The sequence below is a fragment of the Vibrio sp. 2130-1 genome, from assembly GCF_033339515.1.
Genome location: NZ_JAWOUT010000010.1, coordinates 115,344 through 173,014 on the forward strand (window position 1 = coordinate 115,344; position 57,671 = coordinate 173,014).

Annotated in this window: 50 protein-coding genes (2 of these 50 cut by a window edge); 31 read left to right on the forward strand and 19 right to left on the reverse strand. The window is 45.1% G+C overall.

All coding sequences use genetic code 11. The annotated features are described in order from the left end of the window. Positions 1-3,745 carry the 3' portion of a phosphoribosylformylglycinamidine synthase gene (gene purL / locus R7Q09_RS16140; RefSeq protein ID WP_318070987.1) on the forward strand. 149 nt of this gene lie to the left of the window's left edge, so 3,745 of the gene's 3,894 nt are visible here — the last part of the coding sequence; its start codon lies beyond the left edge, outside the window; its stop codon occupies positions 3,743-3,745. 295 nt (positions 3,746-4,040) lie between these two features. Beyond that, positions 4,041-4,349, forward strand: coding sequence for a DUF3622 domain-containing protein (locus R7Q09_RS16145; RefSeq protein WP_025998700.1), 309 nt, complete (start codon positions 4,041-4,043; stop codon positions 4,347-4,349). Between the two features lie 90 nt (positions 4,350-4,439). Here R7Q09_RS16145 and R7Q09_RS16150 read toward each other — a convergent pair whose 3' ends face one another. From R7Q09_RS16150 to R7Q09_RS16160, 3 genes are all read right to left on the reverse strand, one after another. Continuing rightward, positions 4,440-4,880, reverse strand: a complete 441-nt coding sequence (locus R7Q09_RS16150; RefSeq protein ID WP_005381599.1) for a hypothetical protein — start codon at positions 4,878-4,880, stop codon at positions 4,440-4,442. Positions 4,881-4,998: 118 nt separating this feature from the next. Next, positions 4,999-7,185, reverse strand: a complete 2,187-nt coding sequence (locus tag R7Q09_RS16155) for a TonB-dependent receptor domain-containing protein (protein ID WP_318070988.1) — start codon at positions 7,183-7,185, stop codon at positions 4,999-5,001. A 263-nt stretch (positions 7,186-7,448) separates the two neighbouring features. Beyond that, positions 7,449-8,516, reverse strand: a complete 1,068-nt coding sequence (locus tag R7Q09_RS16160; RefSeq protein ID WP_042521202.1) for a succinylglutamate desuccinylase/aspartoacylase family protein — start codon at positions 8,514-8,516, stop codon at positions 7,449-7,451. Between the two features lie 330 nt (positions 8,517-8,846). Here R7Q09_RS16160 and R7Q09_RS16165 point away from each other — a divergent pair, with 330 nt between their 5' ends. Then, complete coding sequence (locus R7Q09_RS16165; protein ID WP_005381596.1) at positions 8,847-9,386, forward strand: DUF3332 domain-containing protein; 540 nt, start codon at positions 8,847-8,849, stop codon at positions 9,384-9,386. 64 nt (positions 9,387-9,450) lie between these two features. Here the strand turns inward: R7Q09_RS16165 and R7Q09_RS16170 are convergent, their stop codons facing one another. Beyond that, positions 9,451-10,923, reverse strand: coding sequence for an aminoacyl-histidine dipeptidase (locus tag R7Q09_RS16170; protein ID WP_318070989.1), 1,473 nt, complete (start codon positions 10,921-10,923; stop codon positions 9,451-9,453). A 1,023-nt stretch (positions 10,924-11,946) separates the two neighbouring features. Between R7Q09_RS16170 and R7Q09_RS16175 the strand changes: the two genes are divergently transcribed. From R7Q09_RS16175 to pgpA, 14 genes are all read left to right on the forward strand, one after another. Continuing rightward, on the forward strand, positions 11,947-13,236 hold the full coding sequence (locus tag R7Q09_RS16175) for an NCS2 family permease (RefSeq protein WP_005381592.1): 1,290 nt from the start codon (positions 11,947-11,949) through the stop codon (positions 13,234-13,236). Positions 13,237-13,499: 263 nt separating this feature from the next. Beyond that, entirely contained in the window at positions 13,500-13,964 is a 465-nt protein-coding gene (gene tet(34), locus R7Q09_RS16180; RefSeq protein ID WP_005381590.1) for an oxytetracycline resistance phosphoribosyltransferase domain-containing protein Tet(34), read from the forward strand. A 91-nt stretch (positions 13,965-14,055) separates the two neighbouring features. Then, positions 14,056-15,303 (forward strand): esterase FrsA, encoded by a 1,248-nt coding sequence (frsA, locus tag R7Q09_RS16185; RefSeq protein ID WP_005381586.1) that lies wholly within the window; start codon positions 14,056-14,058, stop codon positions 15,301-15,303. A gap of 115 nt (positions 15,304-15,418) precedes the next feature. After that, positions 15,419-15,808, forward strand: coding sequence for a sigma factor-binding protein Crl (crl, locus tag R7Q09_RS16190; RefSeq protein ID WP_005381584.1), 390 nt, complete (start codon positions 15,419-15,421; stop codon positions 15,806-15,808). Between the two features lie 121 nt (positions 15,809-15,929). Beyond that, complete coding sequence (gene proB / locus R7Q09_RS16195) at positions 15,930-17,069, forward strand: glutamate 5-kinase (protein WP_005383771.1); 1,140 nt, start codon at positions 15,930-15,932, stop codon at positions 17,067-17,069. A gap of 17 nt (positions 17,070-17,086) precedes the next feature. After that, a complete protein-coding gene (locus R7Q09_RS16200; protein ID WP_104978847.1) occupies positions 17,087-18,337 on the forward strand; it encodes a glutamate-5-semialdehyde dehydrogenase in 1,251 nt (416 codons plus the stop codon). Between the two features lie 206 nt (positions 18,338-18,543). Then, complete coding sequence (nrdR, locus tag R7Q09_RS16205; RefSeq protein WP_005381578.1) at positions 18,544-18,993, forward strand: transcriptional regulator NrdR; 450 nt, start codon at positions 18,544-18,546, stop codon at positions 18,991-18,993. 7 nt (positions 18,994-19,000) lie between these two features. Beyond that, positions 19,001-20,128, forward strand: a complete 1,128-nt coding sequence (gene ribD / locus R7Q09_RS16210) for a bifunctional diaminohydroxyphosphoribosylaminopyrimidine deaminase/5-amino-6-(5-phosphoribosylamino)uracil reductase RibD (RefSeq protein WP_167415049.1) — start codon at positions 19,001-19,003, stop codon at positions 20,126-20,128. 7 nt (positions 20,129-20,135) lie between these two features. Continuing rightward, positions 20,136-20,789 (forward strand): riboflavin synthase, encoded by a 654-nt coding sequence (locus R7Q09_RS16215; RefSeq protein WP_005381574.1) that lies wholly within the window; start codon positions 20,136-20,138, stop codon positions 20,787-20,789. 173 nt (positions 20,790-20,962) lie between these two features. Continuing rightward, complete coding sequence (gene ribBA / locus R7Q09_RS16220; protein WP_005381573.1) at positions 20,963-22,072, forward strand: bifunctional 3,4-dihydroxy-2-butanone-4-phosphate synthase/GTP cyclohydrolase II; 1,110 nt, start codon at positions 20,963-20,965, stop codon at positions 22,070-22,072. 169 nt (positions 22,073-22,241) lie between these two features. Beyond that, positions 22,242-22,712, forward strand: a complete 471-nt coding sequence (gene ribE / locus R7Q09_RS16225) for a 6,7-dimethyl-8-ribityllumazine synthase (RefSeq protein ID WP_005381572.1) — start codon at positions 22,242-22,244, stop codon at positions 22,710-22,712. Then, positions 22,712-23,179, forward strand: coding sequence for a transcription antitermination factor NusB (gene nusB, locus R7Q09_RS16230; RefSeq protein WP_005381571.1), 468 nt, complete (start codon positions 22,712-22,714; stop codon positions 23,177-23,179). The genes ribE and nusB overlap by 1 nt, the downstream gene beginning before the upstream one ends. 78 nt (positions 23,180-23,257) lie before the next feature. Beyond that, the gene (gene thiL, locus R7Q09_RS16235) at positions 23,258-24,223 is read left to right on the forward strand and encodes a thiamine-phosphate kinase (RefSeq protein WP_167415050.1); all 966 of its coding nucleotides are present in this window, start codon (positions 23,258-23,260) and stop codon (positions 24,221-24,223) included. 91 nt (positions 24,224-24,314) lie between these two features. Beyond that, positions 24,315-24,821 carry a phosphatidylglycerophosphatase A gene (gene pgpA / locus R7Q09_RS16240; protein ID WP_031780838.1) on the forward strand — a complete coding sequence of 169 codons (507 nt, stop codon included), beginning with the start codon at positions 24,315-24,317 and terminating at the stop codon, positions 24,819-24,821. 46 nt (positions 24,822-24,867) lie between these two features. On the opposite strand, the gene dxs is transcribed toward pgpA, so the two are convergent. Genes dxs through xseB form a run of 3 tightly spaced genes read right to left on the reverse strand, consistent with a single transcriptional unit; the run spans position 24,868 to position 27,902 of the window. Then, positions 24,868-26,733, reverse strand: a complete 1,866-nt coding sequence (dxs, locus tag R7Q09_RS16245) for a 1-deoxy-D-xylulose-5-phosphate synthase (RefSeq protein ID WP_005381568.1) — start codon at positions 26,731-26,733, stop codon at positions 24,868-24,870. A gap of 20 nt (positions 26,734-26,753) precedes the next feature. Then, the gene (gene ispA, locus R7Q09_RS16250; protein ID WP_005383621.1) at positions 26,754-27,638 is read right to left on the reverse strand and encodes a (2E,6E)-farnesyl diphosphate synthase; all 885 of its coding nucleotides are present in this window, start codon (positions 27,636-27,638) and stop codon (positions 26,754-26,756) included. 21 nt (positions 27,639-27,659) lie between these two features. After that, a complete protein-coding gene (xseB, locus tag R7Q09_RS16255) occupies positions 27,660-27,902 on the reverse strand; it encodes an exodeoxyribonuclease VII small subunit (RefSeq protein ID WP_005381566.1) in 243 nt (80 codons plus the stop codon). A 263-nt stretch (positions 27,903-28,165) separates the two neighbouring features. On the opposite strand from xseB, the gene pomA reads away from it, so the two are divergent. The 7 genes from pomA (at position 28,166) to rlmM (ending at position 35,059) form a co-directional block, all read left to right on the forward strand. After that, positions 28,166-28,927 carry a flagellar motor protein PomA gene (gene pomA / locus R7Q09_RS16260; RefSeq protein WP_005381564.1) on the forward strand — a complete coding sequence of 254 codons (762 nt, stop codon included), beginning with the start codon at positions 28,166-28,168 and terminating at the stop codon, positions 28,925-28,927. Positions 28,928-28,941: 14 nt separating this feature from the next. Continuing rightward, positions 28,942-29,889 (forward strand): flagellar motor protein MotB, encoded by a 948-nt coding sequence (locus R7Q09_RS16265; RefSeq protein ID WP_042521210.1) that lies wholly within the window; start codon positions 28,942-28,944, stop codon positions 29,887-29,889. A 211-nt stretch (positions 29,890-30,100) separates the two neighbouring features. After that, positions 30,101-31,549 (forward strand): tRNA uracil 4-sulfurtransferase ThiI, encoded by a 1,449-nt coding sequence (thiI, locus tag R7Q09_RS16270; protein ID WP_005383617.1) that lies wholly within the window; start codon positions 30,101-30,103, stop codon positions 31,547-31,549. 509 nt (positions 31,550-32,058) lie between these two features. Then, positions 32,059-32,979 carry a transcriptional regulator GcvA gene (locus tag R7Q09_RS16275; RefSeq protein WP_005383616.1) on the forward strand — a complete coding sequence of 307 codons (921 nt, stop codon included), beginning with the start codon at positions 32,059-32,061 and terminating at the stop codon, positions 32,977-32,979. Next, the gene (locus R7Q09_RS16280; RefSeq protein WP_085569905.1) at positions 32,960-33,583 is read left to right on the forward strand and encodes an alpha/beta fold hydrolase; all 624 of its coding nucleotides are present in this window, start codon (positions 32,960-32,962) and stop codon (positions 33,581-33,583) included. The genes R7Q09_RS16275 and R7Q09_RS16280 overlap by 20 nt, the downstream gene beginning before the upstream one ends. Then, positions 33,573-33,971: a DUF423 domain-containing protein gene (locus R7Q09_RS16285; protein ID WP_047010151.1), complete on the forward strand. Its 399-nt coding sequence runs from the start codon at positions 33,573-33,575 to the stop codon at positions 33,969-33,971. The genes R7Q09_RS16280 and R7Q09_RS16285 overlap by 11 nt, the downstream gene beginning before the upstream one ends. Further along, entirely contained in the window at positions 33,968-35,059 is a 1,092-nt protein-coding gene (rlmM, locus tag R7Q09_RS16290; RefSeq protein WP_017820611.1) for a 23S rRNA (cytidine(2498)-2'-O)-methyltransferase RlmM, read from the forward strand. Before R7Q09_RS16285 ends, rlmM begins: the two co-directional genes overlap by 4 nt. A gap of 108 nt (positions 35,060-35,167) precedes the next feature. Here the strand turns inward: rlmM and xni are convergent, their stop codons facing one another. The 5 genes from xni to queF all read right to left on the reverse strand — a co-directional run bounded on the left by xni (position 35,168) and on the right by queF (position 42,633). After that, positions 35,168-35,950: a flap endonuclease Xni gene (gene xni / locus R7Q09_RS16295; protein ID WP_053350270.1), complete on the reverse strand. Its 783-nt coding sequence runs from the start codon at positions 35,948-35,950 to the stop codon at positions 35,168-35,170. A gap of 58 nt (positions 35,951-36,008) precedes the next feature. Continuing rightward, complete coding sequence (gene ppnN, locus R7Q09_RS16300) at positions 36,009-37,385, reverse strand: nucleotide 5'-monophosphate nucleosidase PpnN (RefSeq protein WP_005383611.1); 1,377 nt, start codon at positions 37,383-37,385, stop codon at positions 36,009-36,011. Positions 37,386-37,676: 291 nt separating this feature from the next. Continuing rightward, on the reverse strand, positions 37,677-39,242 hold the full coding sequence (locus R7Q09_RS16305) for a sensor domain-containing diguanylate cyclase (protein WP_206954884.1): 1,566 nt from the start codon (positions 39,240-39,242) through the stop codon (positions 37,677-37,679). A 98-nt stretch (positions 39,243-39,340) separates the two neighbouring features. Further along, positions 39,341-41,623, reverse strand: a complete 2,283-nt coding sequence (locus R7Q09_RS16310; RefSeq protein ID WP_017635678.1) for a tetratricopeptide repeat protein — start codon at positions 41,621-41,623, stop codon at positions 39,341-39,343. 164 nt (positions 41,624-41,787) lie between these two features. Then, on the reverse strand, positions 41,788-42,633 hold the full coding sequence (queF, locus tag R7Q09_RS16315) for an NADPH-dependent 7-cyano-7-deazaguanine reductase QueF (protein WP_053306524.1): 846 nt from the start codon (positions 42,631-42,633) through the stop codon (positions 41,788-41,790). Between the two features lie 108 nt (positions 42,634-42,741). Between queF and syd the strand changes: the two genes are divergently transcribed. Together syd and R7Q09_RS16325 are read left to right on the forward strand one after the other, a co-directional pair. Then, positions 42,742-43,287: a SecY-interacting protein gene (gene syd / locus R7Q09_RS16320; protein WP_239932062.1), complete on the forward strand. Its 546-nt coding sequence runs from the start codon at positions 42,742-42,744 to the stop codon at positions 43,285-43,287. 2 nt (positions 43,288-43,289) lie between these two features. Further along, positions 43,290-44,066 (forward strand): Zn-ribbon-containing protein, encoded by a 777-nt coding sequence (locus R7Q09_RS16325; protein WP_258676536.1) that lies wholly within the window; start codon positions 43,290-43,292, stop codon positions 44,064-44,066. 111 nt (positions 44,067-44,177) lie between these two features. On the opposite strand, the gene R7Q09_RS16330 is transcribed toward R7Q09_RS16325, so the two are convergent. From R7Q09_RS16330 to metN, 3 genes are read right to left on the reverse strand one after another with little or no spacing between them, the layout of a single operon-like run. Further along, entirely contained in the window at positions 44,178-44,987 is an 810-nt protein-coding gene (locus R7Q09_RS16330) for a MetQ/NlpA family lipoprotein (protein WP_005381966.1), read from the reverse strand. A gap of 32 nt (positions 44,988-45,019) precedes the next feature. Further along, a complete protein-coding gene (locus R7Q09_RS16335) occupies positions 45,020-45,697 on the reverse strand; it encodes a methionine ABC transporter permease (RefSeq protein ID WP_005383604.1) in 678 nt (225 codons plus the stop codon). After that, positions 45,687-46,721 carry a methionine ABC transporter ATP-binding protein MetN gene (metN, locus tag R7Q09_RS16340; RefSeq protein ID WP_005381962.1) on the reverse strand — a complete coding sequence of 345 codons (1,035 nt, stop codon included), beginning with the start codon at positions 46,719-46,721 and terminating at the stop codon, positions 45,687-45,689. Before metN ends, R7Q09_RS16335 begins: the two co-directional genes overlap by 11 nt. 341 nt (positions 46,722-47,062) lie before the next feature. Here metN and gmhB point away from each other — a divergent pair, with 341 nt between their 5' ends. The 4 genes from gmhB to treC all read left to right on the forward strand — a co-directional run bounded on the left by gmhB (position 47,063) and on the right by treC (position 52,010). Further along, complete coding sequence (gmhB, locus tag R7Q09_RS16345) at positions 47,063-47,614, forward strand: D-glycero-beta-D-manno-heptose 1,7-bisphosphate 7-phosphatase (protein WP_005383603.1); 552 nt, start codon at positions 47,063-47,065, stop codon at positions 47,612-47,614. 74 nt (positions 47,615-47,688) lie between these two features. Further along, positions 47,689-48,636 carry a trehalose operon repressor TreR gene (treR, locus tag R7Q09_RS16350; protein ID WP_213866976.1) on the forward strand — a complete coding sequence of 316 codons (948 nt, stop codon included), beginning with the start codon at positions 47,689-47,691 and terminating at the stop codon, positions 48,634-48,636. Between the two features lie 176 nt (positions 48,637-48,812). Then, on the forward strand, positions 48,813-50,237 hold the full coding sequence (gene treB / locus R7Q09_RS16355; protein WP_005383602.1) for a PTS trehalose transporter subunit IIBC: 1,425 nt from the start codon (positions 48,813-48,815) through the stop codon (positions 50,235-50,237). Between the two features lie 87 nt (positions 50,238-50,324). After that, a complete protein-coding gene (gene treC / locus R7Q09_RS16360; RefSeq protein ID WP_318070993.1) occupies positions 50,325-52,010 on the forward strand; it encodes an alpha,alpha-phosphotrehalase in 1,686 nt (561 codons plus the stop codon). Positions 52,011-52,110: 100 nt separating this feature from the next. Here treC and R7Q09_RS16365 read toward each other — a convergent pair whose 3' ends face one another. The 3 genes from R7Q09_RS16365 to R7Q09_RS16375 all read right to left on the reverse strand — a co-directional run bounded on the left by R7Q09_RS16365 (position 52,111) and on the right by R7Q09_RS16375 (position 55,355). Then, the gene (locus tag R7Q09_RS16365; protein ID WP_064369036.1) at positions 52,111-53,010 is read right to left on the reverse strand and encodes a hypothetical protein; all 900 of its coding nucleotides are present in this window, start codon (positions 53,008-53,010) and stop codon (positions 52,111-52,113) included. 131 nt (positions 53,011-53,141) lie between these two features. Further along, complete coding sequence (locus R7Q09_RS16370; RefSeq protein WP_017821759.1) at positions 53,142-54,662, reverse strand: transcriptional regulator; 1,521 nt, start codon at positions 54,660-54,662, stop codon at positions 53,142-53,144. A 90-nt stretch (positions 54,663-54,752) separates the two neighbouring features. Beyond that, on the reverse strand, positions 54,753-55,355 hold the full coding sequence (locus R7Q09_RS16375; protein WP_025768905.1) for a YitT family protein: 603 nt from the start codon (positions 55,353-55,355) through the stop codon (positions 54,753-54,755). Between the two features lie 347 nt (positions 55,356-55,702). On the opposite strand from R7Q09_RS16375, the gene glyA reads away from it, so the two are divergent. Beyond that, on the forward strand, positions 55,703-56,953 hold the full coding sequence (glyA, locus tag R7Q09_RS16380) for a serine hydroxymethyltransferase (RefSeq protein WP_318070994.1): 1,251 nt from the start codon (positions 55,703-55,705) through the stop codon (positions 56,951-56,953). 403 nt (positions 56,954-57,356) lie between these two features. Here glyA and lipA read toward each other — a convergent pair whose 3' ends face one another. Then, a protein-coding gene (gene lipA, locus R7Q09_RS16385) for a lipoyl synthase (RefSeq protein ID WP_005391329.1) crosses the window boundary here: on the reverse strand, positions 57,357-57,671 show its 3' portion. It continues 651 nt past the right edge of the window; the window shows 315 of its 966 coding nt (coding positions 652-966); the start codon falls outside the window, past its right edge; it ends in the stop codon at positions 57,357-57,359.

Below are 57,671 nucleotides of genomic sequence, written 5' to 3' on the forward strand. Positions count from 1 at the left end.
GTTAGAAAAACTTGAAAAGTTACTAACTTACGGCCCAACCATCGAAGAGCATGAGCCTGAAGGTCTTCTACTTCTTGTCACGCCTCGTCCTGGCACTATCTCGCCTTGGTCTTCTAAATCTACCGATATCGCTGTTAACTGTGGTCTGGATAAAGTGAAACGTCTAGAGCGTGGTACGGCTTATTATGTCGAGTCTTCAGTTGTTCTATCAGAAGCTCAAGCTGACGCTGTTAAAGCGTTAATTCACGACCGCATGATGGAAACAGTATTCACAGAATTTGAAGCCGCATCAGCATTATTTACTGTTGCAGAGCCTAAGCCTGTCGCACATGTTGATATCTTAGCTGGCGGTCGTCTTGCGCTTGAAGAGGCAAACGTTTCCCTTGGCTTGGCACTCGCAGAAGATGAAATTGATTACTTGGTAGAGAACTTTACTAAGCTTGGGCGTAACCCAAACGACATTGAATTGATGATGTTTGCTCAGGCGAACTCAGAGCATTGTCGCCACAAAATTTTTAACGCAGATTGGACAATCGACGGGGTAGATCAACCTAAGTCTTTGTTCAAAATGATCAAAAACACTTTTGAAACGACACCTGACTATGTGCTGTCTGCATACAAAGACAACGCAGCCGTTATGACAGGTTCTAAAGCGGGGCGTTTCTTCCCTGACCCTAAATCTCGTCAATACACGTACCACCATGAAGATACGCACATCTTGATGAAGGTAGAAACGCACAACCACCCAACGGCAATCTCTCCGTGGCCGGGCGCATCGACTGGCTCAGGCGGTGAAATCCGTGACGAAGGCGCGACGGGTATCGGCGGTAAGCCAAAAGCGGGTCTGGTTGGTTTTACAACCTCTAACTTACGTATTCCTGGTTTTGAACAGCCATGGGAAACCGACTTCGGCAAGCCGGGTCGTATTGTGAATGCGTTAGACATCATGCTTGAAGGCCCTCTAGGCGGCGCGGCATTCAACAACGAATTTGGTCGTCCAAATCTATTGGGTTACTTCCGTACTTACGAAGAAAAAGTCACTTCTCATGCGGGTGAAGAAATTCGTGGTTACCACAAACCAATCATGATTGCTGGTGGAATGGGTAACATCCGCGATGAACACGTACAGAAGAAAGAGATCCCTGTGGGTGCGAGCCTAATCGTACTTGGTGGTCCGGCAATGAACATCGGTCTTGGTGGTGGTGCGGCATCTTCCATGGCATCTGGTCAGTCAGCAGAAGATCTGGACTTCGCTTCAGTACAGCGTGAAAACCCAGAGATGGAACGTCGCTGTCAGGAAGTGATCGACCGTTGTTGGCAGTTAGGCGACGACAACCCAATCGCATTTATCCACGATGTGGGTGCAGGCGGTATCTCTAACGCATTGCCTGAACTTGTCGACGACGGTGAGCGTGGCGGTAAGTTCCAATTACGCGATGTACCAAACGATGAGCCGGGCATGAGCCCGCTGGAAATCTGGTGTAACGAATCACAGGAACGTTACGTTCTAGCGGTAGCGCCAGAAAACATGGAAGCATTCGACGCCATCTGTAAGCGTGAACGCGCACCGTATGCAGTGGTGGGTGTGGCGACAGAAGAGCGTCATCTAACGCTAGAAGATTCTCACTTCGACAATACGCCAATCGATATGCCAATGGATATCCTGCTTGGTAAGCCACCGAAGATGCACCGTGACGCAACCACACTAAAAGTGGAAAGCCCTGCCATTGTTCGTGATGGTATTGAGCTTAATGAAGCGGTGGATCGCGTACTTCGTCTTCCTGCTGTTGCAGAAAAAACATTCCTAATTACTATCGGTGACCGAACAGTAACGGGTCTGGTTGCTCGTGATCAAATGGTTGGCCCTTGGCAGGTACCAGTAGCAAACTGCGCAGTAACAGCGGCAAGCTACGACACTTACCATGGCGAAGCAATGTCGATGGGTGAGCGCACGCCAGTGGCATTACTAGACTTTGGAGCATCGGCTCGCCTAGCCGTTGGTGAGTCACTAACTAACATTGCGGCAACAGACATCGGTGATATTAAACACATTAAACTGTCTGCGAACTGGATGTCTCCAGCGGGTCACCCAGGTGAAGATGCGGGTCTTTACGAAGCAGTGAAAGCGGTTGGTGAAGAATTGTGTCCTGCTTTAGGTTTGACTATCCCAGTTGGTAAAGACTCCATGTCGATGAAAACCAAGTGGGAAGAAAACGGCGAGAGCAAAGAAGTCACATCTCCACTGTCGCTAGTTATCACGGCATTTGGTCGTGTGGAAGACGTACGTAAGACCGTGACTCCACAACTACGCACTGACAAAGGAAATACTTCTCTAGTTTTTGTTGACTTGGGTAACGGCAAAAACCGCTTAGGTGCGACAGCATTGGCACAAGTATACAAACAGCTGGGTGACAAACCTGCTGACGTAGATAATGCAGAGCAGCTAAAAGGCTTCTTTGATGCAATGCAAGCGTTAGTACGTGATGACAAGTTAGTGGCCTACCACGATAAAGGCGACGGCGGTCTGTTTGTTACACTGGCTGAGATGGCGTTCGCGGGTCACTGTGGCGTAAAAGCGAACATCGCAGAGCTGGGTGACGATGCGCTAGCCGTTCTATTTAACGAAGAGCTAGGTGCGGTTGTTCAAGTTAAGAATGATGATCTAGATTCAGTTCTATCTACTCTGGCGGCAAACGGGTTAGAGGCATGCTCACATGTGATTGGTTCTGTTGAAGCTTCAGACGACTTTGTTATCACTTCTGGTGATGCAGTTGTGCTTGAACGTTCACGTACCGAACTACGCGTTATCTGGGCTGAAACAACGCATAAGATGCAAGGTCTACGTGATAACCCAGCGTGTGCAGACCAAGAGCACGAAGCTAAGAAAGACAACTCTGACCCTGGTCTAAACGTTAAGCTCAGCTTCGACGTAAATGAAGACGTAGCAGCACCGTACATTGCGAAAGGTGCTAAACCTAAGATGGCAATTCTACGTGAGCAGGGCGTTAACTCCCACGTCGAAATGGCAGCAGCGTTTGACCGAGCTGGTTTTGAAGCAACCGACATCCATATGAGCGATATCCTAACAGGCCAAGCGGTACTGGATGAATACCATGGCCTAGTAGCTTGTGGTGGCTTCTCTTACGGCGACGTATTAGGTGCGGGTGAAGGTTGGGCTAAGTCTATCCTGTTTAACGCACAAGCTCGTGAACAATTCCAAGCCTTCTTCAACCGTGAAGAGACGTTCTCTTTAGGTGTATGTAACGGTTGCCAGATGCTATCAAACCTGAAAGAGCTGATCCCAGGTGCAGACTTGTGGCCACGTTTTGTGCGCAACGAATCTGAGCGTTTTGAAGCGCGCTTTAGTCTAGTTGAAGTTCAGAAATCTGACTCTGTATTCTTCGACGGAATGGCTGGTTCGCGCATGCCAATCGCGGTTTCCCACGGTGAAGGGCGTGTAGAAGTACGTGATGCAGAGCACCTAGCAGCGATTGAAGCATCAGGTACGGTTGCGATTCGTTACGTGGATAACCTCGGTAACCCAACACAACAATACCCGAACAACCCGAATGGTTCGCCAAACGCGATTACTGGTTTAACAACAGCAGACGGTCGCGTAACTATCATGATGCCTCACCCAGAGCGCGTATTCCGCACAGTTGCAAATTCTTGGGCTCCGGAAGGTTGGGGTGAAAATGGCGCTTGGATGCGTATGTTCCAAAATGCCCGTAAGAATATTGGTTAATTAACCAAAAGTTAATCTAGCTTAAGTAAAGCGTTGGTTGAGAGACCAGCGCTTTCTTTTTTCTTATCACTCTTTTTTCTTCGTCGCTCTTTCTAGTGACTTGGCGAAACGTTGCTTTGTTCTGCCTCTTCTTTGTCATCTATTATCTAGCGTAAAAAACTTGCAGCGTTTAGATTACTTTTATGCTCTAATACCTCGCTTACCAAGGGATGGTGTTAAACAGCTCAGCTTAGATGGAGTTATCAAGTTGACCGAATCCCTGATTGATCCCTAAATCCCTTAGGAAATGAAAGAAATGTCTAAGAATCCAAAATTTGCTATCCGCGTCACTGAAAAACGTAACGGCTGGAGCGCAGAAATCACTCGCCAAGTGACATCTCGTAAGACTGTAGTATCAAAGCGTGAAACAGGCTTTGACAGCGAAGAGAAAGCACAAGCTTGGGCTGAACAAGAACTGGCTGGATTTATCCAAAACCAAGTGGTTCGTAACGAGCGTAAAGCAGCGCAACGTCAAGAGCGCGAAGCAGAACAACTAGCGGCAAAAGTTCGTAAAGAAGAAGCCCGCAAAGCACGTGAAACCGAAGTAGACACTGACGAAGAATAAGTTTAAATCGGTGAGATGGTGACGTTACCCATCAAACAAATAGTGAAAATGCCCTGAGTTTTGTCTCAGGGCATTTTTTATTTATATCGGCTAAAAACAATCCGACGATACGGACAAGCTAAACGTGCCGTCTTCAGGGGCTGCAAATTGTTTATTGCCAGGAAGAAGGTGAGGGTTATTAGCATAAGTGCGATGTGTCGATTTGACCTTTGCAGAATGTCTTTCCGGTAAATCAAAGTGTTGTAAGCCGTCAGATAGATCGTTTGCTTCACCGTAGTCGAAATGTGTTGCGACGTCTTTGGGCTGCTTGGCGTAACGACAGTGATCCGGCTTACCATCTTCGTGCCAAGTTAAAGAGTTAGTTTTTGCATCTAGATTCAGGTTATTTGCTGTTGGCTGTGCGTAAAAATCTTCTGAAACTTGGTGCTTGCTTTGTTCTTGTAAGTAGTCTGCAATGTTCTCAGAAGCTTGCGCTAGGCTACCTACAGGGAAGAAGCAAATCAGAAGAAGCCGTGTTTTTAGATTGTTCATAATGTGTATGCAAGCAAAAGGAAATGATAATACTGATAAATAAAACGGCGTGCAATTATGGCCATTGGATACGATATAACAGGGCAGTTAATGTCTGCCCTGCATCTTTTAGGTATGGTTAGTATTGATAAGTGAGGTGCAGTTTGACTTCGCGACCAGGCGAAGGCACGCCATTAGATAGGTATGCTTCGTAGTAACGATCGGTTAAGTTTTTCACAACCGCGCCAACGCTCAAGCCTTCGACTTGTTGTATTTCCCAAACCACGTAAGCGTTTTGTAGCGTGTATTGCTCACTTGGCGATTTCACTTTTAAATTATTACCGCTTGCCTTGGTTTTGGTTTGCGCATCATACCAACGGACTTCCCAGCCCGTACGTAAACCAGGAATCCATTCGTAACCCAAACCCAGATTAATGTTTAATGGCGGTACATCAGGATGATCATCATCTGAACCTGTAGAGTCAGATAGGCTACCTTTGTTTTTGCCGCGAATGTAACTTGCTGAGAAATTACTGTAGAAATCTTCAATCCGGTATTGTGAAATTAGCTCAAAGCCATAGTTTTTAAAGCCATCTAGGTTTGTATTCCAGCTTTGTAACTCAGTAGTATTTTTGTCGAGGTTTTCGCCCGTTCGTATATCAACTGTGTCGCTAACATCGTTATAGAACATAGTTAACTCTGTTGCGAGGTTATCGCGAGAGTTCACCAGCCCTTCCGTTAAGTTGATAACGCTTGCTTGATAAGCATGGATACGAGACACATCCAGATTCAAAGCAGTAGCCGTAGCGGTAGCTCGCGCATATTGCACTGAGTAGATGTTATCAACGGTTGGTGCTTTTAAAGCGTAGGCGTAGGAGGCGTTTAAACGCGTATTATTGCTCGCATCAAAGTCGATATCCAAACGTGGGCTAAAGCCTTTATGCGTCGTTTCACCATAGTCATGTCCGGCAGCTGGATCATTATAATCCGGCGCTGCGTTCCCTTTTCCTTTACTCTTGATGTATTCGTAACGCAGAGAAGGTGTGATTGTTAGGCGGTCTGTTGCTTGATAGTGATCAGCAATGTAAGCGGCATAAATTGACTGCGTGCCAGATGGTTCGTAGTAAGGGGTGTACCAACCGTAGTTTTTCGCTTCATTACTGTCGTATGATGCGTTGAATACTAACGAGTCTCTATCGGTTTTTTGATATTGAAGCCCAGTGACTAGAGTGTGGTCTCCGAATTGTGCTTGGTTAAACACATCAACGTAGTCACGCTCGTAACTCAGCCATGACTCATGACCGTAACTGCCAACAGAAACGAACATTTTCTCGAATGCTACGTCAGGGCGAACCCAATGACGATCGTTTTCGGAACGTGCCATTTTGATATTGAAATCAATATACGGGTTAGTCGGCATGTAGTGGTAAGAGATGGTTGTGGTGTTGTCCGTGTATTTGTTATCGACGGTGTAAGCGTATTGGGCTTTTTCTAATGAGCCGTATTTCTTGATATTGTATTCGGTGATGTTAGGCATTTTTCCTCGGCGGTTAGCCCAAGGTTTACGACCTTCATCTTTGTAGCGAGTGTGGCTAATTTCAAACTCGTGATCGTTGTTTTCATAACCGACCTTTACGAGCATGTTTTCTTGCTCATAACCTGAGTAATCCAACGTTTCACCACCTCCGACTTTAATGTCATCAGAATCTTTTACCGAGCCATTCGCTAGAAAATAAAAACCAGTATCGTTTTTACCATAGAGTGTTAGCGTGTAGGCGTTCTCATCACCGTTAGTGTTGTATGCACTTGAGATGCGAGCACCAAAGTTTCTTTCGCCGTAAAGGAGATCATCGACACTTTTGGTTTTAATGCGAATGGAGCCACCAAACTTCCCGTTGAGTGCTCGATAGTCGTGCGCGCCCTTGATAATTTCTGCTTCGCCAATTAAGAACGGATCAAAAAAGAAGGTACCGTAGCGGTATTGTTGAAAGCCAATTGGAGCGCCATCGACAAAGACGGCGATATCGCTTGGATCATCAAAACCACGAATGTTAATACGTTCGCCACCAGAACGACCGCCACCATCTATTGATGCACCGGGAACGGCATCGATCATTGAGGCAAAATTAGAGTACTGTTGCTCTTCAATCTCTGACCAATTAATGGTGGTTTGCGCAGGCTCAGCAATGGTAATAGGTTTGGCATAACGAACGCCTATGACTTCAAGCTCTTCATTTGGCGCTGTCTCGGCATATGAATAAAGAGGGAAGAGCAAAGCCAGTGAAATGAGATTTACTTTGAATGGATGACTTTTTAATCGTTTCATATTGATGATTTATAGTGTTTTTATGAAGCTGGGATTATAAGAACATTATTACGATTAATAAATGATAATGAGATTAATTATCAAATGTGTTTTTGCGACGGATTGTAAAGTTTTTTATCCATTCGTGGAAACTGCGATGAGTATCGTTAGCTTACATAAAACAAAAAGCCCAGCATCATGGACGCTGAGCTTATTGGCTTTAAACAAGATAGTGCGAGCACTGTTGCTCCTTTTGAGCTAATCAGGCGCCTACTTGGTAGGAATTACTGAGTTTCTAACGGTATCTGTCCGGTGGTCAGCGGCTCGGCATCGAATTCAGTGAGGCCTTCAATATAGCTTTCGACTGCTTGCTCTAAAGCATTATCACCTTGGTTAAAATAGGCAAGGTGGAAAATTGCATCGCCTTCGTTCACCAACGGTAATGTTTGTTGACCGATAACCAAACCACGCTTCGGGGCTTTTAGTTCTATCTCATCATGACCAAGAGGAGAGCTAATATAAGCGAGCGTTTCACCCTGTTCTACTTTGTCTCCCAGATTAACGACAGTACGCAAAATGCCGTTACCTGACGCGCGAACCCAGCTGGTGGACTTCGCTATGATAGGCTCAGGCAGCTTTTTCCTGCTCGCTCGCAACATACCAATGGCTTGCATTACGCGCCGAACCCCGAGCACACCAGCGCTGATCGAAAGTGGATCAAAACGCAATGCTTCGCCAGCCTCGTAGGTGAGCACTGGAATATCACATTTTTCTGCTTCACTGCGTAAAGAGCCATCACGCAATGCTGAATCAACAATCACTGGCGTCGAAAATGCTTGAGCAATACGTAGAGTTTCTGGGTTGCTTAAGTTTGCGCGAATCTGTGGCAAGTTCGTGCGATGAATTGCCCCTGTGTGTAGATCCAAAATGTAGTCACAACGCTTGGCAATGTTGTTAAAGAACCCGTGTGCCATACGAGATGCAAGTGCGCCTTTTTCACTGCCAGGAAAGCAACGGTTGAGATCTCGTCGGTCGGGCAAGTAACGAGATTTATGGATGAAACCAAAAACGTTAACGATAGGTACTGCAATGACAGTGCCTTTCAGTTTTTGTGGATCCAGTTGGTTAATGATCTGACGAACGATTTCTACGCCATTAAGCTCATCACCATGGATAGCAGCATTCACCATTAACACTGGTCCTTCTTGTTTCCCATGGATGATTTCCACAGGAATAGATAAAGGCGAATGTGTATATAGCTTCGCTGCTTCAAATTCGATCTCTAATCGTTGTCCTGGTTGTATTTGATGTCCTAAGAGCTCAAACACTTTGCTTTTTTTACTTCTGGCCATAAACCATCTCTGTCAAATGCGTCATCAGCAATGTAACAATTGCTGCAAAATCGCACTAATCATTCTCATTAAGGACACGACAAATTACTTTAATCGTCATGCGTGAAATTTTGGTATGTGTGAAGTTTTTGTTTTCAATATGATCTTTTCTATCAGTTTAATACATAACAAGACATAGAGAAGAGTGCGCAATAATAGCCTTAAAAAATGTGACTGTATTAAAAATAATACTGTTCATGGAGGACAAAAAAACGGACTTTTAACCCTACTTTTTATCCGATAATATCCGCGCCGAATTTGAGGTTTCACACTTTCTAACTAGAGGTTTTGATGAAAAAGGCAATTGCTAAAATTGGTGCATTGACTGCGGTAGCAGTTTCACTTTCAGGTTGCGTAGGTAGTAATGCCGTGACAGGTTATGTCATGGGGTTTAACTTGAAAGCTGTTGACAACCGTTACGCTCGAGGTGGCCTAAATATGCTTTTAGCGCCTGTTTATGGTGTCGCGATCGCAGCGGATTATATCGTGTTTAACTCTCTAGAATTTTGGACGGGTAAGAACCCGTTAAATGGTAAGCCACATATCTTCGATACAAAGGTAGATACTTACATTGATGTCAATCACCAGTTAGATAAGTCGTTAACGACGGCACCAATCGCACCATTAGCGGATAACCGTGTCATTGAGCAGGGGCGAATGCAGCAAATCGATGAGAACACTGTTCAAATGGATATTACTTACAGTAACGGTGAAAAGGCGACACTCATGGGTGTACGCGATGGTGAGTTTGTTACTTACTACATTGATGGTGAAGTTGCTGCACAAACCTCAATGGATGAGTTAGCCGCTTACGCGCAAAACCGTGTGTAGTTGGGTTCAACTAAACCAAAAAAAGGGTGCCGTATGGCACCCTTTGTCGTTTTTCGTGATTGAATTATGCTTTCTCTGGAATCGCTTCTAAAAGCGCGACCATCTGTTCCCAGTACAACTGAACAGTATCAATCTTCACTTTCTCATCTGGAGAGTGAGGGAATTTTATTGTTGGACCGAAAGAAACCATATCCATGTGTGGGTATGGTTCTTTAAATAGGCCACACTCAAGACCAGCATGGATGACCATGATGTTCGGCTTATGACCATAAATGCCTTCATACATATCACGGAAAATTGCCATGATCTCGGAATCTGCATCTGGCTTCCAGCCAGGGTAAGCGCCTGAGAACTGAATTTGTGCGTCTGCTAGCTCAGTAATCGAGCGCAGCATGCTTTCCACTTGGCTACGGCCAGAGTCAATGAGAGAACGAATCAAGCAAAGCACGGTGACTTTATTTTCTTCTGTGCTGATCACACCAACGTTTAGAGAAGTTTCAACAACGCCTTCCACCTCATCACTCATACGGATTACGCCGTTTGGACAAGCGTTAAGTGCCGCAATGAATCGTTGCTGATCGGCGATTGAAAATACTTGCGCGTCAGTCGTGATCACTTCATTAAAGGTTACGATACCTGTTTCGATTTTACCCAATTCAGTTTTAAGCAGCTCAGTGTAGTGGTTGAACAGCTCAGCAAGCTTGTCTTGGTTTTCGACAGGAAGCGCGACAGTAACAAACGCTTCGCGAGGGATTGCATTACGTAAGCTACCACCACGGAATTCGACTAAACGTAAATCAAGCTCTTGAGCATGACCGGCAAGGAAACGACCAAGTAATTTGTTGGCATTACCGCGACCTGTGTGAATGTCACAACCTGAGTGACCACCTTTTAGGCCTTTCAGCGTCAGTTGGCGTGTTACAAAACCTGCAGGCGTTGATTCTCGAGAAATATCGAAAGTCATGGTGCCATCAACGCCACCTGCACAACCCATGTAGACTTCGCCTTCTTGTTCAGAGTCTGTATTTAGAAGAATCTCACCCTCTAACCAACCAGCTTCAAGGCCAAATGCGCCAGTCATGCCTGCTTCTTCATCAATCGTCAGCAGAACTTCGAGTGGACCGTGCTTAATATCTTTAGATGCCAATACAGCAAGGCAAGAAGCCATACCAATACCGTTATCTGCACCAAGCGTCGTGCCTTTCGCAGTTACCCATTCGCCATTGATGTAAGGTTGGATTGGATCTTTGGTGAAGTCGTGTTCAGTGTCTTCGTTTTTCTGCGGCACCATGTCGATGTGTGCTTGAAGTACAACAGCCTTCTTATTTTCCATTCCTGGTGTCGCGGGCTTTTTGATGAACACGTTACCGGTTGGATCACGGCGAACGTCAAAGCCTTGCTCTGTTGCCCAGTTGATAATGTACTGTGCTAATGCTTCTTCATGTTTCGATGGATGAGGGATAGAACAAATCTTATCGAAAAACTGCCAAAGTGGAGCAGGTGATAAGGTACTGATCTCAGAATGGAACTCAGACACGGATGACTCCTTTTGATGTGCTTTGCCAAATATATACCGTAAAAATATTATCAAGGTAGCATTAAATGCTATACGATTTGGCCTTCAAATTGCCGTTAGCATACCACCAGATAAAGAGTACGAGTAGTCGCGATCACAAGGATTTCTCTCAGAACTGTCACAGTTTGTGAATACAATAACAAGCACTATGTGTTCTCTATCATATATTCTGAAAGTGGCTTTATTTTTTAATTCATAAAATTGTAATTTAATTACACATAAACTTTGATAAAGGTCAATTTGTGCATTTTTTGTGATTCCAATCACTAAAATGCTTGTAATTAAATTTCTTGGTGGTATATTTGTAACCAGCTTCTGAGAGAAGAATGAAATGCTCAAAGGATGAGTCCGTTTTATCGCCTCCAAGGAACCGAGAAATCAACGAATGTTTAATTGATTTAAAAGGTGATAGTTATGAAAGGTTTACCAAGTACAATGTTCTGGAATAGCAAGTCTGTTTACACCGGTAACTTTGTATACCCAACAAGCTTTGGCTACTAAGTGAAGTCAACGCATGTGACTCGAACAGTTTGTTCACCCCTATAAATTGGAATTTTTTTTCAGTGATAGTGCTGACATGATTCACCGCCACCCAAATTGGGTGGCGTTTTTTTATCTCTATTTTCTCTTCCTGACTCACTTATTGCCATCAAAGCCTTCTTCTATTCCCCATTCTTCGGTTTTATCGACTTTTCCATCAAATCTGTTAGATACCATGTTTAAAATGGGCCTTTTTCATCTGAAAGTTTAGTACATTGCTCAGTTTTTATTCTCTTTTAGAGAACTGTGTTATCTGGGTTACCTATTGTTTTATAAGAATATATTTCTTTGCTTGCTATGATAGATTAGAGAATGTGTTTCATATCCAAAGAAAAAAAACGCATTAGAGTGAAGATTCTATCTAGAATTTGCTATTTGATAACTTTATAATTCCCGCCAATCGATTACGCAACCGTTTACTTTTTACCTTTACAGGATTCGATCATGCTCGAGAGGCTTTTTAAACTCAGTGAAAATGGCACAAATGTGCGCACTGAGATCATTGCAGGTGTTACGACCTTCCTAACTATGGCTTACATTATTTTTGTAAACCCAGCGATCCTGTCGGATACCGGTATGGACCGTGGCGCCATTTTTGTCGCGACTTGTCTTGCTGCCGCAATCGGCTGTTTTATCATGGGATTTGTTGCCAATTACCCAATCGCACAGGCACCAGGAATGGGCCTGAACGCATTTTTTACTTACTCTGTTGTATTGGGAATGGGTTATACGTGGCAAGTTGCGTTGGCGGCTGTATTTGTTTCTGGCCTTCTGTTCATTCTTTTAAGCGTATTTAAGATCCGTGAGTGGATTATTAACTCGATCCCGCATTCTCTACGAACAGGTATTTCAGCTGGTATTGGTCTTTTCTTAGCGTTTATCGCATTAAAAAATGCAGGTATCGTCGTTGATAACCCAGCGACATTAGTTTCTATGGGAGAGATCACATCATTGCCATCTGTATTGGCCGCGATTGGCTTCTTTCTTACGATTGCACTGGTTCACCGTGGTGTGAAAGGTGCGGTGATGATCGCCATTCTTGGCGTTACAGCGCTTGGTCTTCTATTTGGTGATGTGCAGTGGGGCGGTATTATGTCAACGCCACCAAGCATTGCGCCAACTTTCATGCAACTGGATTTCTCTGGTTTGTTTGAAGTAGGCATGATTTCCGTCGTATTTGCTTTCCTATTTGTCGATTTATTTGACACCGCAGGTACGCTCGTTGGCGTTTCTCAAAAAGCTGGTCTAACTGATGAGAATGGCAACATCCCTCGTTTAAACAAAGCGTTACTTGCAGACTCAACAGCAACGTCAGTAGGTGCATTACTTGGTACCTCCAACACGACATCTTATATTGAAAGCGTTTCTGGTGTAGCTGCGGGTGGGCGTACTGGTCTAACAGCCGTGGTTGTTGGTGTACTCTTCCTACTTGCTCTATTGTTCTCACCACTTGCGGGTATGATCCCTGCTTATGCAACGTCAGGTGCGCTATTCTATGTGGCGATCTTGATGCTGTCTGGGCTAGTAAGCATTGATTGGCGTGACCTAACTGAAGCGTCCCCAGTTGTTGTGACTTGTTTAGTTATGCCGCTAACATTCTCGATTGCAGAAGGTATCACGTTAGGCTTTATCGCATACGCGGCGATCAAGTTATTCAGCGGTAAGGGCCGTGAAGTGTCGATGAGTGTATGGGTGATGTCAGCCATCTTCATCGTTAAATACCTCGTCGGTTAATTTCTCGAGCAAAAAGCCAGTGTGGATTTATTCACGCTGGCTTTTTCTTTTTTACGTTGTTCACAGAAGACGGTTTTTCTGCGGAATAGGCAGAGAATTTTGATATCACCGTTGGTATTAGCGGTGTGTTTCGGTAGAATAATCGTTTGCGCAGCTTGAAATCCTCGTCTCCAAACATTTTGGAGAAGTTAGTGAGCATTCCGCTTTTGAGTGACTTCGCTAGATTTTGAGGATGCATATTTTCAAATTATTAGGTTATTACAATGAGTAAAAAATTCATTATCACTTGGGATGCAATGCAGACTTACTGCCGTGAACTGGCTGAAAAACAAATGCCAGCTGAGCAATGGAAAGGAATTTGGGCGGTAAGCCGCGGCGGTTTGGTTCCTGGCGCTATTTTGGCTCGTGAACTTGGTATTCGTTATGTTGATACAATCTGTATTTCAAGCTACGACCATGATCATCAGCGCGATATGACGGTACTAAAAGCACCTGAAGGTGATGGCGAAGGTTACCTAATCGTTGAAGACCTAGTAGACAGTGGTGATACAGCGCGCAAACTACGTGAGATGTATCCAAAAGCGAAAATGATCGCTGTGTGTGCGAAACCATCAGGCAAAGAGCTGCTGGATGATTACGTTGTAGATATTGCTCAAGACACTTGGATCGAGCAGCCTTGGGATATGTCAATCCAGTATGCTGAGCCAGTAAACCGCAAGCAAAAATAAGCGCGGTTAAAGAATATTGAGAAATGCCCCTTTATAGGGGCATTTTTTTTATTATGATATTAAATCATGCTAATAGCCTAGGGTTCTTCCTATGTCTGAAGACGTCAGTAAAAATCTTTCCGAAACTTTGTTCGTGAAACATAAGCAAGCAAAAGAAACCTCCGCGCTTACCCAGTACATGCCGACCAGTAAAAAAATACTTGATGAACGAGAAGCGCAGGGTGATCGTGCTTGGTATCGTCATTTGCGTCGCTTGCAATGGGCTTGGCAAGGATTGTCTCCGATCGAAATGGAAGGCGTACTGTCCAAAATTGCTTCATCTTCTCACTCGCGAACCAATGATGATTGGTTAGACACTGTAATGGGTTATCACAGTGGTAACTGGACATTTGAGTGGATCAAGCTTGGTATGGATCATCAGAAGCGAGCAAATGAAATGCAAGGAGAAGAGGCAGCGGATGAACTCTTCACTGCTTCTTTGTGTTTTAGTATTGCAGGCTACCCACATTTAAAAAATGATAACTTGGCATCGCAGGCTCAAGTACTGGCAAACAAAGCGTATTCTGACGGCGCAGAAAAAACTAAGTACACCATCAAGCAAATTGAAGTGCCTTACCAAAATCGCAAAATCATCGCGAACCTCCATTTACCAAGAACGGATAAACAGTTGCCTGTGGTCATGGTGAGCGCTGGTTTGGATACTCTACAAACCGACATGTGGCGTTTGTTCCGTAATCGTCTTGCACCGCGAGATATTGCAATGTTAACCGTGGATATGCCTTCGGTAGGGCATAGCTCTCATTGGCCCTTGACCGAGAATTCAAGTTGCCTACACCAAGCGGTATTGAATGAGCTTTACTCGCTACCTTGGGTTGATCATCACAAAGTGGGGTTAGTTGGGTTTCGTTTTGGTGGTAATGCCATGATCAGACTCTCTTTTGTCGAGCAGGAAAAGATCAAAGCTTGTGTCGCTCTAGGCGCACCCGTACATGATATTTTTACTTCCCCTCAGAAGTTACAAAAAATGCCGAAGATGTACTTAGATCTTTTGGCTTCCCGTTTGGGGAAAAATGCGGTTGATATTAATAGCATGGCAGGTCAGATGATGGCGTGGTCATTGAAGGTTCAGGGCTTCCTGAGCAGTCGAAAAACCAAAGTGCCTATTTTGGCTTTGAGTCTTGAAGGCGATCCAGTGTCGCCACACAGTGATAATCAACTTGTTGCTCTATTTAGCCAGTATGGTAGAGCGAAAAAAATCAGTTCCAAAACAATTACAAAAGGATATGAGCAATCCCTCGATTTAGCCATAAAGTGGCTAGAAGATGAATTATTAGGGTGACAATTCTCCTAAATTAGTTAAGAGTGATATATCTGAGCAAAAAATAAGCTCATGATAATTAAAAATAATAATCATTCTTGGGTGTTTACTTTTAACTATGAAAACGGAGATTCATATGTCAGAGACGACTCAGGGCCCGACTCACTTTCGCTTGATGTCAAAGTTGAAGGCGATAGGGCCTTACCTGCGCGAACCACAATCGCAAGAAGGGCGCTATTATTTTGATTGTTTATCTGTATGTGTAGACGACAAAAAATCGCCTGAGAAGCGTGAATTTTGGGGCTGGTGGATGGATTTGGAATCCATCGAGGGAGGCTTTACTGCTAAATATCATATTGGCAAGTACAACAAAGAAGGGCAATGGGTATCTGAAGCCCTTCCCAAAAAAGTGGTAGAGGAAGTGTATCTCACGCAGAGCACATTCCATCAAAAGCTGGTTGATACTTTAGAAGAACACTTCAAATTAGAAGTCGAATATCACACGGAGTCTTTCGATTTCGCTTAATTTGGTTGTTTTCATTTAATACCAAACAAAAAGGTGCGAAAACGCACCTTTTCTCTTGTTAATTCCCTATTTGATTGTTAAAACATCCTCTCTTTATTTGTTTTTCACTTCAGAAGACATCATGACAACGAATCAACAAAATGCAGTTGTTTCACAACCACAAACTGTCGTTGTGAAACTGGGTACAAGTGTGCTGACAGGCGGCACTCTGGCACTCGACCGTGCACACATGGTTGAGTTAGCACGCCAGTGTGCTGAGCTTAAAAAACAAGGCCATTCAATCGTAATGGTTTCGTCTGGTGCGATTGCAGCAGGCCGTGAGCATCTTGGTTACCCCGCATTGCCCAACGAGATGGCGAGTAAGCAGTTACTTGCCGCGGTGGGGCAGAGCCGCTTGATTCAAACATGGGAGTCTTTGTTTGGTATTTATGGTATCAAGATCGGCCAAATGTTACTAACCCGTGCCGATTTAGAAGATCGTGAGCGATTCCTTAACGCGCGTGACACTATTAATGCGCTCGTCGCGAACGATATTGTTCCTATCGTAAACGAAAATGATGCCGTTGCGACTAGCGAGATTAAAGTTGGCGATAACGACAACCTTTCCGCTTTGGTAGGCATTTTATGTGGTGCAGATAAGCTCTTGCTTTTAACGGACCAAAAAGGTCTGTTTACTGCTGACCCTCGTAAAGATCCGAACGCAGAGCTTATCAAGGAAGTAAAAACCATCGACGACACGCTGCGTAAAATCGCAGGTGGAAGCGGTACAACATTGGGTACTGGTGGTATGGCAACGAAGCTGCAAGCCGCAGACATCGCTCGCCGCGCAGGTATCGAGGTTATTATTGCTGCTGGTAGTGCGCCGAATGTTATCTTTGACTCTCTAAGTGCTGAACCTCAGGGCACGCGCTTCCTACCTTGCGCTGAAGCCTTAGAGAACCGTAAACGCTGGATTCTAGCGGGACCTGCGGCATCGGGCGACATCGTTATTGATGATGGTGCAGTCAATGCTGTGGTCGGCAAGGGGAGTAGCCTACTTGCTAAAGGGGTCATCAAAGTTAGTGGTGACTTCGCACGAGGCGAAGTGGCGCGTGTAACAAACGCTCACGGTAAGTTGGTGGCTCGTGGCATCAGCGCCTACTCAAGTGATGACCTAACTAAAATTACGGGCAAACACAGTAAAGATATCATCTCTATTTTGGGGCATGATTATGGCTCTGAGGTGATTCACCGCGATGATCTGGTCGTCATTCAGGAATAGAATTAGAGGGAAGCAAAGTGGATTTAACGAATATGGGTAAAGCTGCTAAAGATGCAGCTTTCGAATTAGCGACAGCGTCAACTGCGCAAAAGAACCAAGCATTAGCCATCATCGCTGATGAGCTAGAAGCAAACTCCGCTGCTATTTTGGCGGCAAACGCTAAAGACATCGAACTTGGCCGTGAAGCGGGTTTAACCGATGCGCTGCTCGATCGCCTTTTGCTTAATGAAGAACGATTGACTGCAATTGCGAATGATGTTCGCAACGTCATTAGCTTGAACGATCCTGTAGGCAGCGAAATAGACAGTAAGGTACTGGAAAATGGGATGTCACTGTCTCGTCGTCGTGTGCCGCTTGGTGTCGTAGGCGTAATTTATGAAGCGCGTCCAAACGTAACCATTGATATTGCAGCGTTGTGCTTGAAAACCGGCAACGCAAGCATTTTACGTGGTGGCAAAGAGACATTTTTCTCGAATATGGAATTAGTGAAGGTTATTCAGTCTGCGCTCGCAAAGGCGAACCTTCCAGCCGCTTCTGTGCAGTACATTGAAAAACCAGATCGTGAGCTTGTTTCTCAATTGCTTAAGTTGGACGATTACGTCGACATGATCATTCCACGCGGTGGTGCTGGCCTACACAAAATGTGTAAAGAAAACAGCACGATTCCGGTGATTATTGGTGGCTTTGGTATCAGCCATATCTTTGTCGACGAATCCGCTGATCTAGAGAAATCCCTGAATGTGGTTGAGAACTCTAAAGTTCAACGTCCATCTGCGTGTAACTCATTAGATACGCTGCTCGTGCATGAAAAAATTGCAGCGCAATTCCTACCAATGATCGTAGAGCGCATGAACGATAAAGTGACCTTCGTGACAGAGCCTAAGGCAAAAGCACTGATGGCTCAAGCAACACAAATTCGCGATGCTGTTGAAGGTGACTTTGATACGGAATGGTTGAGCTACACTCTTGGTGTAAAAGTTGTGTCTGATGTGAAAGATGCCATTGATCATATGCGTGTCCATAACGCGAGCCACTCAGATGCGATCATGACCAATAGTTTGGAAAACTCAGAACTGTTCATCAATTCTGTCGGTTCGGCGGCGGTTTATGTGAATGCTTCAACGCGCTTTACAGACGGTGCGCAATTTGGCCTTGGCGCAGAAGTCGCAGTATCTACGCAAAAGCTACATGCACGCGGTCCGATGGGCTTAGAAGAGCTAACTAGCTACAAGTGGGTTGGTAAAGCGAACTACTTAGCACGCAGTTAACACATTCGACGAGATCTTGAGTGAAAAAGGGGCCTTTGCGCCCCTTTTTGTTTTGTCTAACATACCAATTCCGCTACACTACATGAGCTTTTATTTCGGTTTGAAAGCGTTATACCCAAATAGCTTTAATAGAGTCCGTATAACCATGAACGCGTGGTTATCCGTGATTGCTCATGAGGTTATTTTGGTATAGATATGGAGGTGATATGCATTGTCCTTTTTGTTCCGAGAACGATACCAAAGTTATTGATTCCCGCTTAGTGGCTGATGGCCATCAAGTTCGACGTCGCCGTCAGTGCTTGGCGTGTAGCGAGCGTTTCACTACGTTTGAAAGCGCAGAGTTAGTGATGCCTAAAGTGATCAAATCGAATGGCAACCGTGAACCATTTGATGAAGATAAAATGGTTGGCGGTATTCAACGCGCTTTAGAGAAACGCCCAGTGAGTGCCGATTCTATAGAGTTAGCGATCAGTATGATCAAATCACAACTGCGTGCGACGGGTGAGCGAGAGGTTCCGAGTGAAATGATTGGTAATTTAGTCATGGACCAGCTCAAAGAGCTCGATAAGGTGGCTTACATTCGTTTCGCTTCCGTTTACCGAAGCTTTGAAGATATTCGCGAGTTTGGCGAAGAGATTGCCCGCCTAGAAGACTGAGTAGCTCATGACTCAACACACTCCTGAAAGAGCGTTTTCTGATTTAGATTTCGCCATGATGTCACGAGCTATTAAGTTAGCGAAACGTGGCATTTATACCACCGCCCCTAATCCAAATGTAGGGTGTGTCATCGTTCGTGATGAAGAAATTGTCGGTGAAGGCTATCACCATCGTGCTGGTGAGCCGCATGCCGAAGTGCACGCGATGCGCATGGCGGGTGAAAAAGCGGTTGGTGCAACCGCTTATGTGACGCTAGAACCTTGCTCTCATTACGGCCGTACACCGCCATGTGCCGAAGGGCTGATTAAAGCCAAAGTGGCACGTGTGGTTTGCGCCATGGTAGACCCAAACCCGAAAGTTGCAGGTCGCGGCATCCAGATGTTGCGTGATGCCGGAGTTGAAGTACAAATCGGCTTGTTAGAGCAAGATGCCCTTGCCCTTAACCCTGGTTTTATAAAGTACATGCGCACAGGCATGCCGTTTGTTCAATTAAAAATGGCAGCCAGTTTGGATGGGCAAAGCGCACTCAATAATGGTCAGAGCCAATGGATCACCTCCCCAGCGGCCCGCCAAGATGTGCAGCGTTATCGAGCAATGAGTGGTGGCATTCTTTCTACTAGCAAAACGGTGATTGATGATAATGCATCACTCAATGTGCGCTGGGATGACTTACCTAATAGTGTTCAAGCGCAGTATTTACAAGAAGAGCTTCGTCAACCAGTACGTGTAATCTTAGACCGTCAGAACCATTTAACTGATGCGCTCAAGCTGTTCCATACCGATGGAGAACGAGTTATTGTTCGCTCTGATGGAGACTGTATCCCTCTATTGGACAGCGCTGACCAAATTGACTTATCAACGACATTAAAACGTATCTCTGATGAGCACCATATCAATCACTTATGGGTTGAAGCTGGAGCTACGCTAGCGAGTGCGATGATAAAGGCTAATCTTGTAGATGAGCTCATTGTTTACCTTGCGCCAAAACTCATGGGCAGCGATGGTCGGGGGCTTATCGGTGCTTTAGGGTTAGGCGCTATGGCTGACGTCATAGATTTAAACATTACAGACGTTCGTATGGTTGGGGTAGACATTCGCATCACCGCCACCATAAAACGTAATGAAATTAGATAAGAATAGTATGTTTACAGGAATAGTAGAAGCAGTTGGCAAGTTAGCTGCGATTACGCCGAAGGGCGAAGACATCACCGTCACGGTTGAAACGGGTACGCTTGATATGTCAGACGTTAAGTTAGGCGATAGCATTGCGACCAATGGTGTTTGCTTAACGGTAGTTGACTTCGGAAGCCACTATTACAGTGCTGATCTGTCATTAGAAACCTTGAAGAAAACGGGGTTTGCTGAATACCAAGTAGGCGATAAGGTGAATCTAGAAAAAGCCATGTTGCCAACAACGCGATTGGGTGGACATATCGTTTCTGGCCATGTCGATGGGGTTGGTGAAATTGTCGAACGCAATTCAGTTGGCCGTGCGATAGAGTTTTGGGTTGCAATGCCTGCGGAAATTAGCAAGTACGTTGCAGAGAAAGGCTCGATTACTGTTGATGGTATTAGCCTAACCGTCAACGACTTACGTAAAAATGCTTTTAAGCTGACGATCGTTCCTCATACGAGTGAAGAAACTACGATTGACCAGTTTCAAGTGGGGCGCAAAGTCAACTTGGAAGTTGATGTACTTGCGCGTTATATGGAGCGTTTACTGCAAGGACAACAAGAAGATAAGGCCGAGTCTCGTATCACGATGGACTTTTTACAGCAAAACGGTTTTGCATAAGTCTTGGGAGTGGCTGCGTGAGGCATGCGATAAAGAGCAGACTCACAGAACACCGCGAGATTCATTGACTTGCTTAATGCAAAGCTCAAACTATTGACCTAACTAGCATTCACTGCAACGTAATTTTTCATTGCTGTCGCAATAACAAATTTAGAATAACGGGATAACAGACTATGCCAATCAGTACGCCACAAGAAATTATTGATGATATTCGCGCAGGCAAAATGGTCATCCTAATGGATGATGAAGACCGCGAGAATGAAGGTGACTTGATCATGGCTGCCGAGCATATTACGCCGGAAGCCATCAACTTTATGGCAACCTATGGCCGTGGCCTGATTTGTTTAACCATGACCAAAGATCGTTGCGAAAGTCTAGGTCTGCCACCAATGGTGCAAGACAATAATGCGCAATACACCACCAACTTTACTGTTTCGATTGAGGCAGCAGAAGGGGTAACGACGGGTATTTCAGCCGCAGATCGCGCACGTACCGTTCAAGCAGCAGTCGCGCCAAACGCTAAAGCTGCGGATTTGGTGCAGCCTGGTCACATCTTCCCTCTCGCAGCTCAAGACGGCGGTGTACTGACTCGCGCAGGTCACACTGAAGCTGGCTGTGATTTGGCTCGTCTTGCTGGTTTAGAGCCAGCATCGGTGATTGTTGAGATCTTAAATGACGACGGCACCATGGCTCGTCGCCCAGATCTAGAGATCTTTGCAGAGAAGCACGGTATTAAATTGGGCACTATTGCCGACCTAATTGAGTACCGCAATAACACTGAGACAACGATTGAACGTGTGGCAGAGTGCAAGTTACCGACAGAGTTTGGCGAGTTCACGTTAGTCACGTACAAAGACACCATTGATAACCAAGTGCACTACGCAATGTGCAAGGGCGATTTGAAAGAAAAAGCGCCACTGGTTCGCGTTCATCTTCAAGACGTTTTTACCGACTTACTACGTAGCGATCGTAATGCAGAGCGCAGCTGGACACTAGATAAGGCAATGAAACGCATTGGTGAAGAGGGCGGTGTACTGGTTGTTCTTGGCCATGAAGAATCGACCGATCTACTTATTCATCGCGTGAAGATGTTCGAAGCGCAAGACAAAGGTGAAGCACCAACGCTTGCTAAAAAACAAGGCACGTCTCGCCGTGTTGGCGTTGGTTCACAGATTCTTGCGGATCTCGGTGTACATGATATGCGTCTTCTGTCATCGACCAACAAAAAGTACCACGCGTTAGGTGGTTTTGGTCTGAACGTTGTTGAGTACGTCTGCGAGTAACAACCGAACAATAAGTTCCTAGTCTTTGACGTGCTTAACTCGTCAATGGCTAGGAACCGGTGATTTGCCTCCAATTTCCATTAGATATTGCTCACAAATTTGTGCTAGAATCCGGCGATTCTCACTTGATGAACATATTTCACTTATAAATAGAGTTAAAGGAAAGCTTATGAAAGTGATCGAGGGTGGCTTCCCAGCGCCAAATGCAAAAATTGCTATCGTTATTTCTCGTTTCAACAGTTTTATTAACGAAAGCCTACTTTCTGGTGCGATCGATACACTAAAGCGTCACGGACAAGTAAGCGAAGACAACATCACGGTTGTGCGTTGTCCAGGTGCCGTAGAACTACCTCTAGTAGCTCAGCGTGTTGCTAAAACTGGCAAATTCGACGCTATTGTTTCTCTAGGGTCTGTTATTCGCGGTGGAACGCCTCACTTTGACTATGTTTGTAGTGAAATGAACAAAGGTCTAGCACAAGTGTCTATGGAATTCAGCATTCCAGTAGCATTTGGTGTTTTGACTGTTGATACGATCGATCAAGCGATTGAACGCGCAGGAACCAAGGCTGGTAATAAAGGTGCAGAGGCTGCACTAAGCGCACTTGAAATGATTAATGTACTATCTGAAATTGATTCCTAATGGGGGCCAGTGTGAAACCAGCCGCACGTCGTAACGCACGTCAATTCGCTCTACAGGCGATCTACTCATGGCAAATTACTAAAGAGAATGTTGCCAAGATTGAAGAACAGTTTTTGTCTGGCGACAAATACGATGAAGAAGAACTTCATGCATCTGAGCCAGCGCTTGCTGCTCCAGAGACAGACGTAGCTTACTTCCGTGAACTATTAAGCGGTGTTGTACTTAGCCACGCTGAGCTAGATAGCAAAATTCGTCCATACATCTCTCGTCCTATGCAGGATTTAGATATGATGGAACTTGCTCTTCTTCGCCTTGCTATGTACGAGATGACTCGTCGCGAAGATGTTCCTTACAAAGTTGTTATCAATGAAGCGATTGAACTTGCAAAAGTTTTCGCAGCAGAAGATAGCCACAAGTTTGTGAATGGTGTACTTGATAAAGCAGCACCTCACATTCGTAAGAAATAACGATTTCTTCAATGAAAAGGTCAGCACATGCTGACCTTTTTTGTATCAAAAGCTTTTACATCAAAAAGTAAGTGAATTATGTCTGGTGAATTTAATCTGATAGACAAGTACTTCGTCGGTCGTCAGAGCCAACGTAAAGATGTCCATCTAGCCGCTGGTGATGATTGCGCTTTGGTCAAAGCGCCAGCTAATGTTCAGATTGCGATTAGCACGGATACATTGGTAGCTGGAACGCATTTCTTAGCCGACGCGAACCCAGCATGGGTCGCACACAAAGCATTGGCTTCTAACATCAGTGATTTGGCAGCGATGGGAGCAACGCCTGCATGGGTGAGCTTTGCATTAACGATGCCCGAGCCAGATGAAGAATGGCTTGCACCTTTCTGTGATGCATTTTTCGAACTGGCTGATTACTATGGTATTCAGTTAATAGGCGGTGATACCACCAAAGGGCCATTGTGTCTGACACTCACGGTGCAAGGTTTTGTACCTGAAGGTAAAGCTCTCACGCGATCCGGCGCAAAGCCTGGGGATTGGGTATATGTAACGGGAAACCTTGGCGATGCAAAAGCTGGCTTGGATGTGATTCTAGATGACTCTCTGCGCAGCAGAGCCGGCGCGGAAGCACTAGAGCGAGCTCATTACCTTAGTTCTCCGCGTGTGCTTGCTGGACAAGCTCTTGTTGGCCTAGCCTCTTCGGCGATAGATATTTCAGATGGTTTAATCTCTGATATTAAGCACATTTTACAGCGATCTCAGGTTGGGGTGAGTATTGATGTCTCTCAGCTACCGATCTCTTCAGAATTAGTCCAGTTTTTAGATGATAAGATCAGCGCGCAGCAGTATGCTTTAGCAAGTGGCGAAGAATACGAGTTGTGTTTTACCGTGCCGGAGCAAAATCGAGGCTCGTTACAAAGCGCTTTATCTCATACTGGCTGTAAGGTCACATGTATTGGTCAAATCCGACCAAATGGAACCTTCGAGCTGCATGATAACAATCAACCACTTGATTGGGACTTAAGTGGCTTCGACCACTTTAAATGATCTGAGCTAAGCTCTAGCCAAGAGCCTGTTACTATTGAGCAACTCACAGGCATGACGATTGAAACCAAACTAGCAGTATAGGTTTAAGGATATGACCAACCCTCTTTCTCTGATTTCATTAAAGAACCCGTGGCATCTATTGGCGACGGGTTTTGGCAGTGGATTATCCCCGTTTATCCCTGGAACAATGGGCACACTGGCGGCCGTGCCTTTCTTTTTGTTGTTGGCACAATTACCATTTACGGCGTATGTCATTGTTGTTCTGATTTCGTGTGTGATCGGCATTCAAATATGCCAAGTGACGTCTGCAGACATGAAGGTGCATGATCATGGTTCAATCGTATGGGATGAGTTTGCAGGCTTTTGGATTACGATGAGCATTGTACCTGCACTGAATATTCCACTCACTGAATGGAAGTGGTTGATCACTGGCTTCATCTTATTTCGTTTTTTCGATATGGTAAAACCTTGGCCAATTGGGTGGCTAGATAAGCGAGTTCACGGTGGGCTGGGTATTATGGTTGATGATATCGTGGCGGGAGTTATGGCCGGTGTTGCCCTGTTTCTAGTCGCAAAATATGCGGGCTGGATGAACTAAACACTGAACGTAAAAAAGGGATGCTATGAACATCCCTTTTTACATTCTATTTTGCTAAATAATCCAAGATGGATTTTTCAATTCCTTTTGCATCGAGACCAAGCTCTTCATGCAGTTCATCTTGTGTTCCCTGATGAATAAACTCATCTGGTAAACCTAGGTTCAACACAGGTTTAATGATTTTATCTTTCATCATGAACTCAACGACACCAGCACCAGCACCACCCGCGATAACATTTTCTTCTAACGTCACGAGCACGTCATGATCTGCGGCTAATTGACGAATTAATGCTTCATCGAGCGGCTTCACAAAGCGCATATCAGCAACAGTGGCGTTAAGGTATTCTGCCGCTTCTAGCGCGTTACCCAAGAAAGTACCAAAGCTCAGAATAGCAACTTTTTCACCTTGGCGAACCATGCGCCCTTTACCGATTTCTAACGCCGTAAACTCAGTTTCGATTTCTACGCCCATGCCGCTACCACGAGGGTATCGAACCGCACTCGGGCCAGAATGCTTATGGCCAGTGTAAAGCATTTGTCGGCACTCGTTTTCGTCGCTTGGCGCCATGATCACCATGTTCGGAATACAGCGCATAAAGCTCAAATCGAACGCACCTTGGTGAGTTTGACCATCTGCGCCAACGAGACCTGCGCGGTCGATCGCAAACATCACTGGTAAGTCCATGATCGCGATGTCGTGGATCAATTGGTCATAACCACGTTGCAAGAAAGTCGAATAGATAGCAACGATTGGATGATCGCCCGCAATTGCCATGCCTGTTGCCAGTGTTACAGCGTGCTGCTCAGCAATCGCCACATCAAAGTATTGGTCTGGGTACTCTTTTGAGAAACGCACCATACCCGAGCCTTCGCGCATCGCTGGCGTAATTGCCATTAGCTTAGGATCTTGGGCCGCCATGTCACATAAAAAGTCACCGAAGATCTTTGAGTAAGTTGGCTTACCGCCACTGCTCTTCGGCAGACAATTATGCGTTGGATCGAATTTAGGAACACCATGGTAGCCGATAGGATCTTTCTCGGCAGGCTCATAACCTTTGCCTTTCTTGGTCATGATGTGTAGGAACTGAGGACCTTTGAGCTCACGCATATTTTTCAGCGTTTTGACGAGTTCATTGACGTCGTGTCCATCAATCGGGCCAATGTAATTAAAGCCGAACTCTTCGAACAGAGTACCAGGCACTACCATGCCTTTTAGGTGCTCTTCCGTACGGCGAACCAACTCTTTAATAGGTGGGACACCAGACAGCACTTTCTTGCCGCCTTCACGGATAGAAGTGTACAAGCTGCCAGAAAGTACTTTCGCAAGGTGGTTATTCAGGGCGCCGACGTTTTCTGAAATCGACATTTCGTTGTCGTTCAAAATCACCAACATATCAGGATGAACGTCGCCAGCGTGGTTCATGGCTTCGAATGCCATGCCTGCTGTAATTGCGCCATCACCAATCACACTGACGATTTTGCGACCTTTACCTTCTTTTTGTGCGCTGATGGCCATGCCAAGACCTGCACTAATCGATGTCGAAGAGTGGCCGACAGATAAGGTGTCATATTCACTTTCTTCACGCCAAGGGAAAGGGTGTAGACCATCCTTTTGGCGAATTGTTGGCATTTTATCGCGACGTCCGGTGAGGATTTTATGCGGGTAAGCCTGATGACCAACATCCCAGATCAATTTGTCGATAGGGGTGTTGTAAACATAATGCAGAGCGACAGTTAGCTCTACGGTGCCTAAGCCAGACGCTAAGTGTCCGCTAGATTGGCTCACTGAATTTAGCAGATACGTTCGCAGTTCATCACACAGATTTGGTAATGTTTCTTTCGGAAGAAGACGTAATTCTTCCGGTGTATTTGCTAACGCCAGTGTTGGGTACTTTGAAATATCAAGAGTCATATAAATGCGCGCTTATAGTGTTAATTTTTGCGCTCGATGACATATCGGGCGAACTCTTCGAGTAACTGGGTATTGTATGGGATAGCTTCCAATGCTTGAAGTGCTTCCTGTAACAGAGTGTGAGCTTTCTCTATGGCTCCCTCTAAACCCAGCAGGGAAGGATAAGTGCTCTTATTCAGACCTTGGTCGGAACCTTGAGGCTTACCCAGTGTTTCTGTGTCACTGATGATATCAAGAATATCGTCTTGAACCTGAAACGCCAAACCAATTGCTTTTGAGTAGCGCTCCAAGTGAGGTAGAACCTCGATACCTTTCTCACCAGCAGCTAATGCACCTAATTTTACCGCACAATCAATCAGAGCTCCGGTTTTTTTACGGTGTATCTCTTCCATTTCTTCAAGAGAAACTTGGCGATTTTCCGCGCCTAAATCTAAGGCTTGTCCTACACACATGCCGCTGGCACCAGAGGAATGCGCTAAGGCTTTGATCATGTTGATGCGTTGAGCTTCTGCCGCCGGGCTTAATTGACCATCAGCAATAATAGTGAAGGCAAGGGTTTGTAGTGCATCACCTGTCAGTATTGCGGTTGCTTCATCAAACTTAATATGACAAGTTGGTTGACCTCGACGCAGTTCATCATCGTCCATGGCTGGCAGATCATCATGAATGAGTGAGTAGGCATGTATACATTCGATAGCAGCGGCGGGGGTGTCTAAGTCTTCAGGTTTACAGCCGAGCATTTGACCTGTGATGTAAACAAGAAAAGGGCGAACGCGTTTCCCACCTAGCAAAAGGCCGTATTTCATTGCTTGAATCAATGGCTGCTCTTGATATGGAAGCTGATCGAGCCACAAATTCAATTGCTGATTGTTTCTTTGTTGAAAAGACGTCAATGTCTGTTGCATCACATTGCTCACTACTGATTGTTATTCTGAATCTGGTTTGAAGTCACTCAGTGGTGCTTCATCATCTTCACTAAGAAGAATGCTAACGCGCTGTTCGGCGTCGCTTAATTTAGTTTGGCCTGCACGAGCTAAGGCAATGCCTCGTTCAAACTTACGCAGGGCATCATCTAGAGCAAGATCGCCATTTTCTAATTGATCAACCAAGCTATCAAGCTCTTCAATGGTTGCTTCAAAGGTCATGTTTTCTGGTTTCTTGACCGCCATCTTTTTTCTGCCTTAATCAAGCCTCGGGTAAGATGCACGAAAGTTACCTTAGCCTAGTAACTTGGTCAAATTTAACCTTATATAATTGTCACAAAATTAGCGTTCAACGAGTCTAAGCGGTGAAACCCCATATTTTGGTTGAGGTTGTTAAGTGTAATTTGTGATCCATTAGCTAAGATTTTTCTAAAAATTCTGCGCGAGTTGTCGATACAGGTAATAATCCGCCCAATGGCAGTATTTGAGTATAGCGTGAGGAGTGCTTTGTGGATTTAGCAACCCTATTAGGTTTGATTGGTGGTTTTGCATTCGTCATTATGGCGATGGTGCTTGGTGGCAGCATCGGCATGTTTGTCGATGTCACGTCGATCCTTATTGTCGTTGGTGGCTCAATATTCGTCGTGTTGATGAAGTTCACAATGGGACAGTTTTTTGGTGCGACAAAGATTGCTGGCAAAGCCTTTATGTTTAAAGCGGATGAACCCGAAGACCTGATCGCAAAAATTGTGGAAATGGCCGACGCGGCACGTAAAGGTGGTTTTCTTGCTCTTGAAGAGATGGAAATAAACAACACATTCATGCAGAAAGGCATTGATCTACTGGTTGATGGCCATGATGCCGACGTTGTGAGAGCGGCACTCAAAAAAGACATCGCGCTTACGGATGAACGACATACGCAAGGTACTGGTGTATTTCGCGCCTTTGGCGACGTTGCTCCTGCGATGGGAATGATTGGCACCTTGGTTGGTCTTGTTGCGATGCTTTCAAACATGGATGACCCTAAAGCGATTGGACCAGCAATGGCCGTTGCACTCTTGACCACATTGTATGGCGCGATCCTGTCCAATATGGTGTTTTTCCCTATTGCGGATAAGCTTTCTCTTCGCCGTGACCAAGAAACGCTAAATCGCCGTTTGATCATGGATGGCGTATTAGCGATTCAAGATGGCCAAAACCCGCGAGTGATCGATAGTTACTTGAAGAACTACCTCAATGAAGGTAAACGTGCCCTTGAGATTGACGAGTAACTTGGAGAGTCGTGATGGATGATGAAGATAACAAATGCGATTGTCCGCCACCTGGCCTCCCGTTATGGATGGGGACATTCGCAGATTTGATGTCGCTGCTGATGTGTTTCTTTGTTCTTCTGCTCTCGTTTTCTGAGATGGATGTACTGAAGTTCAAACAAATTGCAGGATCAATGAAATTTGCCTTCGGTGTGCAAAATCAGCTTGAAGTGAAAGACATTCCCAAAGGCACTAGCATTATTGCCCAAGAGTTTCGACCGGGTAGGCCGGAACCTACTCCGATTGATGTCATCATGCAGCAAACCATGGACATTACTCAGCAGACGCTCGAATTTCATGAAGGGGAGTCTGATCGAGCTGGTGGCACAAAACGTGATGAAGGCAAGTTAACGGGTGGGCAATCGCCAGAAACGTCAACTCAAAACAATGAGTCTGCCGAAGCGGACATGCAACAACAGCAATCTAAAGAGATGTCGCAAGAGATGGAAACCTTGATGGAAAGCATCAAGAAAGCCTTAGAACGAGAGATTGAACAAGGCGCCATTGAAGTTGAAAACCTCGGTCAGCAGATTGTTATACGTATGCGTGAAAAAGGTGCATTCCCAGAAGGTTCGGCCTTCTTGCAGCCTAAGTTTCGTCCTTTAGTTCGTCAGATTGCAGAGCTAGTAAAAGACGTGCCAGGCATTGTTCGAGTATCTGGCCATACAGACAATCGACCGTTAGACTCGGAACTTTATCGTTCTAACTGGGATCTCTCTTCTCAGCGTGCAGTATCAGTCGCGCAAGAGATGGAGAAAGTGAGAGGCTTCTCTCATCAACGTTTGAGAGTGCGGGGTATGGCGGATACGGAGCCCTTGTTACCGAATGATTCTGATGAAAATCGTGCGCTTAACCGACGGGTTGAAATCAGCATTATGCAAGGCGAGCCTCTCTACAGTGAAGAAGTGCCAGTAATTCAATAACTAGGCTTTAGTTTTAAGTCAGTAAAGAGATAAGAAAGCGAGCAGATTGCTCGCTTTTTTTGTTTTTCCAATCCGCTTGGGTGTATAATCTTGCGCCTTAAAAGTGAGCTCAGACTACTTTTTGTGACTGAAACGCGGTTTTACTGCGTATGAAGTATTGAAGTTGAGTGTCACTCTTTGTTGATTGCGAAACTAACCTGCGAATTAGACTATGAAATTTATTGTAAAGCCCCATCCAGAAATTTTTGTAAAAAGTGAATCTGTGCGTAAGCGCTTCACAAAGATTTTAGAGTGCAACATTCGTAACATCATTAAGAGCCGCACGGAGTCTGTCGCGGTATTTAACCGTCGTGATCACATTGAAGTGACCTCTGAGAGTAACGAATTCCACGCTGAAGTTCTTGAGGTTTTGACTCATACACCAGGCATTCACCACGTACTGGAAGTGAAGCAAACTGAATTTAAAGACTTGCACGATATCTTCGAGCAAGTACTAGAACTCAACCGTGCTGCACTCGAAAATAAAACCTTTGTTGTACGTGCGAAGCGTCGTGGCAAGCATGACTTTACCTCTATTGAACTAGAGCGTTATGTAGGCGGTGGTTTAAATCAAGCGATTGAAAGCGCTAGTGTTAAGCTACGAAACCCAGACGTGACGATCAAGGTAGAAGTCTCGAACGACAAGCTAAACCAAGTATTGTCTCGTCATAAAGGCCTAGGTGGTTTCCCACTGGGTACGCAAGAAGACGTGTTAAGCCTGATCTCGGGTGGTTTCGACTCTGGTGTTTCAAGCTATCTTCATATCAAGCGTGGTTCAAAAGTACATTACTGCTTCTTTAACTTAGGTGGTCCAGCACACGAAATCGGCGTTAAGCAGGTTTCTCACTACCTATGGAACAAATACGGTTCTTCAGCAAAAGTACGTTTTATCTCAGTTGATTTCGAGCCTGTGGTTGCGGAAATCCTAGAGAAAGTCGATGACGGCCAAATGGGCGTGATCTTGAAGCGTATGTTTATGCGTGCAGCAGGCATGATCGCTCAGAAGATGAAGATCGAAGCATTGGTAACAGGTGAAGCGCTAGGTCAAGTATCGAGCCAAACGCTAACCAATCTACGCCACATCGATAACGTAACTGACACGCTGATTCTGCGTCCACTTATCAACTGGGATAAAGAAGACATCATCAATCTAGCACGTGAAATCGGCACAGAAGATTTCGCGAAGACAATGCCAGAATACTGTGGTGTTATCTCTAAGAAGCCAACCGTGAAAGCGGTGAAAGGCAAGCTAGAAGCTGAAGAAGAGAAATTCGACTTTAGTATCCTTGAGCAAGTGGTTCAAGAAGCTCGCATGATGGACATTCGTGATATTGCGAAAGAGTCTGAGCAAGCCGCACCAGAAGTAGAGCAAGTTCAAGCGGTAGAAGAGCACGCGGTTGTGCTAGATATTCGTAGTCCTGAAGAGGAAGACGATAACCCACTTGAAATCGAAGGTGTGGATGTGAAACATATCCCTTTCTACAAGCTGGGTACACAGTTTGGTGACTTAGACCAGTCTAAGACATACCTACTTTACTGTGACCGCGGTGTGATGAGCCGTCTGCAAGCGCTTTACTTGCAAGAGCAAGGCTTCAGCAACGTAAAAGTTTACCGTCCATAGCTGACTGTTAAAATATGTTAAAAGGCGCAAATTGAGACATCAATTTGCGCCTTTTTTGTTTTTGATCGCGTTACAGACAACCATTACTTAGCATAATGTTGAGGCTTATCGCAAAACCATACACTTTGTGTGATATGACGATAATTAATCCGAAAGAAGAGTAATAAAGTGATATTGCTGCCAGATATGCGGATGAGATTTTTGATAGATAAAAAAACACCGCCTAATTTAGGCGGTGTAACAAATTTGACAGACAGGTCAAAAATAAATACAGGAAGTATATGTTTTGTCACAGGGAGTGTGGACAAAACATTATGGTAGAAATCTACCTAACTCGAAATACGAGTTTGCAAACACAACATCGCAACAACGAAGCCAATTGATTTCCAAAGAAATCAAGCCGTTCAGGCCCGTGTTGCGGGGTGAAATATAGAATTTATCTGGCTGTTCGACAACGGACATTTTATAATGTTTCAGATTAAAAAAACTAATCCTATTAGAGGTCCCATATGTCCCGCAGATTGCCTCCATTAAATTCGCTTCGAGTCTTCGAAGCGGCTGCTCGTCATCTCAGTTTTACACGAGCAGCAGAAGAGTTATTTGTTACTCAAGCCGCGGTCAGTCACCAGATTAAAGCGCTTGAAGAGTTCTTATCATTGAAGCTCTTCCGTCGACGTAATCGTTCTTTGTTGTTAACAGAAGAAGGCCAAAGTTACTTTCTCGATATCAAAGATATTTTCACCTCGATTGCGGAAGCGACAGATAAGGTGTTGGAACGTAGCGAAAAAGGGGCATTGACGATTAGCCTACCGCCGAGTTTTGCTATCCAATGGCTTGTACCTCGTTTGGCCGATTTTAATGCTCAAGAGCCCGATATCGATGTTCGTATTAAAGCCGTAGATATGGATGAAGGCTCACTGACTGATGATGTTGATGTGGCGATCTACTATGGCCGTGGGAACTGGCCAGGTTTGCGAGCAGATAAATTGTACCAAGAGTTTTTGATCCCACTTTGTTCACCTTCATTACTTTTGGGTAACAAACCATTAGAATCTTTAAGTGACCTCAAATTACATACTTTGTTACACGATACTTCGCGTAAAGACTGGAAGCAGTTTGCTCGTCATTACAACATTGAAGGCATCAACGTAAACCACGGTCCTATTTTTAGTCACTCAACGATGGTGCTACAGGCTGCTGCGCACGGTCAGGGGGTCGCGCTCGGTAACAACGTACTCGCCAAACCTGAAATGGAAGCCGGGCGACTCATTGCACCATTCGACGAGGTGTTGATATCCAAGAATGCATTCTATGTGGTGTGTCATGAACAGCAGGCAGATATGGGCCGAATCGCAACGTTTAGAGATTGGATGTTAGCAACCGCGAGAAAAGAACAAGAGGAAGTATTGGATGAATCACTGGATAGCTGAGGGGCCTGAAAACGGACCGCTGTTTATTTTTGCTCACGGCGCAGGTGCGGGGATGGAGCATGACTTCATGACAGCGGTCGCCAAAGGATTAGTGGAGCAAGGTATTCGTGTAGTGCGTTTTAATTTCCCTTACATGGTGAAACGTTCGGAAGATGGCAAAAAGCGTCCGCCCGATCGCGCGCCAAAGTTGCTCGAAGCATACAGCGAAGTGATCGCTCACTTTACTTCTTCTCCCGTGGTTATTGGTGGTAAGTCAATGGGCGGTCGTATGTCGAGCTTGTTGGCTGAAAATGAGCTGGTGGCGGGCATTGCCTGTTTAGGGTTTCCATTTCACCCGCCAGGAAAGCCAGAGAAATACAAAGGCGAGCACTTAGCAACCATTGAGAAACCTACGCTGATTCTGCAAGGGGAACGAGACACCTTTGGTAAGCGTGAGGAATTCGATGATTTCGTCCTTTCGTCACAAGTAACGGTGAGCTTTTTACCTGATGGTGACCACAGCTTCAAACCGCGCAAGATCTCAGGTCATACTGAAGTGGGTAACATTGCACTCGCGATAGAGCAGTTAGCGGCGTTTATACAAGAGGTGTACAGTGAAAAGTAAGTGGTTACTCTCATTTTCTGGTTTGTCTGGGCTGCTTTCGGTCGCTCTTGGAGCATTTGCTGCTCATGGGCTAAAAGCGACACTGGCCCCTTATTTGCTCGGTGTATTTGAGACCGGAGTTCTGTATCAATTTATTCACACGTTGGCGATTGTGTTTTGTGCCATTCTGCTTCTGCTCAATTTGGGACAAAAAGCACAAAAGTATTTTTTCATTGCGGCGATTTGCTTTATTATCGGCATCTTTTGTTTTAGCGGCAGTCTTTACGCGCTGGCGCTGACGGGCATTAAGTGGTTTGGGCCAATTACTCCTGTAGGAGGGTTGCTGTTCATGATTGGTTGGTGTCTGTTCTTTTTTGCTGCGTTCAATATCAAAGAGGTCTCCAAGTGAAACAACTAATGCTCTATTGCCGTTCTGGCTTTGAGAAAGAGTGTGCTGGTGAAATTCAGGACAAAGCGACACAGTTGGAAGTGTATGGCTTCCCTCGTGTGAAGAGAAACTCAGGTTATGTTGTCTTCGAGTGTTACCAAGATGGAGATGCCGACAAACTTGCGAGAGGTTTAGACTTTAAGTCTTTAATTTTTGCTCGACAAATGTTTGCGGTAGCAGCTGAGTTTCAATCGTTGCCAAGTGATGACCGCATTAGTCCAATTTTGAATGAACTAGCAGACATTGAAGCATTCCCTCGTTGTGGTGATTTGAGAATTGAAACGCCAGATACAAATGAAGCGAAAGAGCTACTGAAATTCTGCCGTAAGTTTACCGTCCCAATGCGTCAAGCGTTGCGCGGCAAAGGCTTAATGCTGAACAAAGATAACGCGAAAAAACCAGTACTGCACATTTGCTTTGTTGAGCCTGGACACTGTTACGTTGGTTACTCTTACACTGACAACAACTCACAGTTCTTCATGGGTATCCCTCGCCTTAAATTCCCAGCAGACGCTCCAAGTCGTTCAACACTTAAACTGGAAGAAGCATTTCATGTCTTTATTCCACGTGAAGAGTGGGATGAGCGTTTGGCACCAGGTATGTGGGGTGTGGATTTAGGTGCATGTCCAGGCGGTTGGACGTACCAATTAGTGAAGCGCTCAATGTTCGTTCACTGCGTTGATAACGGCATGATGGCAGACAGTTTGATGGAAACTGGCCAGATCAAACACCATATGGTGGATGGCTTTAAGTTCGAACCAGACCGCAAGAACGTAACATGGATTGTTTGTGACATGGTGGAAAAGCCAGCTCGTGTTGCTCACCTGATGGGACAGTGGCTGTTAAAAGGTTGGGCAAAAGAGGCCATCTTTAACCTTAAGCTGCCAATGAAAGGGCGTTATGACGAAGTGCTGCAAGACCTTGAAAATCTGAAGCAGTTCCTCATTGATAATAAGGTAAAGTTCAAGCTACAAGCTAAACATTTGTATCATGATCGTGAAGAGATCACGATTCATATCCAATGTCTGTCGAATATTTCACCTTACTAACTTTATTCCCTGAGTCTTTTGGGGATAGTGATTAGAATAGAAAAAGCGCCTTCAAATGGCGCTTTTTTAATATCTGAGGGTTTCATGGTGTGAAACTACCATCGGGCACTACTCCGCTTTGTTTGGTCCTAAAAAGCGAATATCTTGCAAGTTAAAGCCTAGTTCTATATCGCACTTTAAAGCGGCGACGCGTTTACATAAACGAGCAGACTCAATGTGCTCATCCAATTTTTTACGGTATTTCGGTACGAGATCTTCACTAGCGTAGGCAGCTTCAATACTCTCAAACTGAGTGAGAATCTCTTTCGCTGCTTTCGGGCCAATTCCAGGTACGCCCGGAACCTGGCTAGAGCTTATCCCTGTCAATCCCCAGTAATCCGCTAGTTGACTTGGTTTTACGCCGAACTCTTTTTCGATAAATGGTTCATCTAACCAACGATGTTGGAAATAATCACGGATTTGTAGGGTAGGGGAAAGTAGCTGGCAGTAACCTTTGTCAGTCGAAACGATGGTGACTTTTTCACCATGGCTGGCCACTTTCGTTGCGAGTGTAGCAACCAAATCATCTGCTTCATCGCCTTCAGACAGCAATGAATCAATACCTTGCTCCCACCACGCTTGTTGAATCGCATCTAACCCTTGCAGTAGTGGCAGAGGCATTGGTTTTCGGTTTTGCTTATAGTCAGGGAGAATTTCAGCGCGCCAACCTCTGTCTTGTTCGTGGTGATCAAAAACTGCGATGATGTGTGTCGGGTTGGCCTCTGACAGAATGCGAGTGAGGGTTCTTTGCGTTGTGCTTATGGTTCTTGCTATGTCGGTTGGATCTGGTTGTGCTGAGTGCACTCGGCGGATCAGGTTTAGGGCATCAATGATAACAAGATGAATAGACATAATGACTTAGCAATAAAAAAGGGGCGTAATGCCCCTAGTGTAACGAATGCTAGCCTGACTATCGACCACCAATTTCCGGGTGAGCGATTCGATAACACGGTTCGTAGTCTGAACCGCCAGGTAATTTCATTCGGTGCTGTTCGACAAAGTCTTTTAGCAACTTATCGAGTTTTTTCATGAGGACTGCGTCGCCATGAATGGTGAAAGGCCCTCTACGTTCTATTTCTCGAATACCTTCAGCCTTTACGTTACCTGCAACTATGCCAGAGAAGGCTTGACGCAAGTTGGCCGCTAAAACTTGCGGTTCTTGATCTAGGCTTAAATCCAATTGTTCCATCGACTCATGAGTAGGTTCAAATGGCAGTTGGAAGTTTGGCTCAATTTTCAATGACCAGTTAAAGCTGTACGCATCGCCTTTCTCTTTTCGGTGAAGGCGTACCGAGTCCATGGAGCGTTTCATAATACGAGCGACTTCTGCCGGGTCGTCAATGATGATCTCGTAGTGCTTTTGCCCTTCCTCACCAAGTGTGTCGCGAATGAACTCATCAATAGAGCGGAAGTACTCTTCACTCTCTTTTGGTCCTGTTAATACGATAGGCATTGGCTGATCGGCGTTATCCGGGTGCATCATGATGCCAAGAATGTACAGTAGCTCTTCCGCTGTGCCCGGGCCACCTGGGAAAATAACGATACCATGAGCCATACGGACGAAGGCTTCCAAGCGCTTTTCGATGTCGGGCATGATGACCAGTTCATTTACTATTGGGTTTGGTGGCTCGGCCGCAATAATCGAGGGCTCGGTTAAACCAAGATAACGTTGCTGAGTATAACGTTGCTTTGCGTGCCCAATCGCTGCACCTTTCATCGGCCCTTCCATTGCGCCAGGGCCGCAACCTGTACAGATGTTAAGTTCACGCAGGCCCAGTTCGTTACCCACTTCACGTGTGTACTGATACTCCACTCCATTGATAGAGTGACCACCCCAACATACGACAAGATTCGGTGCGATACCTGGAGTTAATGCTCTTGCATTACGAAGAATGCCGAACACGAGGTTCGTAATGTGAATTGGGTTAGTAAGGTTGAGCCGCTGGGCGTCTGCCAAATGCATGTTTACGTAAACGATATCACGCAATACGGAGAACAGATGCTCTTGGATACCTTTAATTATTTCGCCGTCAACAAAAGCGTGCTCTGGCGGATTAGTCAGTTCAAGCTTAATACCACGCTCACGACGCACGACGTTGACATCAAACGATTGGTATTTATCGAGCAGTTCTTTCGAGTTATCGGTATGGCTACCGGAGTTCAACACCGCTAATGTGCAATTACGGTACAGCTGATAAAGTTCACTCGAGGCTGTGTTCTTTAAGCGCTCTACTTCTAGTTGAGATAGCAAGTCCATGCTACCAGCGGGGCTTATATGGGTAATCATAACGCCTCCTTGTGTTGCATTAATTTGAGGGAAAGTACCAACTTACCTTTTGGGTGTTATACGTATGGTTTGATGAAAGGTAGTTGGCCGATTTGGTTTTATGGTTATCAACTCCCAAGCAACCTCAAGATGATACATTTGCCTTTTATAAATACATCATTTTGAAGTGACTTGGGTTTTTACAGCTTAGCAGACTAAAAGGGAAGAAATGTGATAACTCGTTGAAAATGGGTGGTTATAAAGCGTAGATTGCACCAAATTTGGTTTGTTTGCTCGCTTTTTGTACGAATCTTAGCTCCAGTTAAGCTGGTTTGTTCCACGTTTTTTAGCGTCCGCAAGCATCTTGCCAAGACGATCGAGCACATACTCTGGCGTATCGGACTCTTTGAAAGACGTCGATACAGCAGCTAAGGTAATCATGATATTTTGCTCACGGAACTTAAAGGGTAATTGGCTAATATCACGCTGGATATGCTTAATCAGATCCAGTGTGTATTCTTCAGATTGTTCCGGGACGAGTAGAATAAACTCCTCGCCACCAAAGCGAGCTACTGTTTCCGTTTCTGATACGCGCTTGTTAATAGTACGAGCGATGATCTTCAGCGCTTTATCGCCAGCCGTATAACCATAGCTATCATTCACCGCTTTGAAGTTGTCTACATCAAATAGCACAACACGAAGGTTTTGCTGAGAGCGAATCCAACGGCGATACTCTAGCTCTAGTCGATCGTTAAATGCAGTGCGGTTATAAACTTTAGTCAGCGGGTCGAGCAACATACGCTGAGCTTGGTCATCTAAGCGTCGACGATAATCTTGCGTAGTTTCAAATACCGCTTCGAGTTGGTTCTTACTGTAACTTAACCGCTCTTGCAGCGCTTGCTCTCGCTCTTCCGTCATTTTCAGTCGCTCTGTCAGCGACGCCATTTTTTCGAGAAGAGGCGTGATTTCTTTTTTCACAACCGCAATATCTTGAGCTTGATTAAGTGACTTTTGGCTTAATTCAACCAAGCTGTTCATTTCTATGTTGAGCTCTTGGCGGTGTTCAAAGTAGGTATGATGCTGGTCGACGTTCTGATGAACGGTTTTTAGGTTACTTGCGAGAGAAGTGTTCAGCTGATCAAGGAATTGGCTAGACGCCTCGCGCTCGAACTTTGTTGCTTCGACAACCAATTTCAGCGTTGAGAGCGTAAGCTCAATGAGAGACTCGGCACTCACGCCAAGGAGCAACTTAGCGCGAATATCCAGCAATCTATCGCCTGATTCTCCCTCGAAATCCAGCTCTGTAATAGTATGTTGGAGGTCGCTGGCTAAGCACTCAAGCTGAGATCTGTCGGGATTGTTTTCAAATTCACTAAGATGTAGACGTGAATTAGACGTGATGATTTTCAGAGCGCGTTCGTAAATACTCAGTAGCTTAGTGGCTTGATCAGCTTTATTGCTGGCGTGAACTTCAGAGAAACTCATCAGGTTCCGTAGTTCACGTTTTAACTGCGCAGGTAAGCCCGTGACACGTTGCAGTGTTTCACCACTGTGCTTGATTTGTTCGTCAAGGTAACCGTTTTGTTTATCCATCGTCTTCGACTGCTGTTTGAGCATCCTCTCTAATACCGCTAAACGCGGGATAAGAGTGCTGATATCTTTTTGATGTTGCAGCTCTTGTTGGATTTCAAATAGGTAGTTGGATACCTGAGTATTCGAACCCTGGCAAGCTGAAGACAATGATGCCACAACGCGTTTAAGAACTTGTTGTTCACGTTTGAATTTGAGTGAAGTATCACGATGAGTCAGTCTGAGTTGGTCAAGTTGACAACTCAGCTGATGCAGCTGCGACTGAATATCGGATTCCAAGATTCCCATGAAGTGACTACGGTTAAGTCCATGTACTACTGACAATTATCTGATAATAACAAAAAACTTTATAGCGTCATTAGTTATTACGTTCAACAGGCGTTTAATTATCCATTTTTTAATATTTTCTTGATGTCGTCCTCATTCTTGTAGGACGAATGGATCTTGATCAGGCCTTGGCTAATGGCATGTTGACAGGCAGTTCTTATGTTACCTGTTGCAAAGCTAGCAGCAGGCGCATTATCGATGGCTTTTAAGAACACCCAGTGGCTTTGCTTATCCTTCAAGCTGACTTCTCGTGCGATGTGAGTCGCAAGTAACAACAGATCAAGTAATTCCTCATCGTTAATTGCAGTGTAGGCTCGGGGTAAGAACGGATAATCACTGATGCCCATACGAATAATACGATTGACGTTGTGCTGCTGTGCGAACTCATCCACCCAAGTCTGGAATTTTTCGAACATGACTTCGGCAGAAGCATCACGGTCAGCGTTCGGTTCTATGTAGAGTAAGTTCGCATCTGAGAAATGGTAAAGACGCGACGGTTTTTCTATTTTTTCCGCAAGGAAGTCGCCAAATGCCCGTTCTAGTTCTAGACCTGCCTTATAGCCGTTATGGACGTACATGCTTCGTAAGAATGGCAAATCGATCATAACAAAGCGTAGGCGATCATTAAGTGGTTCGTGGATCAATTCACCCATTTGCCATTGCTCGAAAGTTTCGCTCGACTTTTTCAATGAGCGAGAAAGCTTAACATTCAGCATACGCAAGTTACGTAAACGAGAGCGAGAGTGGGTGAAGAGGTCGTTACGCAGTTTTTCGATTTCACTTGCTTGGCGCTGCATAATGACACCACGGCGCATAATGAACAAAAACATGACCAAGACAGTAATAAACAATGCAAATGAGATTTTCTGGAATTTACGATGCTCTCTTTCCACTTGCTCTAAGCGTTCTGATTGACCGATGTAATGGATGGTTTGTTCGGCAAATTCTTTTTGCTGACGGAACGCATCCTCACTGATTTGGTTAAGCTGCTTTTGTTCTAGACGAACGAGGTTGGTGTATTTTTTATAAGCTTGCAGAGAAAGTTTGTATTCGCCTGCCTGCTCGTAACCCAACCCAAGTAAACGGTATGACTGCTGCTTAATGAAGTTGTTATTTTCAGGTGACTTTTCAGCAAGCGCTAACGCCAGCTTAGCATTAGTAATGACGTCTTTACTGTCATTTTGATGATAAGCCAGACCTGACTGAAGCAGGGCAGCCTTTGCTTCAAGCTTAGGAATATTGGTGTATTCTAAAAGCTCTTTAGAGCGGTCTAAGTACTGCTCTGCTAGCGCGTAGTTATAGAGTTGTAGGTAGGTAGCCGCCAAGCTTAAGCGAATTTTAATGATTCTATTGATGTTCTTACTGGTACTTTCATGGTCAAGCACGTTGAAGTAATGCACTAACGCAAGGTTAAACTTACCCTGATAAAAGTAGATGTCGCCCATTTGCTCTAGGACGTCCGCTAGGATCGGAGAGCTAGGGTAAGAGTCATAAAAATCTGCGGCTTGAGATAAGTATTCGATCGCTTTGTCGTACACTCGTCGCTCCTGGAAGAGCCTAGCCAAAAGGCGATTCACTTTTGCTAATCTTGCACCACTGTTACTTTCAATAGATTGCCAATAACCGTATAGCAGTTCTGACAAAGCCAAATTGTATTTCTTGCTATTGAGGTAAAACTCGCCGACGGCTGTGTAGTAGTCGATCAAGGCTAACTCAGAGCGGCTATCGTCAAGCATGGTCTTTGCTTCAGAGTACAAGTTTTCCGCTTTAATGATATCGCCACTATGTGAAGCGAGGAGTGCTCTTTGCATCACTAGTCGGTAGCGAACACTGTCGGTGCGTTGTAATACGGCATCGGCTTCATCGAGCTGTTGTTCAATTTGGTTAAGCGTGTCTTCCGCTTTTGAGTAGTTTTCGTCGTACATCCAAATCATTTGGTTGCGCATCAGCTGGAGATCTAAGTCCATGTACGGCAATTGATATTCTTGCGCTAAGCGTTCCGCTTTATTTAGGTGCTCGATAGCCGAACGAACATTACCCATGGCGTAATCTGCCTGAGCGATAATCTTGTGAGCTTCGATGGTGCTGCTTGGTGTGCGAACGCTACGATCTGTTTCGTCGCGAGACATGGCTGAAGGGCTGTCACTTTCTTTGCGTTCTGTTAGTTCACGCTGTGACAAATAGTTGGTTGCCGCTTGTTTTGCTTGTGATGGCTCTATTTCCGCCAATTGTTGTGCTTCGTTGAGTAACGCGGACGATAAAATGGTAGCATGAAGTGGCTGTACAAACAGCAAGCAAAGAAAGCCAATCAACTTGAATAGACGCGAACTGTCCCAAAACATCCTTTCGTTCCCTCGAACTGTTTTTAGATATGGCGATAACGGCGAAAAGCCTCAATTAGCCGTTTAAATGCGGGTTGAAGCCATTTGATATAGTAACATGCTTGGACAATAAAAACGTCCGGCAACCCTTTAGATTGCCGAACTTATTTCTGTTGCCTATGCGTTTACTGACGAGCCATACGGTGATTGTGAGCTGGCTTATCTTGTTCCGTTGAGCGGTAAGGGTTGATATCCAAGCCTCCACGGCGCGTATAGCGGGCAAATACGGTCAGTTTACTTGGTTGGCAGTATTTCATTAGATCCGTAAAAATACGCTCTACACACTGTTCGTGGAACTCATTGTGCTCGCGGAAAGACACTAAGTAACGTAACAGCTTCTCACGATCTATTTTTGCGCCTTGGTAGCGAATTTCTACACTGCCCCAGTCGGGTTGGTTAGTGATCAAACAGTTTGATTTCAATAGGTGGCTATGTAGCACCTCTTCAACTTGTATTTTACCTGCCGCACCTTCAAGCAAATCGGCATCAAAATCGTAACTGGTGATGTCAATGTCTTGGTCATCTACACATTCACCGTCCATTGTCACGATAGGTTGATTGGTATAGTGGGTCACTGGATTCACCTCAACCAGCACCTTTTCACCTGCGCATTCAGAAAGGTCTTGTGTTAAACGCTCAGTCACTTCTTCCCAGCTTGCAAAGCGGGTTTGGTTATAGCTGTTTAAGTACAGTTTGAAAGACTTCGATTCAATCAAGTTTGCGCTGGTGGCTGGAATGTATACTTCGCCAACGGCCACTTGTGGTAAACCTTTACTATTTAACCAAGACAGTTCGTACAGCGTCCAAATGTCGTGCCCCATGAAAGGCAGAGTATCGCCTAACTGGAGGTCATCTCGGTTCAGGCTGCGAGGGACTGGTTGCAGCAAGCTTGGGTCATACTGGTTCGCATACTCGGTCGTTTTACCTAGTGTTAAGCCAGCAAGCTCTTTAGCGTCAGAATATTTGCTCATACTTTGTGGTCGTTTTCGATTAGAATGGCGAGAATTTTACTGAATCCGCTGGTCAATTGCCATCCGGCAAGTACGGCTATCTGATAAATAAGGAATGAGGAGACCTTCATGACCCAAAACGTTACTCAGGCGCTACAAGAGTTCAGCCTGCGCTACCAACAAGCTTGGCAAGCTAAGCACAATGAGTTGCCAAGCAGTGAAGAGCTTGCAGAGCTTGTTTCTCCTTGTGTCGAAGAGAAGCGTGATGGAAAGGTGCTTTGGAAAGCGGTCGCACGTGATGAAATGGCCGATTTCACCAATGTGGAAAATGCGATTGAGTTGTCACTGCAAGATGATGTTAAAGCCTTTTATGGTTCTCAATACTGCTCTGATATGGAGGCAACTTGGCAAGGTAATTCGTTGACGCTGCTGCAAGTGTGGAGCGATGACGATTTCGTGCGCCTACAAGAAAATATTCTTGGTCATTTGGTGACGCAGCGCCGCTTGAAACTTAAACCAACAGTATTTATCGCAGCGACAGATGAGGAAATGGATGTGATTTCTATTTGTAACCTCACTGGCAATGTGATTCTAGAGCGTTTGGGCACCTCTAAACGTGATGTATTGGCAGATTCATTGGTTGAGTTCTTGAATAAGTTAGAGGCTGCCGTCTAAGTATGTATGTTGTTGAGTTGCAGTTTGAGTGTTTTGATAACACCACCGTCAGCGCGGTAGACAAAGCCATTAATGGCTTGATGGATGCTCTGCGTTACAACGGCCAAGTATTGGGTCGTGAATTTCCGATAGTGATGGGAGAAGGTGAATTTTTCGTTCGTGTTGTTTGCCCAGAACAAGACAGCTTGCATCCACGTTATCACTCAGATTTCGTCAAAGTGTGCATGAACCGTTTGTCGGATGCGTCTTTGCTTGCTCCGAAAATGCGTATGCTGGGGCGTGATTTGAATTCAGAACAAGCAGCCGAAGAAGAGACACCTAGCTGGCAAGTGTTGTACACGACTTATGTTCATACGTGTTCGCCTTTGCGAAGTGGTGAAACCCTGTTGCCAATTCCTTTGTATCGTAATGAGCCAACACTTAATGGAGACCATAAAGCCGTCATTAAGTGGCAGACTGAGTGGCAAGCGTGTGATGAAATCCAAATGGCAGGGGGCTGCCGAGCGGAACATGCGGCGCTGCACGAAATTTGCGATGTGGATAGTGTGCTGTTTCGCCGAGGTTGGGACTTACGTGGCCGTATCGAATACATCACGAAGATCCCTACGTACTATTACCAGTATCGTGTCGGTGGTCAGTCGCTGGAGAGCGAGAAAGCGCGCAAGTGTCCAAAATGCGGTGGAGAGTGGCTACTCGATGAGCCACTACATGACATATTTCATTTTAAGTGTGATGACTGCCGAATCGTGTCGAATATCTCTTGGGACCATCTTAAGTAGCGAATTGAAGCTACTTAAATGGGTAGATAGACAAATAGAAAGGGCTGATGTTTTCACATCAGCCCTTTTGTGTTTAGAACGTTGTTTTCAGTCATGTTTTGAAAAGTGGGATTACCAACCTTTCACAACACCGCCTTTGAACAGCTCTTTTGCCGCTTCGTAAACTTCTTCCGTTTGGTAAGCTTTTACGAAGTTTTGTACGTTTTGCGCATTAACATTTTCTTCGCGAGCGACAATTAGGTTTACGTATGGTGAGTCTTTATCTTCAACGAACACGCCGTCACGCTCTGGCGATAGGTCGATAGAGCTTGCGTAAGTGGTGTTGATGATAGATAGCGTTACGTCATCCAATGAACGCGGAAGCTGTGGGGCTTCTAGTTCAATGATTTCGATATTTTTAGGGTTGCCTACGATGTCACGTACTGTAGCGAGTAGACCAACGCCATCACGTAGCGTAATCAAACCTTGTTGCTCAAGAAGCAGTAGTGAGCGACCTAGGTTAGTTGGGTCGTTTGGTACTGCGATGCGTGCGCCATCTTGAATTTCATCAATTGATTTTACTTGCTTTGAGTAACCAGCAATAGGGTAAACGAATGAGTTACCCGCGATAGCCAGTTTGTAGCCGCGGTCTTTCACTTGTTGATCTAGGTATGGTTTGTGTTGGAACGCATTCGCGTCTACTGAACCATCATCCAGAGCGGCGTTTGGTGTTACGTAATCGGTAAATGTTACTAGCTCAACGTCTAGGTTGTATTTCTCTTTTGCTACTTTAGCGGCAACTTCGGCTACTTGTGCTTCAGCACCAGCAATAACGCCAACTTTTACTTTGTTTACGTCTACTTCTTTGTCGCCGCAACCCGCTAGAGCAAGAGCAGAGGCAGCCGTTGCTACAGTCAAAAGACCTTTAAGGCTAAATTTCATCTTTATCTCCTTATAATTTGTATTTTTGATACTTATCTGTGGTCTACACGGCGCACCACTGCGTCACCGATAGACTGAATAATCTGTACTAGAACAATCAACATCACGACAGTCACGGCCATGATAGTTACATCGTAGCGGTGGAAACCGTAACGAATGGCTACGTCACCTAGGCCGCCGCCGCCTACCGTACCCGCCATAGCTGAGTAGCTAACGAGAGTGACCAAGGTAATCGTTACTGAGTTAACAATAGTCGGCATTGCTTCAGGTAGTAGAACTTTTGTGATGATCTGTGTTGGTGTCGCCCCCATTGACTGCGCTGCTTCCACCAAGCCTGTCGGTACTTCTAATAAAGCACCTTCAATAAGACGAGCGACAAAAGGAATGGCGCCAATAGTCAGTGGGACGATTGCTGCGGTTGTACCGATAAAGGTTCCAACTAGCATTTTTGTCACTGGAATAATCGCAACCATCAGTACGAGGAATGGCACAGAACGACCAATGTTAACGATAGCGCCTAAGCCGCTATTTAGTTTGGTGTTTTCAAGTAGGCCGCCTTTCTTAGTAATATGGAGGATTACGCCTAATGGAATACCCACAGCAAAGCCGACTAATCCGGCAACCGCAACCATGTAAAGCGTTTCCCACGTTGCACCTAAAAGTAGTTTGCTGTTTAAGCTCAGCCATTCAGAAATCGTATTAAAGGACATAACCAAGTACCTCTACTTTTACGTTGTGCTTACGCAGGTATTCAAGAGCTGCGTTGTCATCTTCTTCGTTACCAAATAGCTCTGCGACCATCATGCCGAATTTCACGCCACCAGCGTAATCAAGGTCGGAACTCAAAATACTCACATCAATATTGTATTTACGAGAAATTTGCGACATTAACGGTGCATCGACGGTTGCGCCAGTAAACTCTAAGCGAACCAGCGGGTAGCTGCCATCAACACGCTCTGCTTGCAGACGAGCTTGGTAATCTTCAGGAATGGAAAGATCCAGCGTTGAGCGAATGAATTGGTGCGCTAGCTCTGTCTTAGGGTGCGCAAAAATATCGCCAACGGTGCCTTTTTCCACCAGCTCACCACCACCGATGATTGCTACTTCGTGACAGATACTTTTTACGACTTCCATTTCGTGAGTGATAAGTAAAATCGTGATGTTGAGTTTGCGGTTGATCTCTTTCAATAACTCAAGGATAGATTGAGTTGTTGCCGGGTCTAGCGCACTAGTGGCCTCATCACAAAGCAGCACGCTAGGATCGGATGCTAATGCACGAGCAATTGCCACACGCTGTTTTTGTCCGCCACTTAAGTTAGATGGGTAGCTCTCGTGTTTGTCGGCTAAGCCTACAAGCTTTAGCAACTCAGTTACTTTTGTTGTGATTTGCGATTTGTCTTTACCTGCCAGTTCTAGGGGTAATGCCACATTATCAAACACAGTACGAGACGAAAGCAGGTTAAAGTGCTGGAAGATCATGCCAATGTTACGGCGTGTTTCGACTAGTTGTTTTTTACTGAGTTTGGTTAGATCTACACCATCAACGATGATGGAACCAGAAGTCGGTGCTTCTAGCATGTTGACACAGCGGATCAGCGTACTTTTACCAGCACCTGATGAACCGATAACACCAAAGATGGTGCCTTTGTCGATGTGTAGGTTAATGTCTTTCAGGGCAAGGATTTCCTTACTGCCTTGGTAGAACACTTTATTGACGTTTTTTATTTCTATCATGTTTCAACCTGCCCAAAGATACGGGGAACTTCGCTGTCAAAAACGGCCTTTGACAGAACTTAATGTTGAGCTTTATCTCAATTTTCAGTTGATGCTATGGGTTAAGCAGAATGAAGTCAATAGATATTTTTACGTCTAGACGTCTAAATGTATGGATGTTCTGTTTTGAAACGAAGATGTATAGATAACAAGCAGGAGGTAGACGGCGGGGCACCCTCAGATTTACCGATTCTTGCCCAACAAATCAACCGTTTTGTCGAGGCCTAGAATGAATTAGATAGTGTTGAAGTTTATAAGGTATGTAATAATCTGATTAAACCGAGTTAATAGAGAAATACGTTTTGGCAAAACCTGCTGTTTTTATCGATCGTGATGGCGTGATAAACGTTGACCACGGCTACGTTCATGACGAACATGATTTTGAGTACATTGATGGTGTATTTGAAGCGACGAAAGCGCTAAAAGATAAAGGCTACCTTCTAGTGTTAGTGACGAATCAATCGGGCATCGCACGCGGTAAATTCAGTGAAGACCGTTTCTTGTCTCTGACTCAATGGATGGATTGGAACTTTGCTGATAATGGTGTTGAGTTCGATGGTATCTATTACTGTCCACATCATCCAGAACATGGCATTGGCGAGTACAAGCAAGATTGTGCGTGCCGTAAGCCAAAACCAGGCATGTTCATTTCTGCGCGTGACTTCTTGAAGATCGACATGGAGAAATCTGTGATGATCGGCGATAAAGCTGAAGACATGATGGCAGCAGAAGCGGCAGGCGTTGGCACTAAGATTTTGGTTCGCACTGGTAAGCCAGTAACGGAACAGGGCGAAGCCATTGCAACGGTAGTATTAGATAGCATTGCAGATGTGCCTGCGTACTTAAACAAGTAATCTTCATTACTGACTGAGATAAGGGAAGCCACTGCTTCCCTTTTGTTTGATTCCTTCTTTTAGTCTGAACACTTATGAGCAAAAAACTCACCATTCTTGATATCGCAAAATTGGCAGGCGTGGGCAAATCGACAGTAAGCCGTGTGCTTACTAACGATCCAAAAGTGAAACCCCAAACGCGAGAGAAGGTTGAGCAAATTATTCGTGAATCTGGTTATGTGCCGTCCAAATCTGCGCAATCAATGCGTGGCGGCAGCCAAAAAGTTATTGGGGTTATCATCTCCCGTTTAGATTCACCATCAGAAAATCGCGCCGTTGGTACCATGCTCAATGCTTTGTATTCCGCTGGTTATGATGCGGTGATCATGGAAAGCCAATTCGATCGCGATAAAACCAATGAGCATTTGGATGTGCTTAAACGTCGCAACGTCGATGGGGTGATCGTGTTTGGTTTTACTGGATGTGATGAGCGAGCATTGGCGGAGTGGGGGAATCGTATCGTCGTGATCGCGATGGACACGCAAATGGTTTCTTCGATCAACTACGATAACCAAGGTGTGATAGACATGGCTTTGTCTCACCTTGAGCAGCAATCTTTATCTCGCATTGCTTATATTGGTGTTGATCCTGAAGACAAAACCACTGGCTTAGCTCGTCTAAATGCTTATAAAGCTTGGTGTCAACGCAAGCAAATTGCACCTTGTTTCCAAACGGGTAAGTTGAGCCATGAAAGTGCTTATCAGTTGGTAGACAAAGTCCTTCAATCTGATACTCAGGCCATCGTGTGCGCCAGTGACACCATCGCGTTGGGCGTGATTAAGCGTCTTCAAGAGTTAGCACGTGAAGACGTGGTTGTGACAGGTGTTGGTGGTAATGAATTGCTCTCTTTCCTTTTCCCTAAAGTATTTAGTGTCGACCCAGGTTATACCCTTGCAGGTGAGAAGTCCGCTAACATGCTGATCAATCAATTAAATGGCGATGAGGAAGTGGTTCACTTTACTCAACAGCCTATCGTTTGTTAATCCACACTAAAACGATCTGCTCTAAAATTATACTGTGATCATTCTCAATTAATGGGACTGTTCCCATTTTGTTTTTTGTCTTCGAATGGCAATATTAAAATTAAGAAATGGGAATGTTCCCATTTATAAAAACAAAATGATGAATCGAATGTATCCAATACAGGGTGGACAAAGTTATGAGTAAGATTGCGCGTAAAGACGTGGAGCGTCTTATTGAGCTGGTCGGGGGGCCGGACAATATTGCCAGTGTAAGTCACTGTTTAACTCGCTTGCGTTTTGTTCTAAATGATACGGACAAAGCAGATACGAAACAGTTAGAAACATTACCGATGGTGAAGGGCTGTTTTACCAACGCAGGCCAGTTCCAAGTGGTTATCGGTACTGAAGTGGATGAAGTTTACAAGGTGCTGATCGGACTGACGGGTAAAAGTGAAGCCAGCAAAGACGAAGCGAAGAACGCTGCTCGTCAAAACATGAATATCGTTGAGCGTGGTATTTCCCACCTTGCAGAAATCTTTGTACCACTGCTACCAGCGATCATCACCGGTGGTCTGATCCTTGGTTTCCGTAACGTGATTGGCGACATCAAGATGTTTGATGGTCAAACGCTAACGGAAATCAGCCAGTTTTGGGCAACGGTACACTCTTTCTTATGGCTGATTGGTGAGGCGATCTTCTTCTTCCTACCGGTTGGCGTGTGTTGGTCGACAGTGAAAAAGCTCGGCGGTACTCCGATTCTGGGTATCACGCTTGGTGTGACATTGGTTTCGCCGCAGTTGATGAACGCCTACCTGATTGGTAAGCAAGTACCTGAAGTGTGGGACTTTGGCTTATTCGCCATCGAGAAAGTGGGCTATCAGGCGCAAGTGATTCCAGCAATGCTTGCTGGTATGGCTCTGGCGTTTATTGAAACCAACTTAAAACGCATCATTCCGTCTTACCTTTACCTAGTGGTCGTGCCGTTTGTCTCAATCATTGTGTCTGTGATTCTTGCGCACTCTATCATTGGTCCATTCGGTCGTATGTTGGGTGACGGCGTTGCTTTCGCAGCAAAAGCAGCCATGACGGGTGACTTCGCAATGATTGGCTCAACCATCTTCGGCTTCCTATACGCGCCATTGGTCATTACTGGTATTCACCACACCACCAACGCGGTTGACCTTCAATTAATGCAAGAGCTAGGCGGCACGCCAATTTGGCCTCTGATTGCGCTTTCAAATATTGCTCAAGCGTCTGCGGTCGTCGGCATCATTATCATCAGTAAAAAACATGGCGAGCGTGATATCTCAGTACCTGCGGCTATCTCTGCTTACCTTGGTGTGACCGAGCCGGCGATGTACGGCATCAACTTGAAATACAAGTTCCCAATGCTGAGCGCGATGATCGGTAGTGCGTGTGCTGCTGCTATTTGTGGTAGTGCGGGCGTAATGGCGAACGGTATCGGTGTGGGCGGTTTGCCGGGCATCTTGTCTATCCAACCGCAGTTCTGGGGCATTTTTGCTTTGGCTATGTTAGTCGCAATGCTGGTACCTGCTGCATTAACGTTAATTCTTTATAAGCGTGCACAAGCCAAAGGTGAGCTTGAGCCTGCAAACGCGTAATTCTATTTGAGGCAGTGACTTGGCTGCCTCCTCCTATTTTTCTTTTCAAATTTTAAGTTTCCGATTACTGGTAAGTGAGTGTTAGAAATGGCTATGACCAAGCATGATGAGAGCTGGTGGAAAACCGCAACCATCTATCAAATTTACCCAAAAAGCTTTTGTGATAGTGGCAGTAAAGGCACGGGCGACATCAAAGGGATCATTTCTAAGCTGGATTATCTTAAGCATCTTGGTGTGGATGCGATTTGGCTGACGCCGGTTTACCAATCGCCAATGATCGACAACGGTTATGACATCTCCGATTACTACTCGATCAATCCACAGTTCGGCACTATGGAAGATTTCGATACTTTGCTAGCAGAAGCGCATCAGTTGGGCATTCGTATCATCATGGACATTGTAGTGAACCACACGTCGACAGAACACAAGTGGTTCCAATCTGCACTGGGTGATAAAAACAGCCCATACCGTGATTACTACATCTGGAAAGATCCGGTAGATGGTGCTGAACCAAACAACTGGCAATCAAAGTTTGGTGGTAACGCTTGGGCGCTGGATGAAAAAACAGGCCAGTACTATTTGCACCTTTTTGCTAAAGAGCAAGCGGACTTAAACTGGGAAAACCCAGTAGTGCGTGAAGAAGTGAAAGAAGTCATCAGCTTCTGGGCAGACAAAGGTGTCGATGGTTTCCGTCTCGACGTTATCAACCTGATTTCTAAACAGCAAGATTTTCCAAGTGACGATATTGGTGATGGTCGCCGCTTCTACACCGACGGTCCACGTGTGCACGAATACCTTCAAGAGATTAGCGAATCTGTGTTTCAAAAATACGGCAGCGTGACGGTGGGTGAAATGTCTTCCACCACACTAGAGCACTGCCAGCAATATTCTTCGCTAGACGGCAAAGAGCTATCCATGGTGTTCAACTTCCATCATCTGAAAGTCGATTATCCAAATGGTGAAAAATGGACCAAAGCGCCGTTTGATTTCATTCAGTTAAAACAGATCTTCAATCATTGGCAAACGGGCTTAAATGGCAAAGGGTGGGGGGCGTTGTTCTGGTGTAACCACGACCAGCCACGCGTTGTGAGCCGATTAGGTAACGACGAGAAATACCGTGTTGAATCTGCCAAGATGCTTGCGGCATCAGTGCACATGATGCAAGGCACACCTTATGTTTATCAGGGGGAAGAGATCGGCATGACCAACCCAGATTATACCGAAATCAGCCAATATCGTGATGTTGAAAGTACTAACATGTACGACATCATGGTCAACCGTGATGGTGTATCTCATGAGGACATGATGGCGATCTTGGCACAGAAGTCGCGTGATAATTCACGTACACCAATGCAATGGAACAGTGCAAAACACGCGGGCTTTACTGAGGGAACGCCGTGGCTTGAAGTGGCGCAGAATTACTCTGAAATCAATGCTGAAGCTGCGGTTGCCGATTTGAACTCGGTGTTCTACTTTTACAAGCGTCTGATTGAACTGCGTAAACAGGTTCCAGTCATCACCGATGGCCGTTATGAAGATTTACTGCCAGAGCACAAACGTATTTTCGCTTACGCTCGTCAGAACGATAAGCAAACGCTGCTGTGTATCAATAACTACTACGCTGAAGAGGTGGAATGCGTTCTGCCAGAATGTTTTGATATGAGTAAGGCGAAAAACTTGCTATCTAACTATCAAAACTCAGCGAGCGCAGTCGCGTCAAACCATCAAGTGTTACGACCTTACGAAACTCGTATTTTATTGATAGAAGAATAAACTCGGGTGTCATCACCCCTAAGATTGATGTTCGAGATGAAGGCTTTGGTGTGCTCCCCCAAAGCCTTCTTTTATTGAGATATCTATAAAAAATGCGAGCTTATTTTGTTTCAATCGCTGTTAGCTGCACTTTCTCTTCGTTGATTTGTACTTGTTGTACTTTCAGCAGTTCAATTTGTTCTATCAGACCTAAGCTCGGATTAAACCAACGTTCTGCCGAAGTGGCGAACTCCATTGAGTCCATATCATCACAGTTTAGGTTGTAGATGTTCTCTTCCATCAGGTATGCCGCTTCAATTTTCTTGCCTGAGATCGAGAACGCTTTACGCATACCAGTCTCTCGGATTTGCTGTTGCCAAACCACTTGGCAAGATGCTGTCATAGGAAGGTTTTGTACCCACTCATGATCTTCAAAACGGTCTAGAAGGTTGTGAACTGCGTAGCCTGTAAGAGTGGTTTGCAGAGACATAGTTTCTTCACCGATGTCAATATTCGGGCTTTTCTCTTTTACGTCGTCACCGTTTAGGCGGAAAATCGGACTGCTGTGCATAAGCATGGCAATAAACTGATGACCAATGAAATAAGCGTCAGTGATTTCATGAAGTGCACCATCTGATCCTGCAAAGTAAAGCGTATTGCTCTCTTCGTCGTCGTTGTACTGCTCGTCTGAATAGTAGAACTGTTCGGCGCCGTAGTTCACCAAGTCATTAACCAATTGGACCATTGCCTCGCTGTTTGGGATTTGTGCCAATGCTGCCAATATTTGCTCGCTATCCATCGCTTGGAAGCTCAGTTTCATGTCGCCCTCTGGTTGGCCATCCAAGCTAAACGAATAGCTCAATTGTGTGTTTGGTACAGGAGCGAAGATTGAGTTGTGAATCGAGACGTCGAAACTTTCTTGAGGCATTTTGTTTGGATTCGCACTGCCAGAAGACGAACCTCCGCCACAGCCGTAAAGAGCCAGAGTTGCTGCTGCGATAAGCGTCATTTTGTTTAGCATGGTTTACATTCCTGATTGATAAGGCCGTTTCATGTTGGGCCGTTGCTTGAATGCGAGCATGCTAAGTTCAGTGAGAGAAAAAGGGCAAAAAACAAAAGCTAACAGGGGTTAATGAAAGCTTAATTTTATATTTAGGTCTTTGTTTTGTTTGGAGTTATTTCGTTGGCTACGTTAGTGCAATACTCGTTAATGAGCGCTTTCCATCGGCTTATGATTTCTTGATCGGTCACACTAACATGCAACGTTTTCCACGGTTGGAGGCAAGTCTCTTTTGATTCAGATTGAGAAAGACGCTCAAACAAGGTTTCGGAAGGTAAAACGCGCAGCAGCGCCACCAGTGATTCCATGTAGTTGAGACGGAACTGTTCAAGTTTGTTCTGCTTATAAGCAATGTGAGACACAAAGGTATAAATCAGTGCGTTTTGGATACGTGAGTCGCCATCTGGTGTCGTTAACAGAGCTTTTGCCCTGTCTAAGTTACCTAATTTGAAATGCAATAGACCTAACCAGAGGCTCAGCTCATCTGGCAAAACATCAAACGACGATTGTACTTGAGTTAAATACGCTTCCAGCTTTTGATGTTCGTGCTCGTATAAGGCGAGATGTCTTGCCGTTGTTATAGCCGCAAACTCATCAGATTGTCGGAGAGGTTGGCTAGAAAAGGCATTCTCGAATAACATTTTTTTGTGAATATCCGAAAGCTGCCACGTACTTGCCGAAGGTGCAGGCAGATTGAAGTATTGCGCGACATCCGAGTGCATTTGGAAAATATCCGATTGTAAGTCAGATAAACGCAGTGTGTACTCATTGCGAAACGCTAGCTTGCCCGTCGCAGGATAAATAAGGTTCATCTGCGCTTTCAAGATGCCCTGTTTTGTGCCGTCTTTTAACTCGATATTGAGCTCGTAGTCGCTGGTCTGCATGTTTCGTGCGCCAGGGAAATATGGCGCATGACCGATAGGATCAAGAAAGTAACTGGGAGCATCTTGGTTGGCGATGTCGGTGTATGGATATTCGACCTGTTGTTGCAGCAAGATGGCTTTGACCAGTATGCGGTATTTTCGCGCCTGAGAGCCGATTGAATCGACACGGTTGAGTAGTAGCTCGACTTTGGGAATCAGTAGTTGATGACGTGTTTGTTGTGTTGAGATTTCTTGGCGTTGCCATAACAAGCTTGCGAGCGTCACGCTACAAACTGCAAGTATGGCACACAAGCTATAAGCAAAAATCAGCTTGAAGTTCTTATTCCTCGCAACCTGAGTTGGGATAACGCGTCGATGGCTTTTCGCTGGTGGCACCAAACGAATATTGGCAGGGTTAAGAAAGTAGCCTTTGCGGGGGTAAGTGACTAAAAGCTTAGCGGCATCGTATTCGGGTAAGTACTGCTGTAGCAGGGCACGTAAGGTGCTAATGCGGTTCGTGAGCACATTCTTAGAGATGAACTTGCTCTGCCAAATGGTTTCAATAATGGTGTCAGCAGAGAGTGGGTGGCCAACGCTTGTTAACAGCAGTTCTAATAATTCAATGGTGCGAGGTTCAAGATCAATCGCGATAACATCTTGATGAAGGGTCTGTGTCTTCGGGTTATAGATCAGCTCTCCAATCGCAATATAACTGTGAGTCTGTTTAGCTTGTTGCAGAAAGTCGCGCATACCGTACCGATCTATTTGGAAATCGCGAAGTATTATATAGCGATTGGAGCGCGAAATCTTATAAATCGCGCTTCAATCATTATCAAAAATTTATGAACCGTAGGTCACGGAATAGCGGTGCGGTTTGTGGTTCATCGCTAACACGAGATTGAGTGCAAACGCCCCCAAAATTGAAAGGCCAATCACTTCTGGTGTGACAAAGAAGAATGAAGCAAACAGGATACATGCATCGATTGCCATTTGGCTTTTGCCAACTGAAATGCCAAATTTGTCTTGGATAAACAAACACAGCACGTTAAAGCCACCCAAGCTGGAGCGATGTCGGAATAGGATCAGCATACCGAGCCCCATTAAAAGCCCGCCTGCGACGGCGCAATAAACTTCATTTACCGATTCGAGCGAGATTAGCAAATAAAGATGATCGGCAAAGATAGAAACCAACGCGCCAGAAATGGCACTATTAATGGCGAAATGACGGCCGAAGCGTTTCCATGCTAGTAAGTAAAAAGGACTGTTTGCTAAAAAGTACAGCACACCAAAGGTAAAAGGTGTAAATTGGCTAATAAGCAGAGCCAATCCAGTCGTGCCTCCCGTTAGAAGGCTCGCGGATTGGAGAAAGAAAACGCCTTGAGCTACTAAAAAGGTACCCGTGAGAATCGCTATCCAGTCTTCTTTTAATGAGTGTTTTTCCATCAATATTGCAGTCATTAGTGATAAATAAGGCGTGCATAGTAGTAAAAAGATGATCTTTTCGGTAGCTAGAGGGTAAAATTTACGGTAAACCTATGTAATTGCTGTTTTACAGGGTGTAAAGCACAAATTTGACAGGCAATAGATTGTCGTTATGCGATTGCAATGCTGGCATGATAAACATTGCTTGTCATCATGAAAAAACTGCATGAGAAAAATTGTAAATTTCTCTTTATGACCTAAATCAAATTATGTAGAATGCGCGCCATTAGGGTGACGAAAACGTTTGCGTCGGGTCATTCAACAGTTTTTTTGCAACTTTCAGTACTAATCTGAGTCAGGAGATACAGATGCTTAAGCGTGATATGAACATCGCAGATTACGATGCGGAACTGTTCGCAGCTATCCAGGAAGAAACTCTTCGCCAGGAAGAACACATTGAACTTATCGCTTCTGAAAACTACACAAGCCCACGTGTAATGGAAGCGCAAGGTTCTCAGCTAACGAACAAATACGCTGAAGGCTACCCAGGTAAGCGTTACTACGGCGGTTGTGAGTACGTAGATAAAGCTGAAGCACTAGCAATTGAGCGTGCATGCCAACTATTTGGTTGTGAGTACGCTAACGTACAGCCTCACTCAGGTTCTCAAGCAAACAGCGCAGTTTACATGGCGCTTCTTAACCCTGGCGATACAGTTTTAGGCATGAGCCTAGCACACGGTGGTCACCTAACTCACGGTTCACCAGTAAACTTCTCGGGTAAGCACTACAACGTTATCCCTTACGGTATCGATGAAGCTGGTCAAATCAACTACGACGAGATGGAACAGCTAGCACTTGAACACAAACCTAAGATGATCATCGGTGGTTTCTCTGCTTACTCGCAAATCGTTGATTGGAAACGCATGCGTGAAATCGCTGACAAAGCAGGTGCTTACTTATTTGTTGATATGGCGCACGTAGCTGGTCTTATCGCCGCCGGTGAATACCCAACACCAGTACCGCATGCTCACGTGGTAACAACAACGACGCACAAAACACTAGCAGGTCCTCGCGGTGGTCTTATCTTGTCAAATGCTGGCGAAGATATGTACAAGAAATTGAACTCAGCAGTGTTCCCTGGTGGTCAAGGTGGCCCTCTAATGCACGTTATCGCTGGTAAAGCAGTAGCGTTCAAAGAAGCGATGGAGCCAGAGTTCAAAGCTTATCAAGCTCGCGTAGTGAAAAACGCAAAAGCAATGGTTGGTCAGTTCCAAGAGCGTGGCTACAAAATCGTATCTAACGGTACAGAAAACCACTTGTTCCTTGTTGACCTAATCGACAAAGATATCACTGGTAAAGACGCAGACGCGGCACTAGGTGCTGCAAACATCACTGTAAACAAGAACTCAGTACCAAATGACCCACGCAGCCCATTCGTAACGTCTGGTATCCGTGTAGGTACGCCAGCGATCACTCGCCGTGGCTTCACTGAAGAAGATGCAAAAGAGCTAGCAAACTGGATGTGTGACGTTCTAGATAACATCGGCAACGAAGAAGTTATCGAAGCGATAAAACAGAAAGTGCTAGAAATTTGTAAGCGTCTACCAGTTTACGCATAACATTTTTTGAAAATAACTCAGGCGAACTCGTTCTACTTCTGCGATTCCGTTTGATTATTTGATTGATGAAAGGTCCTCATTTGAGGGCCTTTTTGTTTGTCTGGCGTTTGGAATGAGATATAGCGAGAGTGTGTGATAAGGGGATGGCTACCAACACTGTCCCTTTCAATATATCCAAACCGCGTCATTCCGACGAGCCTAGGCGAGAGCAGGAATCTTGTTGAGGCACACTCTTTTACTCAGCGTTTCCCTAAAAATCATCAGTATTCTGAAAACAGATTCTGAATCACGCTCGTTCCTCGCTGTTCAGAATGACGGAGGTAGAATGGCTTTTTATCATCATTTGACAGATACAAAAAAGGTTGGCACTGAGCCAACCTTTCTTTTGAAAACAAACGAGAGCTTACTTAATCTCGATACCTTGAGCCTGCATATCGGCATGGTAAGAAGAGCGAACAAATGGACCACACGCTGCATGCGTGAAGCCAAGTTCTAGTGCAACTTCTTTTAGCTCGTCAAACTCTGATGGTGGAACGTAACGTTCTACTGGCAAGTGGTGACGGCTTGGCGCTAAATACTGGCCTAGAGTCAGCATCGTTACGCCGTGTGCGCGTAGATCTTTCAGTACTTCGATGATTTCTTCTTTGGTTTCACCAAGACCCATCATCAAACCAGACTTGGTCGGTACATCTGGATGCTGCTCTTTGAACTTCTTAAG

Bases quoted from the DNA above. Each gene is read 5' to 3' on its own strand.
- thiI (WP_005383617.1), top strand. From the start codon at position 30,101: ATGAAATTTATTGTAAAGCCCCATCCAGAAATTTTTGTAAAAAGTGAA.
- treC (WP_318070993.1), top strand. From the start codon at position 50,325: ATGGCTATGACCAAGCATGATGAGAGCTGGTGGAAAACCGCAACCATC.
- R7Q09_RS16370 (WP_017821759.1), bottom strand. From the start codon at position 54,662: ATGCGCGACTTTCTGCAACAAGCTAAACAGACTCACAGTTATATTGCG.
- R7Q09_RS16325 (WP_258676536.1), top strand. From the start codon at position 43,290: ATGTATGTTGTTGAGTTGCAGTTTGAGTGTTTTGATAACACCACCGTC.
- dxs (WP_005381568.1), bottom strand. From the start codon at position 26,733: ATGACTCTTGATATTTCAAAGTACCCAACACTGGCGTTAGCAAATACA.
- pgpA (WP_031780838.1), top strand. From the start codon at position 24,315: ATGACCAACCCTCTTTCTCTGATTTCATTAAAGAACCCGTGGCATCTA.
- frsA (WP_005381586.1), top strand. From the start codon at position 14,056: ATGTCTGAAGACGTCAGTAAAAATCTTTCCGAAACTTTGTTCGTGAAA.
- R7Q09_RS16330 (WP_005381966.1), bottom strand. From the start codon at position 44,987: ATGAAATTTAGCCTTAAAGGTCTTTTGACTGTAGCAACGGCTGCCTCT.
- R7Q09_RS16150 (WP_005381599.1), bottom strand. From the start codon at position 4,880: ATGAACAATCTAAAAACACGGCTTCTTCTGATTTGCTTCTTCCCTGTA.
- R7Q09_RS16265 (WP_042521210.1), top strand. From the start codon at position 28,942: ATGGATGATGAAGATAACAAATGCGATTGTCCGCCACCTGGCCTCCCG.
- nrdR (WP_005381578.1), top strand. From the start codon at position 18,544: ATGCATTGTCCTTTTTGTTCCGAGAACGATACCAAAGTTATTGATTCC.
- thiL (WP_167415050.1), top strand. From the start codon at position 23,258: ATGTCTGGTGAATTTAATCTGATAGACAAGTACTTCGTCGGTCGTCAG.
- crl (WP_005381584.1), top strand. From the start codon at position 15,419: ATGTCAGAGACGACTCAGGGCCCGACTCACTTTCGCTTGATGTCAAAG.
- R7Q09_RS16175 (WP_005381592.1), top strand. From the start codon at position 11,947: ATGCTCGAGAGGCTTTTTAAACTCAGTGAAAATGGCACAAATGTGCGC.
- xseB (WP_005381566.1), bottom strand. From the start codon at position 27,902: ATGGCGGTCAAGAAACCAGAAAACATGACCTTTGAAGCAACCATTGAA.
- ribE (WP_005381572.1), top strand. From the start codon at position 22,242: ATGAAAGTGATCGAGGGTGGCTTCCCAGCGCCAAATGCAAAAATTGCT.
- R7Q09_RS16275 (WP_005383616.1), top strand. From the start codon at position 32,059: ATGTCCCGCAGATTGCCTCCATTAAATTCGCTTCGAGTCTTCGAAGCG.
- R7Q09_RS16280 (WP_085569905.1), top strand. From the start codon at position 32,960: ATGAATCACTGGATAGCTGAGGGGCCTGAAAACGGACCGCTGTTTATT.
- R7Q09_RS16305 (WP_206954884.1), bottom strand. From the start codon at position 39,242: ATGGGAATCTTGGAATCCGATATTCAGTCGCAGCTGCATCAGCTGAGT.
- R7Q09_RS16335 (WP_005383604.1), bottom strand. From the start codon at position 45,697: ATGTCCTTTAATACGATTTCTGAATGGCTGAGCTTAAACAGCAAACTA.
- queF (WP_053306524.1), bottom strand. From the start codon at position 42,633: ATGAGCAAATATTCTGACGCTAAAGAGCTTGCTGGCTTAACACTAGGT.
- nusB (WP_005381571.1), top strand. From the start codon at position 22,712: ATGGGGGCCAGTGTGAAACCAGCCGCACGTCGTAACGCACGTCAATTC.
- R7Q09_RS16160 (WP_042521202.1), bottom strand. From the start codon at position 8,516: ATGGCCAGAAGTAAAAAAAGCAAAGTGTTTGAGCTCTTAGGACATCAA.
- R7Q09_RS16310 (WP_017635678.1), bottom strand. From the start codon at position 41,623: ATGTTTTGGGACAGTTCGCGTCTATTCAAGTTGATTGGCTTTCTTTGC.
- R7Q09_RS16145 (WP_025998700.1), top strand. From the start codon at position 4,041: ATGTCTAAGAATCCAAAATTTGCTATCCGCGTCACTGAAAAACGTAAC.
- metN (WP_005381962.1), bottom strand. From the start codon at position 46,721: ATGATAGAAATAAAAAACGTCAATAAAGTGTTCTACCAAGGCAGTAAG.
- ppnN (WP_005383611.1), bottom strand. From the start codon at position 37,385: ATGATTACCCATATAAGCCCCGCTGGTAGCATGGACTTGCTATCTCAA.
- ribD (WP_167415049.1), top strand. From the start codon at position 19,001: ATGACTCAACACACTCCTGAAAGAGCGTTTTCTGATTTAGATTTCGCC.
- glyA (WP_318070994.1), top strand. From the start codon at position 55,703: ATGCTTAAGCGTGATATGAACATCGCAGATTACGATGCGGAACTGTTC.
- R7Q09_RS16165 (WP_005381596.1), top strand. From the start codon at position 8,847: ATGAAAAAGGCAATTGCTAAAATTGGTGCATTGACTGCGGTAGCAGTT.
- proB (WP_005383771.1), top strand. From the start codon at position 15,930: ATGACAACGAATCAACAAAATGCAGTTGTTTCACAACCACAAACTGTC.
- R7Q09_RS16155 (WP_318070988.1), bottom strand. From the start codon at position 7,185: ATGAAACGATTAAAAAGTCATCCATTCAAAGTAAATCTCATTTCACTG.
- ispA (WP_005383621.1), bottom strand. From the start codon at position 27,638: ATGCAACAGACATTGACGTCTTTTCAACAAAGAAACAATCAGCAATTG.
- R7Q09_RS16375 (WP_025768905.1), bottom strand. From the start codon at position 55,355: ATGGAAAAACACTCATTAAAAGAAGACTGGATAGCGATTCTCACGGGT.
- xni (WP_053350270.1), bottom strand. From the start codon at position 35,950: ATGTCTATTCATCTTGTTATCATTGATGCCCTAAACCTGATCCGCCGA.
- R7Q09_RS16215 (WP_005381574.1), top strand. From the start codon at position 20,136: ATGTTTACAGGAATAGTAGAAGCAGTTGGCAAGTTAGCTGCGATTACG.
- treR (WP_213866976.1), top strand. From the start codon at position 47,689: ATGAGCAAAAAACTCACCATTCTTGATATCGCAAAATTGGCAGGCGTG.
- treB (WP_005383602.1), top strand. From the start codon at position 48,813: ATGAGTAAGATTGCGCGTAAAGACGTGGAGCGTCTTATTGAGCTGGTC.
- syd (WP_239932062.1), top strand. From the start codon at position 42,742: ATGACCCAAAACGTTACTCAGGCGCTACAAGAGTTCAGCCTGCGCTAC.
- R7Q09_RS16365 (WP_064369036.1), bottom strand. From the start codon at position 53,010: ATGCTAAACAAAATGACGCTTATCGCAGCAGCAACTCTGGCTCTTTAC.
- ribBA (WP_005381573.1), top strand. From the start codon at position 20,963: ATGCCAATCAGTACGCCACAAGAAATTATTGATGATATTCGCGCAGGC.